This window comes from Peribacillus sp. NPDC097197, from assembly GCF_050278025.1.
Classification (GTDB): domain Bacteria; phylum Bacillota; class Bacilli; order Bacillales; family DSM-1321; genus Peribacillus.
In genome coordinates, this window is the sequence record NZ_JBNNST010000006.1 from 1 (window position 1) to 57,671 (window position 57,671).

General features: G+C 41.6%; 55 protein-coding genes (1 of these 55 running past the window's edge). 35 read left to right on the forward strand and 20 right to left on the reverse strand.

The features are described 5' to 3' along the window. Positions 1-191: hypothetical protein (locus ACQKL6_RS09495; protein WP_427651056.1), on the forward strand; the 191-nt coding region annotated here is incomplete at its 5' end. Here ACQKL6_RS09495 and yhfH read toward each other — a convergent pair. Continuing rightward, the gene (yhfH, locus tag ACQKL6_RS09500) at positions 170-298 is read right to left on the reverse strand and encodes a protein YhfH (RefSeq protein ID WP_402867726.1); all 129 of its coding nucleotides are present in this window, start codon (positions 296-298) and stop codon (positions 170-172) included. The two genes, ACQKL6_RS09495 and yhfH, sit on opposite strands and share 22 nt — an antisense overlap. Before the next feature lie 170 nt (positions 299-468). On the opposite strand from yhfH, the gene ACQKL6_RS09505 reads away from it, so the two are divergent. From ACQKL6_RS09505 to ACQKL6_RS09520, 4 genes are all read left to right on the forward strand, one after another. Beyond that, entirely contained in the window at positions 469-1,203 is a 735-nt protein-coding gene (locus ACQKL6_RS09505) for an MBL fold metallo-hydrolase (protein ID WP_402867727.1), read from the forward strand. A 51-nt stretch (positions 1,204-1,254) separates the two neighbouring features. After that, positions 1,255-2,244, forward strand: coding sequence for a lipoate--protein ligase (locus tag ACQKL6_RS09510; RefSeq protein ID WP_427651004.1), 990 nt, complete (start codon positions 1,255-1,257; stop codon positions 2,242-2,244). 184 nt (positions 2,245-2,428) lie between these two features. After that, positions 2,429-3,973: a fatty acid--CoA ligase family protein gene (locus tag ACQKL6_RS09515; RefSeq protein ID WP_427651005.1), complete on the forward strand. Its 1,545-nt coding sequence runs from the start codon at positions 2,429-2,431 to the stop codon at positions 3,971-3,973. 178 nt (positions 3,974-4,151) lie between these two features. After that, positions 4,152-4,679, forward strand: coding sequence for an HD domain-containing protein (locus tag ACQKL6_RS09520; protein WP_427592191.1), 528 nt, complete (start codon positions 4,152-4,154; stop codon positions 4,677-4,679). Positions 4,680-4,782: 103 nt separating this feature from the next. On the opposite strand, the gene ACQKL6_RS09525 is transcribed toward ACQKL6_RS09520, so the two are convergent. After that, a complete protein-coding gene (locus tag ACQKL6_RS09525; protein ID WP_427651006.1) occupies positions 4,783-5,370 on the reverse strand; it encodes an SCO family protein in 588 nt (195 codons plus the stop codon). A 193-nt stretch (positions 5,371-5,563) separates the two neighbouring features. Here ACQKL6_RS09525 and ACQKL6_RS09530 point away from each other — a divergent pair, with 193 nt between their 5' ends. Beyond that, a complete protein-coding gene (locus tag ACQKL6_RS09530; protein WP_427651007.1) occupies positions 5,564-6,829 on the forward strand; it encodes a M48 family metallopeptidase in 1,266 nt (421 codons plus the stop codon). A gap of 153 nt (positions 6,830-6,982) precedes the next feature. After that, complete coding sequence (locus ACQKL6_RS09535; protein WP_427651008.1) at positions 6,983-7,792, forward strand: YitT family protein; 810 nt, start codon at positions 6,983-6,985, stop codon at positions 7,790-7,792. Between the two features lie 62 nt (positions 7,793-7,854). Here the strand turns inward: ACQKL6_RS09535 and ACQKL6_RS09540 are convergent, their stop codons facing one another. Next, a complete protein-coding gene (locus ACQKL6_RS09540; protein ID WP_402990109.1) occupies positions 7,855-8,091 on the reverse strand; it encodes an IDEAL domain-containing protein in 237 nt (78 codons plus the stop codon). A gap of 286 nt (positions 8,092-8,377) precedes the next feature. On the opposite strand from ACQKL6_RS09540, the gene ACQKL6_RS09545 reads away from it, so the two are divergent. Further along, entirely contained in the window at positions 8,378-8,944 is a 567-nt protein-coding gene (locus ACQKL6_RS09545; RefSeq protein WP_402867734.1) for a competence protein ComK, read from the forward strand. 182 nt (positions 8,945-9,126) lie between these two features. Further along, on the forward strand, positions 9,127-9,960 hold the full coding sequence (locus ACQKL6_RS09550; RefSeq protein WP_402990103.1) for a methyl-accepting chemotaxis protein: 834 nt from the start codon (positions 9,127-9,129) through the stop codon (positions 9,958-9,960). Positions 9,961-10,017: 57 nt separating this feature from the next. Here ACQKL6_RS09550 and ACQKL6_RS09555 read toward each other — a convergent pair whose 3' ends face one another. Beyond that, positions 10,018-10,392 (reverse strand): hypothetical protein, encoded by a 375-nt coding sequence (locus ACQKL6_RS09555; RefSeq protein ID WP_402955807.1) that lies wholly within the window; start codon positions 10,390-10,392, stop codon positions 10,018-10,020. 285 nt (positions 10,393-10,677) lie between these two features. Between ACQKL6_RS09555 and ACQKL6_RS09560 the strand changes: the two genes are divergently transcribed. From ACQKL6_RS09560 to addA, 4 genes are all read left to right on the forward strand, one after another. Further along, complete coding sequence (locus ACQKL6_RS09560; RefSeq protein WP_427651009.1) at positions 10,678-11,292, forward strand: TVP38/TMEM64 family protein; 615 nt, start codon at positions 10,678-10,680, stop codon at positions 11,290-11,292. Between the two features lie 33 nt (positions 11,293-11,325). After that, complete coding sequence (gene lepB / locus ACQKL6_RS09565; protein WP_427651055.1) at positions 11,326-11,889, forward strand: signal peptidase I; 564 nt, start codon at positions 11,326-11,328, stop codon at positions 11,887-11,889. Positions 11,890-12,077: 188 nt separating this feature from the next. Then, positions 12,078-15,572: a helicase-exonuclease AddAB subunit AddB gene (gene addB / locus ACQKL6_RS09570; protein ID WP_427651010.1), complete on the forward strand. Its 3,495-nt coding sequence runs from the start codon at positions 12,078-12,080 to the stop codon at positions 15,570-15,572. Then, positions 15,569-19,306, forward strand: coding sequence for a helicase-exonuclease AddAB subunit AddA (gene addA / locus ACQKL6_RS09575; protein ID WP_427651011.1), 3,738 nt, complete (start codon positions 15,569-15,571; stop codon positions 19,304-19,306). The genes addB and addA overlap by 4 nt, the downstream gene beginning before the upstream one ends. A 117-nt stretch (positions 19,307-19,423) precedes the next feature. On the opposite strand, the gene ACQKL6_RS09580 is transcribed toward addA, so the two are convergent. After that, positions 19,424-20,200, reverse strand: coding sequence for a class I SAM-dependent methyltransferase (locus ACQKL6_RS09580; RefSeq protein ID WP_427651012.1), 777 nt, complete (start codon positions 20,198-20,200; stop codon positions 19,424-19,426). 335 nt (positions 20,201-20,535) lie between these two features. Here ACQKL6_RS09580 and trpB point away from each other — a divergent pair, with 335 nt between their 5' ends. Both trpB and ACQKL6_RS09590 read left to right on the forward strand, forming a co-directional pair. Beyond that, positions 20,536-21,699, forward strand: coding sequence for a tryptophan synthase subunit beta (gene trpB / locus ACQKL6_RS09585; RefSeq protein WP_427651013.1), 1,164 nt, complete (start codon positions 20,536-20,538; stop codon positions 21,697-21,699). 500 nt (positions 21,700-22,199) lie between these two features. Then, positions 22,200-23,459, forward strand: a complete 1,260-nt coding sequence (locus ACQKL6_RS09590; RefSeq protein ID WP_427592184.1) for a S8 family peptidase — start codon at positions 22,200-22,202, stop codon at positions 23,457-23,459. Between the two features lie 178 nt (positions 23,460-23,637). On the opposite strand, the gene ACQKL6_RS09595 is transcribed toward ACQKL6_RS09590, so the two are convergent. From ACQKL6_RS09595 to ACQKL6_RS09620, 6 genes are all read right to left on the reverse strand, one after another. Next, positions 23,638-23,856, reverse strand: a complete 219-nt coding sequence (locus ACQKL6_RS09595) for a spore germination protein (protein WP_402867743.1) — start codon at positions 23,854-23,856, stop codon at positions 23,638-23,640. Positions 23,857-23,868: 12 nt separating this feature from the next. Further along, complete coding sequence (locus tag ACQKL6_RS09600; protein ID WP_427651014.1) at positions 23,869-24,288, reverse strand: spore germination protein GerPE; 420 nt, start codon at positions 24,286-24,288, stop codon at positions 23,869-23,871. Positions 24,289-24,294: 6 nt separating this feature from the next. Continuing rightward, positions 24,295-24,474, reverse strand: coding sequence for a spore gernimation protein GerPD (locus tag ACQKL6_RS09605; RefSeq protein WP_402867745.1), 180 nt, complete (start codon positions 24,472-24,474; stop codon positions 24,295-24,297). Next, complete coding sequence (gene gerPC, locus ACQKL6_RS09610; protein ID WP_402867746.1) at positions 24,464-25,075, reverse strand: spore germination protein GerPC; 612 nt, start codon at positions 25,073-25,075, stop codon at positions 24,464-24,466. Before gerPC ends, ACQKL6_RS09605 begins: the two co-directional genes overlap by 11 nt. 89 nt (positions 25,076-25,164) lie before the next feature. Continuing rightward, positions 25,165-25,371, reverse strand: coding sequence for a spore germination protein GerPB (locus ACQKL6_RS09615; protein ID WP_402955826.1), 207 nt, complete (start codon positions 25,369-25,371; stop codon positions 25,165-25,167). Between the two features lie 23 nt (positions 25,372-25,394). Then, positions 25,395-25,616: a spore germination protein gene (locus ACQKL6_RS09620; RefSeq protein WP_402867748.1), complete on the reverse strand. Its 222-nt coding sequence runs from the start codon at positions 25,614-25,616 to the stop codon at positions 25,395-25,397. 228 nt (positions 25,617-25,844) lie between these two features. Between ACQKL6_RS09620 and ACQKL6_RS09625 the strand changes: the two genes are divergently transcribed. From ACQKL6_RS09625 to ACQKL6_RS09635, 3 genes are all read left to right on the forward strand, one after another. After that, positions 25,845-27,437, forward strand: a complete 1,593-nt coding sequence (locus ACQKL6_RS09625) for a long-chain-fatty-acid--CoA ligase (RefSeq protein ID WP_427651015.1) — start codon at positions 25,845-25,847, stop codon at positions 27,435-27,437. 139 nt (positions 27,438-27,576) lie between these two features. Further along, positions 27,577-28,767, forward strand: a complete 1,191-nt coding sequence (locus ACQKL6_RS09630; RefSeq protein ID WP_402991487.1) for a DUF418 domain-containing protein — start codon at positions 27,577-27,579, stop codon at positions 28,765-28,767. 115 nt (positions 28,768-28,882) lie between these two features. Continuing rightward, positions 28,883-29,227, forward strand: a complete 345-nt coding sequence (locus tag ACQKL6_RS09635; RefSeq protein ID WP_402867751.1) for a YisL family protein — start codon at positions 28,883-28,885, stop codon at positions 29,225-29,227. A gap of 69 nt (positions 29,228-29,296) precedes the next feature. Here the strand turns inward: ACQKL6_RS09635 and ACQKL6_RS09640 are convergent, their stop codons facing one another. After that, positions 29,297-29,863: a DUF2777 domain-containing protein gene (locus ACQKL6_RS09640; RefSeq protein WP_402867752.1), complete on the reverse strand. Its 567-nt coding sequence runs from the start codon at positions 29,861-29,863 to the stop codon at positions 29,297-29,299. 306 nt (positions 29,864-30,169) lie between these two features. Here ACQKL6_RS09640 and asnB point away from each other — a divergent pair, with 306 nt between their 5' ends. After that, entirely contained in the window at positions 30,170-32,017 is a 1,848-nt protein-coding gene (asnB, locus tag ACQKL6_RS09645; protein ID WP_402867753.1) for an asparagine synthase (glutamine-hydrolyzing), read from the forward strand. A gap of 47 nt (positions 32,018-32,064) precedes the next feature. Here the strand turns inward: asnB and ACQKL6_RS09650 are convergent, their stop codons facing one another. Further along, entirely contained in the window at positions 32,065-33,816 is a 1,752-nt protein-coding gene (locus ACQKL6_RS09650) for a glycoside hydrolase family 13 protein (protein ID WP_402991484.1), read from the reverse strand. Between the two features lie 392 nt (positions 33,817-34,208). Between ACQKL6_RS09650 and ACQKL6_RS09655 the strand changes: the two genes are divergently transcribed. The 4 genes from ACQKL6_RS09655 to ACQKL6_RS09670 all read left to right on the forward strand — a co-directional run bounded on the left by ACQKL6_RS09655 (position 34,209) and on the right by ACQKL6_RS09670 (position 40,206). After that, positions 34,209-35,462 (forward strand): extracellular solute-binding protein, encoded by a 1,254-nt coding sequence (locus ACQKL6_RS09655; protein ID WP_402991481.1) that lies wholly within the window; start codon positions 34,209-34,211, stop codon positions 35,460-35,462. Positions 35,463-35,600: 138 nt separating this feature from the next. Next, complete coding sequence (locus ACQKL6_RS09660; RefSeq protein WP_402867756.1) at positions 35,601-37,115, forward strand: alpha-amylase family glycosyl hydrolase; 1,515 nt, start codon at positions 35,601-35,603, stop codon at positions 37,113-37,115. Positions 37,116-37,190: 75 nt separating this feature from the next. Beyond that, a complete protein-coding gene (locus ACQKL6_RS09665) occupies positions 37,191-38,840 on the forward strand; it encodes a glycoside hydrolase family 13 protein (RefSeq protein ID WP_402867757.1) in 1,650 nt (549 codons plus the stop codon). 322 nt (positions 38,841-39,162) lie between these two features. Next, the gene (locus ACQKL6_RS09670; protein WP_402867758.1) at positions 39,163-40,206 is read left to right on the forward strand and encodes a LacI family DNA-binding transcriptional regulator; all 1,044 of its coding nucleotides are present in this window, start codon (positions 39,163-39,165) and stop codon (positions 40,204-40,206) included. A 207-nt stretch (positions 40,207-40,413) separates the two neighbouring features. Here ACQKL6_RS09670 and ACQKL6_RS09675 read toward each other — a convergent pair whose 3' ends face one another. From ACQKL6_RS09675 to ACQKL6_RS09690, 4 genes are all read right to left on the reverse strand, one after another. Next, complete coding sequence (locus tag ACQKL6_RS09675; protein WP_402867759.1) at positions 40,414-41,277, reverse strand: SDR family oxidoreductase; 864 nt, start codon at positions 41,275-41,277, stop codon at positions 40,414-40,416. A 260-nt stretch (positions 41,278-41,537) separates the two neighbouring features. Next, complete coding sequence (locus tag ACQKL6_RS09680; RefSeq protein WP_402867760.1) at positions 41,538-42,029, reverse strand: YajQ family cyclic di-GMP-binding protein; 492 nt, start codon at positions 42,027-42,029, stop codon at positions 41,538-41,540. Between the two features lie 126 nt (positions 42,030-42,155). Next, the gene (locus ACQKL6_RS09685; protein WP_402955841.1) at positions 42,156-42,287 is read right to left on the reverse strand and encodes a DUF3941 domain-containing protein; all 132 of its coding nucleotides are present in this window, start codon (positions 42,285-42,287) and stop codon (positions 42,156-42,158) included. A 68-nt stretch (positions 42,288-42,355) separates the two neighbouring features. After that, positions 42,356-43,222: a DegV family protein gene (locus ACQKL6_RS09690; protein WP_402867762.1), complete on the reverse strand. Its 867-nt coding sequence runs from the start codon at positions 43,220-43,222 to the stop codon at positions 42,356-42,358. A gap of 154 nt (positions 43,223-43,376) precedes the next feature. Between ACQKL6_RS09690 and ACQKL6_RS09695 the strand changes: the two genes are divergently transcribed. Then, on the forward strand, positions 43,377-44,219 hold the full coding sequence (locus ACQKL6_RS09695) for a YitT family protein (RefSeq protein ID WP_402867763.1): 843 nt from the start codon (positions 43,377-43,379) through the stop codon (positions 44,217-44,219). A 145-nt stretch (positions 44,220-44,364) separates the two neighbouring features. Continuing rightward, positions 44,365-44,616: a KGG domain-containing protein gene (locus ACQKL6_RS09700; RefSeq protein WP_402867764.1), complete on the forward strand. Its 252-nt coding sequence runs from the start codon at positions 44,365-44,367 to the stop codon at positions 44,614-44,616. A gap of 39 nt (positions 44,617-44,655) precedes the next feature. On the opposite strand, the gene ACQKL6_RS09705 is transcribed toward ACQKL6_RS09700, so the two are convergent. The 3 genes from ACQKL6_RS09705 to ACQKL6_RS09715 form a co-directional block, all read right to left on the reverse strand. Continuing rightward, a complete protein-coding gene (locus tag ACQKL6_RS09705) occupies positions 44,656-44,847 on the reverse strand; it encodes a DUF3813 domain-containing protein (protein ID WP_402867765.1) in 192 nt (63 codons plus the stop codon). Beyond that, positions 44,847-44,993 carry a hypothetical protein gene (locus tag ACQKL6_RS09710; RefSeq protein ID WP_402867766.1) on the reverse strand — a complete coding sequence of 49 codons (147 nt, stop codon included), beginning with the start codon at positions 44,991-44,993 and terminating at the stop codon, positions 44,847-44,849. The genes ACQKL6_RS09705 and ACQKL6_RS09710 overlap by 1 nt, the downstream gene beginning before the upstream one ends. A gap of 98 nt (positions 44,994-45,091) precedes the next feature. After that, positions 45,092-45,904: a Cof-type HAD-IIB family hydrolase gene (locus tag ACQKL6_RS09715; protein WP_402867767.1), complete on the reverse strand. Its 813-nt coding sequence runs from the start codon at positions 45,902-45,904 to the stop codon at positions 45,092-45,094. 236 nt (positions 45,905-46,140) lie between these two features. Between ACQKL6_RS09715 and ACQKL6_RS09720 the strand changes: the two genes are divergently transcribed. The 10 genes from ACQKL6_RS09720 to argF all read left to right on the forward strand — a co-directional run. Then, the gene (locus ACQKL6_RS09720) at positions 46,141-46,929 is read left to right on the forward strand and encodes a prolyl oligopeptidase family serine peptidase (RefSeq protein WP_402867768.1); all 789 of its coding nucleotides are present in this window, start codon (positions 46,141-46,143) and stop codon (positions 46,927-46,929) included. Positions 46,930-47,041: 112 nt separating this feature from the next. Next, on the forward strand, positions 47,042-47,350 hold the full coding sequence (locus ACQKL6_RS09725; protein WP_402867769.1) for a metal-sulfur cluster assembly factor: 309 nt from the start codon (positions 47,042-47,044) through the stop codon (positions 47,348-47,350). A 115-nt stretch (positions 47,351-47,465) separates the two neighbouring features. Then, positions 47,466-48,479, forward strand: a complete 1,014-nt coding sequence (gene moaA, locus ACQKL6_RS09730; protein ID WP_402867770.1) for a GTP 3',8-cyclase MoaA — start codon at positions 47,466-47,468, stop codon at positions 48,477-48,479. A gap of 478 nt (positions 48,480-48,957) precedes the next feature. After that, positions 48,958-49,992, forward strand: coding sequence for an N-acetyl-gamma-glutamyl-phosphate reductase (gene argC / locus ACQKL6_RS09735; RefSeq protein ID WP_402867771.1), 1,035 nt, complete (start codon positions 48,958-48,960; stop codon positions 49,990-49,992). A gap of 19 nt (positions 49,993-50,011) precedes the next feature. Next, a complete protein-coding gene (gene argJ, locus ACQKL6_RS09740; protein WP_402867772.1) occupies positions 50,012-51,244 on the forward strand; it encodes a bifunctional ornithine acetyltransferase/N-acetylglutamate synthase in 1,233 nt (410 codons plus the stop codon). Further along, on the forward strand, positions 51,225-52,031 hold the full coding sequence (gene argB, locus ACQKL6_RS09745; protein ID WP_402955844.1) for an acetylglutamate kinase: 807 nt from the start codon (positions 51,225-51,227) through the stop codon (positions 52,029-52,031). The genes argJ and argB overlap by 20 nt, the downstream gene beginning before the upstream one ends. Then, the gene (locus ACQKL6_RS09750) at positions 52,028-53,179 is read left to right on the forward strand and encodes an acetylornithine transaminase (RefSeq protein WP_402955847.1); all 1,152 of its coding nucleotides are present in this window, start codon (positions 52,028-52,030) and stop codon (positions 53,177-53,179) included. Before argB ends, ACQKL6_RS09750 begins: the two co-directional genes overlap by 4 nt. An 84-nt stretch (positions 53,180-53,263) precedes the next feature. Beyond that, the gene (locus tag ACQKL6_RS09755) at positions 53,264-54,346 is read left to right on the forward strand and encodes a carbamoyl phosphate synthase small subunit (protein WP_402955850.1); all 1,083 of its coding nucleotides are present in this window, start codon (positions 53,264-53,266) and stop codon (positions 54,344-54,346) included. Further along, positions 54,339-57,458, forward strand: coding sequence for a carbamoyl phosphate synthase large subunit (locus tag ACQKL6_RS09760; RefSeq protein ID WP_403123599.1), 3,120 nt, complete (start codon positions 54,339-54,341; stop codon positions 57,456-57,458). Before ACQKL6_RS09755 ends, ACQKL6_RS09760 begins: the two co-directional genes overlap by 8 nt. After that, positions 57,455-57,671, forward strand: the beginning of a protein-coding gene (argF, locus tag ACQKL6_RS09765) for an ornithine carbamoyltransferase (protein ID WP_402867777.1). The gene runs 743 nt beyond the window's last position; only the first 217 of its 960 coding nucleotides appear in the window; its start codon is at positions 57,455-57,457; its stop codon lies off the right edge, out of view. Before ACQKL6_RS09760 ends, argF begins: the two co-directional genes overlap by 4 nt.

The following is a 57,671-nucleotide window of genomic DNA, read 5'->3' on the forward strand; positions in this document are numbered from 1 at the left end:
TTTCAGTAAATTATTATAGAAATAGAAAAACAGGTGGAGAAAAACAACTCGTTTTTCTCCACCTGTTTTATTTTAGGGACTTATTAGACAGCCCCTTTTTATCTGGGGATAGGTCAGTTGGTGTAACCCTATATGGATCATCCTACTGGATGGTAAAACACTTAAACTCTCATTCTCCAGTAAGGCAATGATCACATTGGTTTCCGTAACATTCGTGCTGTTCTTCAATTTTCTTTCCACAATCCACACACTGCTTTGGAGGTAAGTTTCTAAAGAACTCTACGCTACTTTGAATCATGAACATCATCTCCTGAATTTTTTTATTAATCTGATTTCTATAGATTTATTGTATTATAACAGCATGATAATGTCAATGAATGTTTTATAACATATGTGAAAAAGATGAAATGAGGGGGAGAATAGTTTATATTTATGGGGAAGTCATGAGAGAATAAAGGAGTGCCAAAGATGAAAATCACCGTAATTGGCTGCTGGGGCGGCTACCCAGCTAAAAATGAGGCAAGTTCCGGCTATTTGCTTGAATATGAAGATTTTCGCATTCTGCTCGATTGTGGAAGCGGTGTTTTATCGCAGCTACAAAATCACATGAAACCTGAAGAACTTGATGCGGTCGTGCTATCACATTATCACCCAGATCATGTAGCGGATATTGGTGTCTTACAGCATGCGGCACTAATACAGCAAATCTTGGGCAGTGAGAAAAGGACCATTCCTATATATGGCCATGATTTGGATACTACGGAATTCGAAAAGTTAACATATAAGGATATTACAAATGGAGTGGCCTATTCCACTGATGAACCTTTAACGATTGGACCGTGCACTTTTACTTTTATGAAGACGAAACATCCTGTGCCATGCTTTGCCATGAGAATCGAAGCTGAAGATCATGCCCTTGTTTATACGGGGGATAGTGCCTATATGGATGAATTGGCTGAATTTGCGAAGGACGCCAATGTTTTATTGTGTGAAAGTAATTTTTACAGCAACATGGACGGCACAAAGGCTGGTCATATGACGGCAAGGGAAGCGGGAATGCTCGCCGATAAGGCCGACGCCCAACTTTTGTTGTTGACCCACCTCCCACATTATGGAGACCTCAACCAACTCAAAAAAGAGGCTTCCGAGGTTTTTAAACGGGAAATTGCAATAGCCAAAAGCAATCTTGAATTTCAATTATAAAAATATTTGAACGAACAAATGGATGAAGAACGCCGACAAGGGGGAGCTACGTTGCTTTTTATTGATAATAAAGGGATTACAGATCCACAGATTAATTTAGCTATTGAAGAATATGCGCTCAAACACTTGAATATTGATGAAACTTTTCTTTTATTCTACATAAACCGTCCGTCCATCATTATCGGGAGGAACCAAAATACGATAGAGGAAATCAATTCGGATTATGTTGAAGAAAACGGGATTACCGTTGTCCGCCGACTTTCAGGGGGAGGGGCTGTTTATCATGATTTGGGGAATCTTAATTTCAGCTTCATCACGAAAGATGATGGGGACAGCTTTCATAATTTCAAAAAATTCACTGAGCCGGTCGTTCAGACGCTCGAAAAACTGGGAATACATGCTGAACTAAGCGGACGTAATGATATCCTCGCCGAAGGAAAGAAAATTTCCGGTAATGCGATGTTTTCAACGAAAGGCAGGATGTTCAGTCACGGTACCTTGCTGTTTAATTCGGAAATGGACCACATCGTTTCGGCCTTGAAGGTGAGGAAAGATAAAATTGAGTCCAAGGGCATTAAATCGATTAGGAGCCGGGTTGGAAATATTGCCGACTTTCTTAAAGAACCGATGTCAGTGGAAGAATTCCGTTCTTTCCTTTTGAAGAATATTTTTGAAGATAGTGAAGTCATTCCGGAGTACGTTCTAACAGAGGACGACTGGAAAAGAATCCACGAGATCTCAAAAGAAAGATATCAAAACTGGGAATGGAACTACGGGAAGTCCCCTAAATTCAATGTGCAGAATTCTCATAGATTCCCCGTTGGATCGGTGGATATCCGTCTAGAAGTGAGCAAGGGAATCATTAGGAACTGCAAAATTTATGGTGACTTTTTCGGAGTGGGGGAAGTTACGGATATCGAGCAAAAACTGATCGGCGTCCGGTATGAAAAGGAATCGATTAATCGTATTTTAGATGAAATGGATGTCCACCATTATTTTGGCAATGTAACAAAAGAAGAAATTTTAGCACTCATCTTTTAATGATTACAAAAGCTGTCCTCGTAAATGGAGACGGCTTTTGTGTCTATTTATGACAATAATTGCTTAAAAATGGATAAAATTGTTGATGTTGGTTCTTTCTTTTACTATAATAAAAATGTATTTAGTTTGCGTTAAAAATGAATGACTGCTCATTCATGCTATGTACACAGGGGGAGGGAGAACGATGAATTTATCTGAACAGCTTCATCAAACAGCTTTAATAAAGGCTGATAAGCCAGCTTATTACTTTATGGATCAATCCACTTCATATAGAGAACTGGATGCGGCCGTATCAAAGTTTGCAGACGAACTACATAAGCTTGGTGTCTCAAAAGGTGATAATATTGCCTTGCTTCTCGGCAATTCTCCACATTTCATTATTTCGATGTATGGCGCACTACGAACAGGGGCCACTGTCATACCTGTTAATCCAATCTATTCGCCAGATGAAATCGGGTATATATTGAATAACGGTGATGTCAAGGTAGTGGTGGCTTTAGACAAGCTTTCACCATTACTGGAGAAGTTGAATCCGATTCTTTCAAGTGTTGAGAATTACGTCATTTGTGAAACGCAACCAGATAATGGCGAGATGAGTAAACTTAGCATTTACCCTAAAATGAAATCGTTTACACAGATGATAGCATCAGGGGATGTCCAGTTCAAAGGACCCGATTTAGATCCGGAAGACACAGCCATTATTCTATACACATCGGGTACTACTGGAAAACCAAAAGGAGCCATGCTTTCCCATAAGAATATCTACTCGAATGCACACGATACGGGTGAGTACTTAAACATTACGGAAGATGACCGTGTGGTGACAACGTTGCCCATGTTTCATGTATTCAGCCTGACTGTCGTCGTGAATGCCCCATTATTAAGCGGGGGCACACTGTTAATCGTTCCACAATTCAGTCCAAAGGAAATTTTCAGGCTAATCAAAAAATATGAGGCGACGGTCTTTGCTGGTGTTCCTACCATGTATAATTTCCTGCTTCAATATCCTGATGGTACGGCTGAAGAACTTGAATCATTACGTTTTTGCATTTCGGGAGGCTCGGCTTTGCCTGTATCCCTTCTTGAATCCTTCGAGAAAAAATTCAATGTGAATATTTCAGAAGGGTATGGTTTATCCGAAGCTTCTCCCGTAACCTGCTTCAACCCCTTGGATCGCCCAAGGAAAGCAGGCTCGATTGGGACCAATATAGTCAATGTCGAAAATAAAGTCGTGAATGAATTGGGAGAAGAAGTAGGGGTCAATGAAGTTGGCGAATTAATTGTCAGAGGGCCGAACGTAATGAAGGGGTATTATAAAATGCCTGAGGAATCGGCTGCCGTTTTAAAAGATGGCTGGCTTTATACCGGAGACTTAGCCCGTATGGATGAAGAAGGCTACTTTTTCATTGTGGACCGTAAAAAGGAACTCATTATTGTCGGTGGATATAATGTTTACCCTCGTGAAGTAGAAGAGGTTCTGTATGCCCATCCCGAAGTCGTGGAAGCGGCAGCGATAGGTGTTCCAGATCCGAATCAGGGCGAAGTCGTCCAATGCTTTGTAGTGAAGAAAAATGACGCGTTGATCGAGGAAGAATTACTTGCTTATTGTTTAGAGCATTTAGCCAAGTATAAAGTTCCGGCCAAAATCGAGTTTATAGACGAGCTCCCGAAAAATACGACAGGCAAGATTTTGCGTCGTAGCTTAAAAGCCCATGTAACCCAAGTATGAATGATACCTAATTAGATAGGAGACAATGGCCTTATGTGCTATTGTCTTCTTTTTTGTACAGCCGATTTGACTAGTAAAAGCATAAATTATATGAAATGAGCCTTTATCTTGCTTATTTTTTTCAAAAGAGATATTATGGTTATTAAAAATTTCCCTAGATGAAAGGAGAAGAGGAAGAATGAGAGATGTAAAACTTTTAGATATTTTCACCCACCCCATTGCTCAAAAATACCTGAACCGTTCAGGGATGGCCCATGCGATAGCCGTATCCTATCATGCATTTCATATGGCAAAAGAATACAATGTAGATCCTGATATCGCCGCAAAGGCCGGACTTCTGCATGATATGGGCCACTTCACATGGTACAGCAATGGAAAATGGGACTATGACCTGTATAAACAGAACGACATCCATCCAATCAAAGGGGCTGAGAGAGCCCATAAGTTGTTAATCCGGCTTGGAGAAAACCCGATTAAAGCCAAGACCATTTCCCTCGCGATCCTATTTCACACCGATTCATTTTTACCTTCAAATGATATAACTCGAACGCCACTTCAGCAGGTCGTCAAATGGGCCGATGAGAAAGATGAAGAAGAAGGCGGAAAACACCATTACCGAAAAATTGATTTCCTGCGTGCAAAAGAAAGCATCATTCAATTAGACACACTCATTGATGAAGAGGAAAGGAAAAAGCTATCATCCTAAGTATCGACGGATGATAGCTTTTTCTATTACAGGAAATAAGTTTATGATGATTCGAGTATTCGGAGTCATCGGCATTTTCATCTTTCTTTTGAGTGGGATGATCTTATTCGACTTCCTTCATAATGGCTTGATATACCTCATCTTTATCAAAATCATATTCCCCCATGCCGAAAACTTCAACAACACGATTATTTGCATCTAGTAAATAAGTGGCCGTACTATGAACGAACCCCCCGGTTCCCGAATCCCGAAAAAGAAAATCGAATTGATCCGTGAGTTTTTTCGTATCCTCGGGTGTCCCCCGTAAGAACTCCCACCCTTCCGTTTTGTTCATTTCAAACGCTTGGGCATATGATTGTATTTTATCTATGGTATCCATTTCCGGATTAAACGTAACGGTCAAAAACTCCACTTCTTTCCCAAAAATATCTTGCTTCACAAGTTCATCCCGAATTTTTTGCATTTGATAGGTGGTGTTTGGGCATAAATCTGGACAATCAAGGTATATGAATTCTAATAGGCGAACTTTGGGCTTTAAATTGGAGAAGCTGTATGTACCCCCGTTATGGGTATTCATCGTAATTTCTTCGGGAAACGCCATTTTTGCCGGGCGGTACTCTGTAAAATAGTAGATGCCCGATCCAATTCCAATGACCAATAATGTAGTGAAAATAATATAAATCTTTTTCATCGTATCTTCCACCTCAAGTCTGATATTCTATCTTCACTATACAGGATGAAATTCCTATAGAAGGAATGAAATTGGGTGTAATCATGAACATTTATGGACAATTATTTATCAAAGGGATTGGAAATACGGTTCTAACCTGTCCATTTTGGATTAAACTATAAAAAAGGCACGATTGTTTTAAAGGAGGGGCTTCATGGTAAGGAAATGGGCTGGAAGAGCAATTCTTATATATATCCTTTTTGTAGCCGTTATGTTTTGGTATATATTCTATGGTGCAGATACGGCAATCCCTCAGGCATTGCGCGGTACGGCGGCCGATCCTGCAGAATTTCTAAGCGCCAGGGAGCTTCAACTTAGTGAGGAGTATTCCGGGCTGCGAAACTTCATCTTTTTTGTTGCGACTCCCTATGAATGGCTAATGTATTTTTTCATACTTTTATTTGGACTTTCAAGGGGTTTTGAAAAATCGGCTACCACGATTTCTAAACGAAAAGGAATTCAAACGACCATATATCTATTTTGGCTCTCATTGATTTCCTATGTAGCGTTGTTTCCAATCAGCTTCATGGGCTATCAGATGAGTAGACGGTATCATATAAGCACTCAGAGTTTTTCTTCATGGATGAAAGACGATATCATCGATTTTTGGGTAAATTTCGGTACGATGTTCATCATCGTTTCCGTGCTATATTGGCTGATGAAAAAAAGTGCAAAGAAATGGTGGCTTTATGCCTGGTTACTATCCATTCCCTTTACCTTATTTCTCATGTTTGTTCAACCGGTATTAATCGACCCTTTGTATAATGATTTTTATCCACTGAAAAATAAAGAGTTGGAAACTGAAATCTTAGCGCTTGCAAAGCGAGCAGATATTCCCGCAGAACATGTATACGAAGTGAATATGGCAGAAAAAACAAATGCTCTCAACGCCTATGTAACGGGAATAGGTTCGAACTCCAGGATCGTTCTTTGGGATACCACATTAAACAGGCTGGACGAAGATGAAATCTTGTTCATCATGGCACATGAAATGGCTCATTATGTGGAGAAGGATATTTATATCGGGATAGCAGGATATATCGGCATGACATTGGTGGGTCTATGGCTGACAGCAAAAATCATGAACTACGTCATAAGGCGATGGGGCCATTTACTTAAGGTACGATCCGTTGATCGAATCGCTTCATTGCCTCTTTTTCTCTTGATTATCTCTGTACTGCTGTTTGTTTCCAGCCCGCTATCGAACTATGTATCCCGTTACCAGGAAACGAGAGCGGACCGGTATGCGATTGAAATGACAGAAGACCATGAGGCTGCCATCACTTCATTCCAGGAACTTACGAGGTCAGGGCTTAGCCAGGTGAACCCTCCGCTCCTGGTAAAATGGCTTCGTTATTCACATCCCACGATGCTTGAAAGAATATCTACGATAGAAAATGAGGAAACAACGGGTGATTGAAAGCTAGCTTAACAGGCTGGCTTTTTTTCTTGCCTAACTTCAGGAAAAAGGAAAATTCTGAGTTTATTTTCAGAAAAAACTATCATTTTATAAATTTACCGTTCTCTACTATAATAAATGAAAATTCCCAGTGCGTTTTTAAGGAGACCAGCTATGTATAATATAATTTTAATCACGTTAGGATCAGTGCTTGTTGCCTTAGCCTATAATTTATTCTTGATTCCCCATTTAATTTTGAGCAGCGGACTCAGTGGAATTGCGATCATGTTAGGAATCATCACCCCAATCAATACAGGGATATTGAATTTTATATTGAACCTTCCGCTACTCATTGTGGGCTATTTAAAGTTGGGGAGACGTTTTATCACTTATACGATATTATCAGTTGTCGTGATATCGGTGAGTTTGTATGTTATACCGATTCATGGCGTTTCGACGGAGCCGATATTATCTTCTTTGTTCGGGGGAGTCATTTCGGGCGTTGGCATCGGCATTATCTTTCGTGCTTCAGGGTCATCGGGAGGATTTGATATCATTGCCATGCTCCTGGCTAAGAAGAGGGACTTCCCGCTTGGGACATTGCTATCAGGGATGAATGCGGTTGTGGTGATTGCTTCTGGATTCAAGTTTGGATGGGATGCGGCATTATACACATTGATTTCGATTTACGCGGCAGGCAAAGTGATCGATACGATCCATTCCAATCATATTAAATTGACGTTAATGATCGTCACAAAAAAAGGTGATGAGATGAAGGATCGGCTACTTACTAATTTATACCGTGGCATTACGGTCATGGACGGGCAAGGTGCCTATTCGGGTGAGCAGAGCAAAGTGATGATGACGGTCATTACACGCTATCAGTTAACCGATGTGAAGGCGATGATCAAAGAAGTGGATCCGGATGCCTTCGTTAATATCACGGAAACGACTGAAGTCATGGGAATGTTTCATAAAGAATGATAAACGGATAAAAGCCCCCCATATAAGGGAGGCTTTTTTGACTTTATATTTCACATGGCTGCTTAATTTCCAAATTGTTTCAATAGAGTATTCATTTCATTACTCAGTTTTAGGAATAGAGGTTTGTCTTTAGTATCTAGAGCATGATCGATTTCTTTTGCCAGGATATTTTTTTTAGTAGTGAGAATGGATTCCATTATAATCATATCGATTAACATTTCCTGAACGGCAGCATCATTTTTAACTTCACTCATGGATAAAGACTTCACTGACTCTGAATATGATTTATCATTTTTCAAAGTAACCACCCCTGACCCTTTTTATTAGTATATGGATTTGAGGATGTAAAATCAACAGAAAATTTAAAATAATTAGAAAAAATATAAATGTGTCGTTAAAATGACGAGGTAACACGGCTACTCAAAGAATTCTTAATTTTTTGTGAACTTAAATGTTACCTGTATTATTTATGCTATTATAGTGGAGAATTTAACAAGTTTTCGGATAAATCTTTCATGTGGAAGTCATCATCCTTTTTTGCAAAGTTGATATTCCAAAAATAAATGAGGTAGAGGTGGATGTAATTTGAATGAAAGTACTCAGGGATTAATCGAGGAATATGAAATCACCCCGTATACACTTATGGTCATGCCCATTAATTATGGAAGTAAAATTTACTCCCGGATCATTGAATTGGAAGATGAGTTCATTTCCCCATTCAAGCCTTTGGATATAATCAAGAAAAGCTGTGAGTACTTTGGCTCCAGCTATGGTGGAAGGAAAGATGGTACAAAACAACTCATAAATATCACCCATAAGGCACCAATAGCAATCGATCCAACCAGTTCCATTTTCTTCTTTCCGACTACATCTCCCTTGCGCCCCCAATGCACCTGGTTAGCACATGAACATGTAGTCTCCTTTGTCCGACTAAATTCCAAGCAGACCACCGTCACATTCAGGAACAGGAAAACATTCGACATAGATGTATCAAGCAGTTCATTTGAAAATCAGCTGCACCGGACCTCCTTTTTGAAATCCAAATTGATTCAAAGGATCGAGGAAACAAAAAGGAAATCCTTTTACTTATTTACCGAAACGGATGGTCTTAAAGCTTCCGAAATGACATCGAAATATCCATTGCTAAAATAATCAGTGTGTTCAGGAAAAGGCGTTGTTTCTCTAGTGGAGGCAATGTCTTTATTTAGGTTATTTTCAAAGGGGAGGAGGACCTCCTTCGATTCATGATAAAGAATAGGGGGTGAAAAAATATTTACTAAAGGGGGAATCTTTGGTAATATTTAGCCTTAGAATAAGGATGGAGTGTTACAGCAATGTTTAACAGAATGTACGGAAAAGTCGAATCGCTAGAAAGTTTAGTAAATATGGTACCTATAATTAAAGCTGCTGTGCCTTCTGATTTGTCGATTGCCATATGTGATTTAGAGAAATTCATTGCTTATTTTCCAGGTGAAAGTATAAATATGCATATCCAAAAAGGGCAGTCGTTAAATCCAGAAGAACCCCTCGCCGTGGCATTGAGTGAGGATAAACCATTAAGGGCTGATGTACCAGCTGATTTTTATGGTTTCGAGTTTACTGGAACGGCCGTGCCCCTACATGATAAAAATAATCAAGTCATCGGTGGCATAGCTATCCAGTTACGCAGGCAAAGTGAATTAAGAACGATTGCGGATCAAATTTCTGTATCGCTGAGCCAGGCCAATGAGCGGATTACGGATATTGCAAAGGGATCCTATACCTTAGCGGATGTTTCCAACCAACTTCTTACATCTTCCGAAAAAGCCGAAGAGGACGTTAAAAATACGGATGAGATCTTGTCAATGATTAAAAGGGTGGCGACCCAAACCAATTTATTGGGATTAAATGCCGCCATAGAGGCCGCGCGAGCTGGTGAAAAAGGCAAAGGGTTTGAAGTGGTGGCTAAGGAAATCAGGAAGTTTTCTAAAGAAACTGTCGCATCCACGGAATTGATTCGTGAAAAACTCGTGCAAATCCAAGAAGTGACCAAACTGATGGGGACCTCGATTAATCGAATCGCTTCCGTGGGTCAAGAGCAGGCTGCTTCCATTCAGGAAATTTCAACTTTTGTAGAAGAAATCAAAAAGATGTCTGATGAGCTCAATCAATTTACCGATAAGTTATAAGAGGAAGTCAACAGCTTTTGTTGGCTTTTTATTTGTTCACCGAAAAAAGCAGGGGTGTTAAATTTTTTCAGGTTTATGCACCCTTTCAAAAAAGTAATAACACAGAATCTCTTCCGTTTTATTACGAAGGCGGGGATTGAAATAGTTATGATGCTCTTCATACCCTTTATATAAAAAGCAATACATCGTGAATGATTCGTCGCCGTTTAATTTGCTTACCTTGATATTCCCCTTGCGCAAATAGCGACGAACCTCGACGAGATCCTCCTGGACTGACTTTAGAGCACGCTCAATAAGTTTTGAATAGGGCCTTTTTAATTTAAACGGACTTGATTCGATGACCTTGAGATCCCGGTTTAAGATTGTAATCACCATGGGAAGGTAGATGGCTTTTTCAATCATATTTCGGTCAGCCTCTGGAATACGGGTCATCATGACCGCCCCTTTCTAATTAACGTTCTCTTATTTTATGTATGTCGGATAATTTATAGAACGTATGTTCTTTTTAATATCCTAACTTAAGTGGATTTGATATGCAAGCGCTTTTGTCAATCACGTGAAATTTTCGTTAATAAGATTATGATTTCCTGAGTTAGGGAAAGTATGATGATAGATGGGTAATTATTCTTGCAATTTAAGAGGAAAGTGTTATATCTAAATTAGAACGGTTTTATTATGTGATGCTGCTTGATAGAAAGCAAGCCAAGGGAGATTGTCATGAATTTGTATACTATATTTGAGTGGATTACTCTTGAACATATATCAGGGCTTATTCAGCAATATCGTTCATTCGGCCCGATTCCAGGAATTTTACTGCCGATGTTAGAAGCGTTTTTGCCTTTTTTACCTTTATTTGTGTTTGTGGTGGCCAATGCTACAGCTTTTGGCCTATGGTGGGGATTTTTATTTTCTTGGATTGGGGCGGTAGGTGGTGCGTTTCTGGTCTTTTTTGTTTTTAGACGATACGGACAGATGAGGTTCTTCCGTTTTCTTCAGAAACATAAACAGGTGCAAAGATTGATGAACTGGGTGGAAAGCCATGGTTTCAGTCCATTGTTTCTCTTGCTTTGTTTCCCCTTCACGCCATCTGCGCTCGTTAATATCGTTGCAGGGCTCTCGAAGGTTAGCACGTTACAATATGCGCTGGCGGTAATCGGCGGAAAGGCAGTGATGATCTTTACGATCAGTTTCGTCGGATACGATATTGTATCATTGATTCAAAAACCATTACGTACCGTGATTGTCGGAATCATCATTTTCATCCTTTGGGTTGTCGGAAAAAGATTGGAAGTAAGGCTAAATAAAAGCATGAAAAAAGAAGAAGGGAAATAACTTAGAATATACAACTAGTAGGGGTTGGGGAATCTGAGAAAATCAAAAAAGCATTCAGTATCCGACTGGATAAAATCAGGCATGATAGCCTTTATCATTTACATCTTGATCCGTACCTTTTTCTTTTCAAGCTATGCCGTAGAAGGGGAGTCCATGCAACCTACACTGGGTGAAGGCGATAAACTCATTGTAAATAAAGTGAAATACCAAATCAGCGATATCAATCGATTTGATATTATAGTTTTCCATGCGCATGTCGGGGAGAATTATGTAAAACGGGTAATAGGTGTTCAAGGAGACGATATTCGTTATAAGGATGATTGGCTTTACATAAACGGTAAGAAAGTGCCTGAACCATACCTTGATCATTTAAAGGTAGGATATCCGGGCCAGGATTTTACGGGTAATTTTACATTGAAAGAATTGACGGGCAAATCCATAGTTCCTGATGGCAAGCTTTTCGTTATGGGTGATAATCGACTCGAAAGTGAAGATAGCAGGCACCTAGGTTATATTTCAATGGATAAGGTAGTAGGCAAAGTCGATGTAAGATATTGGCCAATACAAGATTTTAATGTGGATTTTATAGGTGAATGACTGTGGGAGCCCTCTATAGGAAGGGCTTTTTTTTGAACGGAATACGAACGTATGGTTGGTTTTCGTCGTTAGAAAGCGGTAAACTATAGGGAAAAGAGTCATAATTGGAAGAAGAATCGTGTCAAAAAATAGACAGTATTTCTGGTATGATAGGTCTAGAGATATTGAAATAAAAAGGGGGGAAACAGATGTCACTCCGGTTTTTAATTGGAAGGTCGGGCACAGGTAAAACATCGAAGGTATTGGATGAAATCCGCAACGGGCTAATGGAGAATCCTGAAGGGAATCCGATCATCTATCTGGTTCCTGATCAGATGACATTTTTATCAGAATATAAATTAATTAAGACGCCGGGACTCGAAGGGATGATTCGGACGCAAGTATTCAGCTTTAGCCGGCTTGCATGGCGAGTTCTCCAGGAGACAGGTGGCATGAGCCGAATCCATTTGGACAGTGTCGGCGTTAATATGTTGATACGGAAAATCATGGAGGATAAAAAAGATGAATTGAAAATGTTCCGCCGATCAGCGGACAAGCAAGGATTCGTCTCCCAGATGGAGCAGATGCTTGCCGAATTCAAGCAGTACTGCATCCAGCCGGGTGATATTCGGAGGTATTTGGACGAAAAGTCACCGGGTGGTGGTGGAGTACAAGATAAATTATCTGATCTTGAGCTCATTTATCAGTCATTTGAGGATGAAATGATCGGAAAATATTTAGATTCAGAGGATTATTTCACTTTACTGATAGAAAAAATGGCAGAGTCTTCGTATATAAAAAATGCAGATATCTATATAGATGGTTTTTACAGTCTGACGCCACAGGAATTAATGATCGTGGAGGAAATGATGAAGCTATGTAAGAGTGTGACCATCGCATTGACGCTCGACCAGCCTTATAGGCAATTTGCGCCGGATGATCTGCATTTGTTCAGGCAAACGGGAAATCTCTATAACCAACTTTATCAAGCGGGACAAAGAACGGGGGTCTTTATCGAAGAGGACCACATTCTGAACAGCACGGCGAAGTTCAATCGAAATCCTGGGCTGAAACACCTTGAAACACATTTTGCGCTTCGTCCCGCACAAAAGTACGATCAGCCATCTGGTGTAACGATTGCTCAGGCCGTTAACCGAAGAGCGGAGATTGAAGGGGTGGCTCGGAACATCCTGACGCTTGTCAGACAAGGTCAGTGCCGTTTTCGCGATATTGCGATTCTAATGCGAAATGGGGATGCGTACGAAGATATCCTCCAGACGGTCTTCCGTGACTATCAAATTCCGCTTTTCGTCGATTCCAAACGGACGATGCTCAATCACCCATTGATTGAGCTGATCCGGTCAACACTTGAGATCATCAATGGGTTCTGGCGTTATGAACCGGTCTTTCGTGCCATTAAGACCGAACTTCTATTTCCCCTGCAACAAAGTCATGACAGAATGCGCGAACAAGTAGACAAACTTGAGAACTACGTGCTTGCCAGGGGAATCAAAGGGGCTGGATGGACCACAAAAGATCGTTGGACCTACCGTCGCTTCCGTGGATTGGAGCTTGAGGACCGTCCCCAGACGAGTAAGGAAATGCAACTGGAGCAAGAGCTCAATGATCTGAAACACCTATTTACAGAGCCCATCATTAAGCTATCAAAACGGGTGAAGAAGTCGGCGAATGGAAGAGAATTATGCGAGGCCCTTTATTTGTATTTGGAAGAATTGCATGTACCGGAAAAATTGGAAAAGATGAAGCTTGAAGCAGAAGAGGATGGCGATCTGGTGTCAGCCAGGGAACATGAACAATCGTGGAATGCGGTTGTTGATTTGCTTGATCAATTCGTGGAACTGTTAAGTGAAGAGGAAATCTCGATGAAACAGTTTGCAATCATTATAGAAGCAGGTCTGGAATCATTGGAATTTTCCTTAGTGCCACAGGCAATCGATCAAGTCCTTGTCGCTAATCTGGACCTGTCCCGATTGGATGACGTGAAGACGGCTTTCGTCATTGGCCTGAATGAAGGGGTCTTACCAGGAAAAGCCGTTTCTGATGGAGTGTTTTCCGATAGTGACCGCGACATGCTTTTGGCGAGCGGGCTTGATGTTGCCCCAAGTTCAAAAGTGCGTCTTTTGGATGAGGAATTCACGGCCTATAAAGCCTTCACTACACCTTCGGAATCCCTTTATTTATCTTATCCACTCGCTGATGAAGAGGGAAAATCCCTTCTCCCGTCCTCTTATTTAAAACGAGTGAGGGATGTATTGCCTCATGTGAACGAGGCTTTTTATATGAACGATCCATCTGATCTGCCTGCCGGGGAACAGGTGAAATATGCAGCGAACTCAGAAGTGGCCCTGTCTTATCTGGCTGCGCAATTACAGTTGAAAAAACGGAACTACCCAATCCATCCGCTTTGGTGGGATGTCTATAATTCCATCATGGAGGACGAGACGGTTGGACCGACAGCCACTAAGGTGCTATCGAGTCTTTTTTACCAAAATAAAACCATGAAACTATCAGAGGAAACGAGTAAGCAATTATATGGCGAAACCATTCTGACTAGTGTATCGAGAATGGAAATGTTCAATAGCTGCCCGTTTTCCCATTATGCCGCACATGGCTTGAAACTAAGGGAACGACAGGTTTTCCGTTTGGACGCACCGGATATCGGTGAGATGTTCCATGGGGCGTTAAAAATGATTTCGGATTATTTAAATGAGCATGATATCCCGTGGTCTTCTTTGACCAAGGAGCAATGTTTGGAGTTGGCTAGGAAAGCGGTGGAACAGCTTGCACCAAAGCTCCAGAATCAAATCCTGCTAAGTACGAACCGCCATCATTACTTGCGCAGAAAGCTGGAGCATGTGATTGGCCGGGCTTCGATTGTCTTGAGTGAACATGCCAAGGTTAGTGGGTTTGCCCCAATCGGTTTGGAACTGGGCTTCGGAAAAAATGGAGAACTGCCCCCACTTACGTTCACTTTGAAAAATGGGACGAAAATGGAATTGATTGGTCGGATAGACCGTGTTGATAAGGCCGATGAGGATGAGGGTGGCGTCTATTTGCGTATCCTTGATTATAAATCGAGTGAAAAGGAATTGAACATGAGTGAAGTCTACCATGGGCTTGCCCTGCAAATGCTGACCTATCTCGATATCGTCGTTTCACAATCCCAATCGCTTATCGGTAAAGAGGCGATTCCAGCCGGCGTCCTTTATTTCCATGTTCATAATCCGGTCGTGAAATCAAAAGGCATGCTTAGCTTGGATAAAATCGATGAAGAAATTTATAAGAGTTTTAAAATGAACGGCCTAGTATTAGATCAAACCAACGTAATCAAGATGATGGACACGTCCCTTGATATAGATACTTCCAGTAAATCGGATGTCATACCTGCCGGATTTAAAAAAGACGGTTCTCTTTTAGCAGCCTCTAAAGTGGCCAGCCGTGAAGACTTCTCCTTGCTTAACCAGCATGTTCGAAAGGTCTATCAAGAGTCAGGTGACCGAATGGTCGACGGGGATGTTGGCATAACCCCATATAAAATGAAAGAAAAAACGCCATGTACTTTCTGTTCATTCAAATCCGTCTGCCAATTCGATCAGTCGCTCGAAGAGAATCAATTTAGGAATTTGCCACAGAAAAAGCAAAATGATGTTCTCGATTTATTAAGGGGGGAGGGTGAAAGATGAGTAAAACGATGATTCCCGCCATTCCTGAAGGCGTGACATGGACAGAAGAACAATGGAAAGCAATTTGGGCGAAAGACCAGGATATTTTGGTGGCCGCCGCTGCAGGCTCCGGGAAAACAGCGGTGCTTGTAAACCGGATTATCCAAAAGGTCATATTGGAAGATAATCCCATCGATGTGGATGAGCTATTGGTGGTGACCTTCACGAATGCATCGGCCGCCGAAATGCGCCATCGAGTTAGTGAAGCATTAGAAAAGGAAATCAATGAAAATCCCCATTCACAGCATTTGCGTAAACAGTTAAGCCTGATTAACCGTGCGTCCATTTCCACGCTTCATTCTTTCTGTTTAGAAGTGATCAGGAAATATTACTATTTGACGGATATTGATCCTGGATTCAGGATTGCCGATTCCACGGAAGCGCAGCTTCTGCGCGATGAAGTGATGGAAGAACTTTTCGAGGAGCAATATGGCCAAGGTGACAATGAAGCATTCTTTAAATTGGTCGATGCCTTTACAAGCGATCGAAACGATGATGCACTGCAAAATATTGTCCGGTCATTGTATGATTTCTCCCGTTCGAATCCAGATCCCGACCAATGGCTAAATCATGCAGCCCAGATGTATGATCTGGCGGAAGGGGCAGGGATAGATGATCTTCCATTTATCGAGTCCCTACAATTCGATATTGGTTTGCAGTTGGATACGGCAAAGGATTTGTTGGAGCGATCTCTAGAATTGACAAAGGTTCCGGGTGGTCCTGCTCCAAGGGCAGAAAACTATTTAGCCGATCTTGATTTGGTCGCGAAACTGGCCCGCGTGAAAGATTCTTCCTGGAATGCTCTTTATGAAGAAATTCAAAACGTGAAGTTTGGAACGGCAAAGCGTTGTACGGGAGAAGATTTTAATAAGGAAATTGTGGATGAAGCCACGAAGCAACGTGATAAAGCGAAGAAAATTATTAAATCTCTGCAAGAAGAGCTTTTTTCACGTAAGCCTGAAAGCTATTTACGTGATATCCGGGAATTGAAGGGGTATGTCGATACACTCATCATGCTCGTAAAACAGTTTGAACAAAGGTTCTTTGCTGCAAAGTCCGAAAAGAACTTGGTCGATTTTGCCGATTTGGAGCATTATTGCCTTGATATTTTGACGGGTGAAACCATAGATGGGGAACGCACGCCGTCAGAGGCCGCCATTGAATATCGGAATCAATTCAAAGAGGTGCTTGTCGATGAGTATCAAGATACGAATCTAGTTCAGGAATCCATTTTAAGATTGGTGACGGCAGATGGTGAATATAGTGGAAATCTGTTCATGGTGGGCGATGTTAAACAATCGATTTACCGTTTCAGGCTTGCTGAACCGAATTTGTTCCTTGGAAAGTATGCGCGCTTTACCCATGATGGCACTGATTCGGGATTGCGAATTGATCTAAACCGTAATTTCCGGAGCCGGAGAGAAGTGCTTGATGGGACGAATTTCTTGTTTCAGCAACTAATGGGGCTGACTGTCGGTGAGATTGATTATGATGAGGATGCGCAATTGAAAAAAGGTGCGCCATATCCCGAAGATAAGGAATATCCCATTGAACTTCATTTAATTGATGGAGCAGCAGATACAAGTGAAGCCGGACAGGATAACGAGGATTCAGAGGTAGGTTTTGAAGCCGAGGAATTGGAAAAAGCGCAACTGGAAGCTAGGATGATGGCGAGGCTCATAAAGCAGGCCATAAACGAGAAACAGCAAATCTATGATACGAAAACCAAGCAATACCGTTCTGCAACATACCGTGATATGGTCATTCTTCTTCGTTCTATGCCATGGGCTCCGCAAATTATGGAGGAATTCAAGAAGCAAGGGATTCCTGTCTATGCCAACTTGTCCTCTGGATACTTTGAAGCTACCGAAGTTGCTATCATGATTTCTTTATTGAAAGTAATAGATAATCCGCAGCAGGATATCCCATTGGCATCCGTTCTCCGCTCTCCGATTGTAGGAATGGATGAGGAGGAAATGTCTCAAATTCGTTTATACCACACAGGTACGTATTATGAGGCGCTAGCCGATTTCTATAGGAAGGGTGACCCGGATGAGCATCCGGACCTATATCGTAAAGCTTCTACCTTTTATAAAAAGCTGGTGAAGTGGCGGAAACTGGCTAGACAGGAAGCGTTGTCGGATTTAATTTGGCTTTTGTACCGCGAAACCCAATTTTACGATTTTGCTGGTGGAATGCCGGGCGGTAAACAGCGCCAGGCCAATTTAAGGGCCTTGTATGATCGGGCCAGACAATATGAAGCGAGTTCATTCCGTGGGCTCTTCCGTTTCTTGCGTTTCATCGAAAGAATGCAGGAGCGTGGAGATGATTTAGGCGCGGCACGGGCTTTAGGTGAACAGGAAGATGTCGTCCGCCTGATGACGATCCATTCCTCAAAGGGATTGGAGTTTCCGATTGTATTCATTGCAGGCCTTTCGAGACAATTCAATATGATGGATTTGCGGAAGCCGTATTTATTGGATAAGGATTATGGATTTGCGGCGAAGTATGTCAATTCCGAGTTACGGATAACGTACCCATCACTCCCACAGCTCGCTTTCAAGAAAAAGAAACAGTTAGAGTTAATTGCCGAAGAAATGCGTGTTCTCTATGTAGCGTTGACGAGGGCGAAGGAAAAGCTCCATCTGATTGCCAGCATAAGTGATGCCGAAAAAACACAGCAAAAATGGATAAGTCAAGCAACGCATGGAGAATGGCTCCTGAAAGACCATGCGCGGGCAGGAGCTAAAAGTTACCTCGACTGGATTGGTCCATCCCTTGTGCGTCATCGTGATTTTCAGGGCTTTACTGGGTTTGGTTTTGAAATGGAATCCCATCCGTCAAATTGGTCAATCTCTGTCATTCCAATGGAGGAATTGACCGTTCTGGATGAGGAAGAAGCTATTTTACAGGAGCAATTGCTGGAACATGTTCGGAAATCCGAAAAGGTGGACTTGGAATCTGAGTTTGTCGCTGCTGTTAAGGACCAACTGAACTGGGAGTATGGGGAACATGAGGCGACTGTGCATCGATCCAAGCAGTCCGTTTCAGAGTTGAAGCGTCAATACGAGCTGAGGGACGAGCAGAGTTCTACGGAGTTATTGCGTAAATTCAAGAGCCCGATAACGAAACGCCCTGTCTTCATGCAAGAAAAATCTCTGACACCCGCTGAAAGGGGAACGATTACGCATCTAGTCATGCAGCATATCGATTTGACATCGGACATCACCATTCCTTCCATTGAGCGATTACTCGTTGACTTGATCCAGCGCGAGTTGTTGACTGAAGAACAGAGAGAAGCCGTGAATCCGGAAACGATTATCGATTTCTTTGAAAGCGATATTGGAAAGAGGCTGCGTAAGGCGCCGACAATTCGACGTGAAGTACCGTTCACGATGTCACTTCCAGCTAAAGAGGCTTATAGTGATTGGGAAAAGGGTGAAGAGGAAGTCTTGATCCAAGGTGTCATAGATTGTATTTTTGAAGATGAACAAGGCCTTGTTCTGCTGGATTATAAAACGGATGCGATAACTGGACGTTTTGCTAGTGGATATGAAGGTGCGAAAGACATTCTTGCCGACCGTTACCGTATGCAATTGGAACTTTACACAAGAGCGGTTGAAGGGATTTTGAATAAAAAAGTGACAAGCCGTTATTTATTTTTCTTTGATGGCTCGCACTTATTGGAAATGTAAAAGAGAAGGGGGGTCTGCAGCTGAGGGACACCCCTTTTTTTGAATGGCTGTTTTCGTAGGTAGGTATTTAAATTTCATAAATGAAGGAGGAAGGGAACCATTGATTCCCTTCCTCCTTCATTTTTTTACACCAATTACACGTAATCTTTTATAATCAGCTACCCAATTTCCGTCTTTATACAAAGTATCTTTTAAATTATTCTCAACGTTTGTAATGATATCTTTTATCCTATGTTCAGGAACATCATCAAATAAATGATTACCAAACATAGCAATCCAATTTTTCAGCCCTTTATCTCCGTCCAATTGTGTCGGCCTATCGTAGTGTTGAGCAAAGGTTACTCTAAATCCTACCTCTTCCATTAAAGTTGCGTATTCAGCAATACTAGGATAAAACCACGGGAATTTTTCTTTTTTAAACGTTATACCTTCTCTTTCGATTTGTTGAATGATTTCATCCGTTATGATTTGAACGTTTCCTTTTCCTCCGAACTCAGCTACAAATCTTCCCCCTGCTTTTAAGCTGTGGTAAATACATTGTAGGGCTTGGATTGGTGGTTTTACCCAATGAAGAGTTGCATTAGAGAATACAGCATCAAATTCGCTATGGAAGTCTAATTCTACTGCATTTTGAACCATGAACTTTATTTTTGGGTATTTGTGTCTTGCTTGAGTAATCATATTTTCTGAGTTATCTATACCAACGATATCAATACCGAAATTAGATAATTCATTTGCTAAATCACCCGTCCCGCAGCCTAAGTCAAGAATTTTTTCACCTTGCTTTGGTGCTAATAAATCTACTAAGTCCTGACCATACTCAGAAACAAATGAATGCTTTTTATCGTATAAATCTGCATTCCAGCTATCTTTCTTATTTTGAAGTGTTTTCAAGTTAATTCCCCCCATTGTCAATATGGATATATTTAGTAAACTAATTATACATGAAAGAATAAATGAAAGTTAATGATGAAATTTAATTGCCACAATGGACATAGGCTAACCCTTCGTTGAAGCGTGTTTCTCCACTTGCAGTAAATGCATCTTTCATTTCTTCCTCTTCATCGGAGAAGAATTCGTGTTTTGGCAAAACGGTAAAGTTAGCCGTTACGTCTTTCCAAAACGACCATTTTTAGGTATATAAATAAAAGAATTTGAGAAAAAGCGGTTCGTTCACGTATACTTGAATTGTAAAATAAAATAGTGCATGTAAAGGAGAAGAGTTGAGTATGACGAGAGAACAGACGAGCAGAGGATACTTTGGAGATTTCGGTGGTAGTTTTGTACCTAAAGAACTTCAAGAAGTAATGGATAATTTAGAAGCGGCTTTCATGAAATATAAAGATGATCCTGAATTTAAAGAGGAGTTTCAATACTATTTAAAAGAATATGTGGGAAGGGAAAATCCGTTGACCTTTGCACAAAATCTAACAAAAAAAATAGGCGGTGCAAAAATTTATTTGAAGCGGGAGGACCTGAATCATACGGGCGCTCACAAAATCAATAATGCCATTGGGCAAATACTGCTCGCTAAACGGATGGGGGCAAAGCGTATCATTGCAGAAACCGGAGCCGGACAGCATGGTGTAGCGACTGCGACGGCTTGTGCGATGTTCGGCTTGGAATGCGTCATCTATATGGGCAAGCTGGATACGGAACGGCAGGCATTGAATGTATTTCGAATGGAATTGTTAGGGGCTAAGGTCATACCGGTGGAAAAGGGCCAGGGCAGGTTAAAGGATGCGGTCGATGAGGCGCTGAGTGACTTGGTTCAAAACTATGAAAATACGTTTTACCTCCTGGGTTCTGCTGTCGGGCCCCATCCTTATCCGTCAATCGTCAAGTATTTTCAGTCCGTCATCAGTGAAGAATCGAAAAAACAAATCCTTGAAAAGGAAGGGAAACTGCCAACGGCAATCATTGCGTGTACGGGTGGTGGAAGTAATGCCATTGGTGCTTTTGCTCACTATATCGATGACGCAGAGGTTCGTTTGATTGGTGTAGAACCCGCCGAAGCCCCGAGTATATCTCAGGGAGTTCCAGCAGTGCTGCATGGATTTAAAAGTTTGACGTTATTGGATGAGGAAGGGGAACCACAGCCGACTTTTTCCATTGCGGCAGGCTTGGATTACCCTAGCGTAGGTCCGGAGCACAGTTTCTTGAAGGAAAGTGGCAGGGCCGAGTATCTAACCATAAAAGGGGAGGAAGCGCTCGAAGCCTTTCAAGTACTATCCAAAACGGAGGGAATCATCCCGGCGCTTGAAAGTTCGCATGCCGTTGCGTGTGCCCTGGTCTTGGCAAAAGAACTATCAAAGGATGACGTGTTGATTGTGAACTTATCAGGACGCGGCGATAAAGACGTTGAGCAAGTATTCAAGATGCTGAGTGAATGATGTATAGAGACAAAAGGGTTTCGGGATGAATTCGTCCTGAAACCCTTTTTAATTTGCTTAAAGATTAAGAGTCCAAGAGTTTTACCTACATATGAATCGTTTGAAGAAGCATCGCCGCCACCCGAATTTGTTGTTGAAACAAGGTCTAGAAGCTATTTAGTGTTGATGAATGAGATGAATCTTTTGCCCTGTCTTTTCTCTATCAAAATAATTTCGGCTAAGATCTACATAGGTATTTATTCTATTTTCATTCTTGACGATAAGATTTCTGAATATTTTGTCGTATTTAGTCTTATCACATGTCTTTCAAAGTGAGGAGTCTAGACTAGTAGTCCGATTATTTGTGCGGAAAGCAGGTGGCTTTACCTATATTTGTCCTGTAGTGTAATTGAGTGTTTCGACCGATAGTTAATTAATGGCAAATTAAAATAAAATAGTTTTACAGCTTGAGAGCTTCATACATAGCAAATACAAAGCGAAAGCGAGAGAGGGGAAACGGGATGAAGACTGGAAAAAGGATTGGAATGGCTATGCTGTGTTTCGGGATGAGCTTCTCCATTTTTGCCAATGGAGCGGATGCCAAACAAAGCGAGAAGGTACAAAAGGAAGATATTCGCGTTTACCTAAAAGGGTCTGAGAATGAGATAACGCAAGCCAAGAAGAAGTTTGGGCATGAGCGGAGTTTTGGAAAGGAAGGCTTTACGGCAAACGTAAGCAGCGAAGAATATGAAGCGTTGACTAAGAATGGCAATCTAGAAGTTGAAAAGGTAAACAAGTATACAACTGCGCAAACGGTTCAACCGACTAGCCAGGCCACGACTGCTGCGGTTCCTTCCGCGAGAACGCCATGGGGCATCAAGGCTATCTACAATGATTCGTCCATCACTAAAACATCGGGGGGAGACGGTATTAAAATCGCAGTGTTGGATACTGGAACAACGGTTTCGCATACGGATTTGTCAGCAAATGTGGAGCAATGCAAAGATTTCACTACCTCATCCACATACACCAATAACTCTTGTACAGACAGGGACGGACATGGAACACATGTATCCGGAACTGTCTTGGCAAACGGTGGCTCTGACGGACTTGGGGTATATGGAGTGGCTCCTGAAGCCGAACTTTGGGCATATAAAGTACTGGGTGATGATGGTTCGGGATATTCCGATGATATTGCGGCAGCTATCCGTCATGCAGCCGATCAAAGTGTGAGCACAGGGTCTAAGACCATCATCTCGATGTCCTTGGGTTCAAGCAGGAAAGATTCCTTGATTTCAAGTGCAGTGGACTATGCTTATGGCAAAGGTGTCCTGGTCATTGCGGCTGCCGGAAACAGCGGATATTCAGCGAATACAATCGGTTATCCAGGAGCTCTTCCCAATGCAGTGGCTGTAGCGGCTCTTGAAAATGTTCAGGCTAACGGGACATATAGAGTGGCTAATTATTCTTCCAGAGGGAATCCGAATACGGACGGAGATTATGTGATTCAGGAAAAAGATGTCGAAGTATCAGCTCCGGGTTCAGCCATTGAATCAACTTGGCTAAACGACGGCTATAACACGATTAGCGGAACTTCGATGGCAACACCACATGTTTCAGGGTTGGCGGCTAAAATCTGGTCCTCTAATAAGAACCTGACTAATGCGCAGGTGCGAGCTCAATTACAAACAAAAGCAAAAGCTTATGACATCAAGGGTGGATACGGTGCAGCGACTGGTGATGATTATGCATCCGGTTTTGGATTTGTCCGTGTAAAATAACGGAACCCTTATACAGATGATATCACTGAGGGATAAATGCCTTTGAACGTGTATCATTTCATAATTCATTCATCATCTATATTTTTTTAATATAACAGAAACATCACTATTAAACTTTATTAATAAAATCATCAATTCAACAAATTGAAGCCTCCTAGAAATAGGAGGCTTCCATGCATTAATTATTTCCGGCGATAGGCTGATCTACCCCATTAACATCAAGGACGTTGCTTCCGTTCAGACCATTGGCGGTAAAAACGAATGCACCTGTGTTCGATGAGCCGGAGCCGGTGACGGACTTGCTGGCGGATTTCGGTGAAATGACGGCCGCATCCCCGAATAAGAGGTTTCCTGACCCGACATTAAATATTTGTACTGGACCTACAATGGCTGGCATATGATTTCTCCTTTATACAGTTTCTGTTCCATCTGATGTATTATCGCCTGTTCCTGCCTCATCGTTTTTCCTCGGAATCTGACGGATGTGTTTAATCCTTGATTCCATGCGGATATGACCTACGTTTCCTACGCTTACGATAGAAGATGAAGATATCCCGATGATATCGACATTCCCAACGCGAATGAAGGGGTTGGGATTCGAGAATGTTGTCGCGATTGGTTCAGAAATCCTCGGGATATAGAAAGGACGTGTAAAGACTTCATAATCACTGAAATCGGGTTCCAGTTCGGAAAAGCTATCACTTTTTTTCTGGACTGCCAATGCTTTGGCGGCCCCGTCGATATAAGCAGTGTCTCCAATTTGCAGGTTGGATGAAAATGTGACGGTCTTGGCTGACAAAGACTTTACTTTCGATATTCTTGTGAACATCTGATTTTATCCTTTTGGAGTGAGTGGAACGAATGGTCCGATGATGAGTGATTCGGGGGGAGTGTCGAATGCTGATGATAGCTGGATGGTTTGTACGTCCCCAATGAGGAATAAGGCGGAACTCGCTACCCCCGTCACGTTAATATCACCGACACATAACTGATGGTTTGTTACATTAAACTCCATTTGGATTTCCTCCTGTCTCGGAATGTGAGTTTGTAATGAATTGTATCAATGCTGTTTGAATATCCGATCTTACTTTTTCCGTGATCTTTTCTTTCACATTATCTCGTTGCTGAGGTGCACGTTCAGCATGTGATAGATTGTCAAAGTACATATTGATACGCTGATGAAGCTGGCGTTCCACATCCTGTCTCATGAAGTCGTGATATGAGGGTTCCAATGTGATCTGAAGCTGGCCTTCCGTATCACGGATCATATCCTCCAATCCTGAAAGAATATCATTATAAATCTCCTGAGCGACAATTTCACGGCCTGGAAATAGAAAAGGGGCAGGTTGGATGGGTTGATTGTTGACAGCGAATTCATCAATATTATTTAAATCATTAGGATTCAAACCGATATTCAACGTTCCGTCTAATGACTCGACTTTTAACTGATCAAATTTATATTCAATTTTATCCACGTGGATTGGGGGTTTATTCTTCATTTCGGCAAGTTCATCTGTCAGGCGTTTGAGTTCGTGTTCAAGCTTCATAATTCGTTTATCCTGGGCTTCAAGAAATCGCTGCATTTGTATGGAGTACGAATATAAATCATGATTCACGATTAAACACCTCACCTTCACCTAATGATAACTTCATATATGGCAGTATATGAAATTGCCTCATGTAGGTGAATGCCTATGGATTAGGATTAGGGAGGGCTAAATGGGACGAAGCTAGTCTCAGGGACCATATCATCTTCAAGAAGCGGAGCGGGTTCAGTGAATCCACCTGTATTGGCTAAGGTGGAGTAAGGCTTAATCACTCCGGCACTCCCTATTTGAAAAACAGATGAATTGGTTATGCTTTCGATTTTTATCATATTGATTTGGATCGTTTGGTGGATATTGAAGATCATGATGTCCTCCTTTCAAAAAAATGCTAGAGGTTTAATGCTACTGGCTGATCGACACCATCTGAATCGTTTGTGTTAGTGGTACTGTAAGCGTTGTAAAGTGAAATGGATTCGCCTGTATTAAAAGAGCCAGCACCTGCAAACGTTTTTGAAGCGGAATATGGGCTGATCTTAAAAACGTCGCCAATATGGACAACGCCACTGCTCCCGACATTGATCACTTGAATAACTCCTACGATGGCCGGCATGAAAATCACCCTTTTTTATTCTGGTTTATCCCTTATTTACAAGCAGCAAGTCTATTTTGAATGGATGCTTCACTGTATTCTATGATTTTCCTTTATTGATGTGATTCAATTGCCTATCCCTTAGCAGCTTAGAAACCTGTGATGTTTGGTGTTGGTAAACGATATACAAATATGGTAATATAATGATAAATTCATAATTTTCAAACAAATTGAATGAGGGGTGATTGGATGAATGTGCCTTTAGTGCTATCACATTTTCTGGACAGGGCAGCTTCACTTTATGCTGACAAGAAAGCGATTATCGGGGACGATAAGGTCCTGACATATCAGGAGCTGAATGAAAGAGTCAACCAGCTTTCCCATGGATTGAGTGACCTTGGGATTAAAAAAGGGGATAAAGTGGCTTATCTTGCACCGAACTCGATTGAAATGCTTGAAGGTTTTTATGGGGCGTTCCAGCTTGGGGCTGTAATGGTGCCTTTGAACATTCGGTTGACGCCGGCGGATTATGTATTCATTTTGAATCATAGTGAATCAAGGGTCCTTTTTGTGGATCAGGATTTGTATCACCTTATCTCATCGGTTAAGGACCAGCTGAAATCAGTGGAGCATATCATCGTGCACTATAAAGCAAGCGATACAAATGAAATCGATTACAATGTCTGGCTGGAGAGGTTTGACAAAGAAGGCTTCCATCGGGAACAAGTGGATGAGAATGACGTATCGAGTCTCTTATATACAAGTGGCACAACCGGTAACCCTAAAGGGGTCATGCTCACCCATCGCAATAACTATTTACATGCCCTTAGTGCCATGCACCATTTCAGGGTCAATGACCGCGATACATATATGCATGTCCTGCCGATGTTCCATGTGAATGGTTGGGGTGCTCCTTTTTATTATACGGCCAATGGTGCGACGCAAGTTTGCTTGAGAAAAACAACACCTGATTCCATATTCAAGGCGCTTGAGAAACATAAGGTGACTATCATGCATATGGCGCCAACCGTCCTTAATTCATTGTTCCAATATTATGAAAAGAATGTACCGAAGCTGGAACAGGAAATTCGAATCGTCGTGGCTGGTTCGGCACCCCCGCCCGCCTTTGTCACAAGGGTGGAAAAAGAGTTGGGGTGGGAGTTCATCCAAATCTATGGCATGACGGAATCCACTCCAATGAGTTTGCTTTCGGTACCCCGCTCTGAATTCGATGGACTTCCGGAAAGGGAAAAATACAAAATGAAGGCGAAAGCCGGTTACCCCTCCATAGGCAGTGAGGTAAGGGTGGTACATGACAATGGTGACGAAGTAGCACGTGACGGGGTTGATGTCGGTGAAGTCATTGTTCGAAGTCATGGAGTCATGTTGGGATATTGGAAAAATGAAGAGGCCACGATGCAGGCGTTGAAAAATGGGTGGTTGCATACAGGCGATATGGCGACCATGGATAGTGATGGGAATATAGATATCGTAGACCGCAAGAAAGATATTATCATAAGCGGTGGGGAGAATATCTCATCCATTGAAGTGGAAGGGACATTATATGAGCACGAGGGCATCTTAGAAGCGGCAGTCATCGCAGTGCCCCATGAAAAATGGGGGGAGACGCCACATGCTTTCATCGTGCCAAAACCAGGCGTTCAATTAACGGAAGCCGATATTCTGGCTTTCACAAGAGAAAAACTAGCCCATTTCAAGGCAGTGACCAGCGTCTCATTCGTAAGGGAGTTGCCAAAAACGGCATCGGGAAAAATCCAGAAAATCCATCTTCGCAATGATTATTGGGAAGCTAAAGGGAAAACGGGAAGATTCGTCAATTAAAAGACGGTCCGCGCTGCTCTATGATGAGCAGCGTTTTTTCTAGTAGTTTGTAAGCCTTAATGAATGGGAAAGGAAATATACAACTAAATTTTCCAGTCTCATTTATAATGGAGTGATTAGTGAGCGAGGATGTGAAATGATGAAAACTGCAATGGCCCCTTTACAGGAAAGCAAAAGGATTGCCAGTATTGATCTATTAAGAGGTTTGGCCATTTTAGGAATTTTTTTAGTGAATATGCCTTCGTTTCATACACCCATCTTGTATAGTAGTGGTGTTGAATATTGGGATGAAGGCTGGGACCGTATCTTGTACATAGGTAGCGATATTATCGCCCAGGCGAGTTTTTACCCCTTGTTTGCATGTTTGTTTGGGTTTGGGTCCGTTATCTTGGCTACACGGAGTGAAGATAAAGGCATCTCGTTTCCTTTGCTGTTTACAAAGCGCCTTTGCTTTTTATTAGGGGTAGGATGCATCCATGCCTTTTTCATCTGGCATGGAGACATCCTTGTTAATTACGCAATGTTCGGGTTTGCGTTTTTATTATTCTATAAATGGAAAGGGAAGTATCTGATTTGGCTTGGATCGTTCTTATATATCGTTCCTTTCGGCGTGTTCGGGCTTTTTTTCCTGATCATGAGCTTTGTGGATAGTGGATTGATGGACATTCAAAATGAGGTCGAGTTGATAAAACAATCGCAAGAGATATATTCTGCGGGCTCTTTTATGGAAGTAACGGGACAAAGAATGGCAGACTGGTATATGGTTAATGGTCCAACGAATGTCATCTTCCTCTTCCTCTCCATTTTTCCTTTCTTTTTAATTGGAGCTGGTGTAGCCAAGCAGGGATGGCTTCAAAATCCTGCCCGTTATAAACGTCCAATAAGGGTGATAGCGATTATAAGCCTGTTAACAGGGGTGGCGATCAAGATCCTACCGTATGTGACGGATTACGGTTATGGGACGACATTCATCCAGGATTACTTTGGCGGACCGCTGCTGACGATGTTTTATATTACTGCAATCACACTGTTGGTTGAAAAGGCGTGGGCTTACAAGTTGCTATATCCCTTAGCTTTAGTAGGAAGGATGTCGATGAGCAATTACCTATTTCAATCGATTGTCTGTACATTCATTTTTTATTCATATGGTTTTGGGTTGTATGGGAAAGTGACTTATACGGAAGGGTTTCTCCTGATGATCGTAGTCTTTTCTATACAAGTCTTGTTAAGCTTCTGGTGGATGAAGCGATTCCGGTTCGGTCCGGTGGAATTTGTCTGGCGATATGTCTCGTATGGCAAAAAGCCCGTTATGATACGGAATGATAAGTGAGGGGAGGAATGTTCGCAAAACTGCCTTATTTGAGCGAGATACGGGCACCTTACTTTTGTTTTTATGTAAAAGCCTATGTTATGATGAGATTGATATTGAACGAGGGGGCAAGTAAATGGGAACTCACTTACACATAACGACTTGGGTTATCGGAATCATTCTTTTCTTTGTAACATATTCCATGCTTAAAAATGGAAGCCCGAAAGCCAAAATGATGCACATGATCACACGTGTATTCTTCCTTTTGATTTTCCTTACAGGTGGAATGCTAATTACTGACTTTGGTGCATATGCAGTGAAAATGATTGTAGGAATCATCGTGATTGCCGCGATGGAAATGGTATTGGTCCGTAGGAAAAAAGGAAAAGCTGTAAGCGCGATGTGGGCATTATTCGTCGTTGCTTTTATATTCGTCCTTTATCTAGGATTATCCCTACCACAAGGTTTTGACTTGTTTTAATCATGATTGAAAAAGGACAAATGGGTTTCATCTCATTTGTCCTTTTTTGTATGCAAACTTTACAAGGAATTAGTGGGAATTCACTTTTTCGATGATGATCCGTTTCCCTGTATTAAGGGTGAATTCAAAACGGTCATGATCCTTTTTACCATAGGAAAAATGGTGCTGGACGAGACAGATTTGGGTCTCGTTATCAAAAGTGAAGAAATTCACGCCGGATTGATTGGTGAGCTCCCTTAAAAAAGTGAGCTGATTGTAGCTATATATACAATCATAAATAGAGAAGTCCAGCGAATTCAGGGTCGTGACAAACTGGAAAAAAGAATCATCGTTCAATTCCTCCAATAAACGTTCAAACGAATATAATAGTTTTTTTCGAATCCTTATGGGTTCATTGTCCCTCAGGAAAGTGAAATCCCTGTGAAGGTGGATTTTCCCCTCCGCTTCCAATATGCCCTGCTGCCATCTTCCCCCTCTATAAACTTCAATGATGCTCTGAACGTGATCTTCAATCGATGATGCCTCATCGGTTTCATCGTCAAAAAAGATCCATTGCTGATTGATATTTTCCACAGTTCCTTCGGTAAACGCTCGTGTTTGTCTGTTCATTAACTTCGTTCGATGTTGCTGACTCATGCTTATACCTCCAATAGGGGAATCCTCACCTACTTTTTAGTCAAAATCCAATGAAAATATAACGGTATATTTTTAAATATTATGGACAAATAACCAACTTTCCATCTTTGCATAGGCTATGTTAAACAGGGATGCCTTCCTTTCCCACTCTATTTTGTCACAACAAGGGTGGGGGCAAAGGGCTTCCACGGAATGGTGCTGTAACGATGCTGGGATTTGAAGCCGGAACATAAATATGGATACCTAATTGCTTAAAAGGCAGAAGGCTATATGATTTGATCGTCCAGATGGAAAGGGTGAAGTGTGATGTGTGGAATTACAGGTTGGGTGCATTTTCAAAAGAATTTACGGACGGAAACTGAAACACTCGAACAGATGACGAAAACTTTGGCTAAGAGGGGTCCAGACGAGGAGAATGTATGGAGTGATACCCACGTCGCCTTTGGTCATAAAAGATTAACAGTTGTCGATGCAGAGGGTGGAAAACAGCCGATGACAAAGGAACATGGAAACGGAAGATATACCCTTTGTTACAACGGCGAATTGTATAACACCGAAGACATTCGAAAACAGCTATTATTAAAAGGATATTCCTTTAAGGGGCATTCTGATACAGAAGTTTTACTAACTTCTTATATAGAATGGAAAGAAAAATGCGTCGAATTGTTCAATGGGATTTTCGCCTTTGCCATTTGGGATGAAAATGAACAGAAATTATTCATTGGAAGGGACCGAATGGGAGTTAAGCCTTTCTTCTATGCTGAAAGGAAAGGCGGGTTCATTTTTGGTTCTGAGATAAAAGCCATTCTAGCCCATCCTGATGTCAAAACAGAAATTGATAGGGAAGGTTTAGCCCAAGTATTAGGGGTGGGCCCATCCAGGACGCCGGGTTCTGGTGTCTTTCATGATGTTAAAGAATTAAGGCCGGCCCATGCCCTTACTTTATCAAGAAAAGGGATGAGAATATGGAGATACTGGAATGTTCAGAGTGAGGAACATCGTGATTCACTAGATGAGACATCTGAAAAAGTACGCTTTCTAGTAAAAGATGCCGTGACCAGGCAACTCGTCTCCGATGTTCCGCTCTGTAGCTTTTTGTCAGGTGGGGTGGATTCAAGTGCGATTACGGCCATAGCAGCGAATGCCTATATGGATGAAGGCAAAGGAAGGCTTCATACGTATTCCATTGATTATGAAGATAATGAAAAATACTTCAAGGCAAATGAATTCCAGCCTAACTCTGACGGACCATGGATCAAAAAGATGTCGGATACATTCAACACCGTGCATCATTCTGCCGTCATTACTCAAGAGCAGCTGACCGACTATTTAATCGAAGCTGTCCAAGTCCGGGACCTACCGGGAATGGCGGATGTCGATTCCTCTTTGCTTTGGTTCTGCAAAGAAATAAAACAAGATTTCGTGGTGGGGTTATCAGGGGAATGTGCGGATGAAATTTTCGGCGGCTATCCATGGTTTCATCGTGCCGATGATTTAAATCGCACTGGTTTTCCTTGGATGAGGTCGACTGGTGAAAGGCAATCGCTATTGAAAGAGGGCTGGCATGAAAAATTAAAACTGGAGGAATATGCAAATGATGCGTATTTGACTACGGTTCTGGAAACTCCTAGATTAGAAGGGGAAAGTGGGGAAGAGGCTAAGCGCAGGGAGCTATTCTATGTAAATTTATTATGGTTCATGACAACATTGCTCGATCGGAAAGATCGGATGAGTATGGGTGCAAGCCTTGAAGTGCGCGTTCCGTTTGCGGATCACCGACTTGTTGAATATGCTTGGAACATCCCTTGGGAAATGAAGATGACCGGTAACCGGGAGAAGGGGATATTACGTAAAGCATTAGAAGGGATGTTGCCAGATGAAGTGTTATACCGCAAGAAAAGCCCGTATCCCAAGACACATAACCCTGTCTACACTGATCGAGTTCAGACGTGGTTGAAAGATATCCTGACTGACAAAAGTTCGGTTCTTCACGAGTTATTCGATCAACAGAAAATGACCGATATAGTTGATTCGAAAGGCGCCGCCTTTAAGGTCCCTTGGTTCGGTCAATTAATGTCAGGTCCTCAGTTACTCGCCCACTTGGCTCAAATAGATGTGTGGTTCAAACAATATGATATCCAAATCATTGATTGAAAAAAAGGGGCTCAGCGTATTGTACGCTTTGCCCCTTTTCGTTTGCTTCAGTGATCAAATGCAAGAATTCTATATTGATAGCCACCCAATTCAGAGTGGTCTTCCTTCGCGATTTCCTTCGTTCTTAAATCAATCATTGAGTCCTCTTTTACATCAAATGGGAGTTTATAAGACTGTGACCGGTCTGTCGGGTTAAGAAGAATGACAACAGAGCGTGCCTCATTGAACTTTCGATAAGCGACGATGTTTGTGTTATCGATCTTTTCAAGGAATTCGAAATGTCCTTCATTTGCAAGCAAGCCTTCCTCTTTCCGTAAAGCAATCAATTCTTTGATTTCGTTATAGAGTTCGCGATTCTGTTTGTCTTCCTCCCAGACCATACATTTTCGACAACCGGGATCCTGGTCGCCAGTTAAGCCAATTTCATCTCCATAATAGATGCAGGGACTGCCCTTGAACGTCAGTAGAATGGCATGGATGAGCTTTGCCCTATTCACATCTTCCCCGCAGTCTGTGAAAATCCGTGGTGTATCGTGGCTTCCAAGAAGGTTGAAGGTGACATCAAATACAATGGTCGGATAGCTGTGATAGACAGCCGTCATTTCTTCAATAAACTGCCGGGCATTGATTTTTTGCGAAGCGATGAGGCGGAACACGTTATTGGTAAATGGATAATTCATGACTGCATCGAATTGGTCGCCTCTTAGCCAGGGCATGGAATCATGCCAAATTTCCCCGAGAATATATAGGTCAGGTTTAATGCTTTTCACCGTATTCCGGAACTCCCGCCAAAACGGTGAATCGACCTCATTGGCTACATCAAGTCGCCAGCCATCGATATCGAACTCCTTAATCCAATAAGCGGCAGTTTCCAAAAGGTATTTTTTGACGTCAGGATTAGCTGTATTCAATTTGGGCATCGATTCAAAAAAACCGAATGTTTCATAATTGGGACGTTCTCCTCCTTTTAAAGGGAAGCCGTGGGGGTGGAACCAATCTTTGTATTCTGAGTCCTCACCTTTTTCAAGGAGGTCTTGAAAGGGAGGGAAATAATAGCCGCTATGGTTAAATACGGCATCGAGCATCACACGGATATTCCGTTTGTGGCATTCTTCCACAAGGGTTTTCAAGTCCTCTTTCGTCCCGAATTGGGGATCGATTTCCATGTAATCGATCGTGTCATATTTATGGTTGGAATGGGCGTGGAAAATGGGAGTGAAATAGATGCCATTGATGCCGAGGTCCTCTAAGTAATCAAGATGCTGTAGGATCCCCTCGAAATCCCCTCCAAAAAAGTTGTCCACTTTCGGTTCTTCACTGCCCCAAGGCTTTGCACCTTCAGGATCATTATCGGGATTTCCATTCGCGAATCTTTCCGGGAAGATCTGGTACCAGATTGTTTCTTTTACCCATTCAGGCGCGCTAAACACTTCATTTCGATGAAGATAAGGTATGGCAAAATAACAGCCTGTATCATCAGGAGCCTCATCAAAAAAACCTTTTTCCGTATAAATGAGTTCTTCCTCACCCGATTGTAGCTTAAATCCATACCTTATTCTCCGGTAAGGTGGCTTCACATAAATATGCCAGTAATCATAATGGCCATCACTGCCAGAAAGGTACATGGGCGCTTGTTCATACTGCCAATGACCTTCATCAAGTATATTGGGGTCTCCAAAGAGGAGTCCAACGTAAGAAATATCTTGTTTTTTTGTACGAAGGCGGATATGAAGAGTTTCTGCATCGATGCTATAAGCAAAATTGTCTGTAGGCCGGTGCTGGATGGACGAACGTTCCATAGAAAACCACTCCAATTCTAGTCAGGTTAATTTTGAAAGCTGAATGAACTTTAAGACTGGAGATTGAGAGGACATTACTTATGTACTGATGAAAAGTTAAAAAAATTAAATATTTCAAAAACTATCCAGTCATTTTGATTATATACCCATTTTATATAAAAAAAGCACCTGGTTCTTAAAAAATATGAAATAGAACGCTTCCATTTAAGAAATAAAATTGATAAAGGAAAATGTTGTAAAAATTGAGTCCTCTCATATAATGATAACAATAAAGATTGATATCGTTTTCATCGTGAATCCACGTTCTTTCCTTTCGATTTTCTAACGGTGGTGTAAACAATTCGAAGCTTTGGGACATGATAGAATCAAACATTTTTAAAAGGAGAATAAAAGTGAAGAAGTTGATGATCTATTTACTCATGTCCCTCATCTTTATCGCTATCGGAAGTGCTTGTGATGCCAATACAGATAAGGAAAATGAAGTGGTGAAGGAAAGGATGCCGCGAGAAAAAGAAACCACGAATGAAAAAAAGCCGGAAAAACTGATTGTTTGGGAAGAGGAGAATAAAGGGGAAGCCCTAAAACCGATCCTGAAGGAATTCGAAAAAGAATATGGAATCAAAGTGGAATATAAAGAGCAAAAAGTGAACGATGGGATGTACACACAATTACGCCGAAATGGGCCTATCGGGACATCCCCGGATATCGTGACACTTACCCATGAAAAAATAGGTCAGCTAGTGGAGGAGGGACTGATACAGGAAATCAAGGTGAATGATGAAGTTACAGATGCCTTTTTAGAAGCTTCCATATTCGCCGAAATGTATCAGGGAAAACTATTTGGGCTGCCCAAGTCTGCTGTTACTTCCGTTTTGGTGTATAACGAGAAGATGATGCCGAAGGTCCCGGACACGATGAATGAATTGTATAAAAAAGCAAAAAAGGCTAGCGCAGGTAAGGAGTATGGATTTGCGGCTGAATGGAACGATTTCTATGATGCATATGGAATTATGACGGGAATGGGAGGGTATGTATTCGATCGGGATAAGAAGAAAATAAATCCTTTGGATATAGGATTGAACAATGAAGGTGCAGTGAAAGGTGCGCAATTCATTCAAAAATGGTATAAAGCGAGTGCCATCCCTGAGGGTGACAAAGAAGATATGGAAAAAATGTTTAGGGAGGGGAAGGTAGCCTCCATCATGAGTTCAAAAACTGCATGGATGGACGGGAAGAATGTCGGCGTCGCTCCGATGCCCCAATTGCCAAATGGAAAGCCAATGAAAACAATCATGGAAATACAGGGCTGGCATATTACCGCATTCACCAAATATCCCTATTGGTCTACAAAATTTGTGGAATATGTATCAAATGAAAAAAATGCAGTGCTCCGTTTTGAACGAACGGGAGAAATCTCCCCTATAAAAACAATCAAAGGGCATGAGGCAATAAAAGATAGTGAAAGGGCACAAGCCATCGCCATACAATTACAATACGCAGAACCGATACCGAATATTCCAGAAATGAATAAAGTCTGGGGACCGATGAATTCCGCGATGCAGGACATAACGGCGATTAAAGCCAAACCGAAAGCCGCTTTGGATGAAGCCGTAAAGAAGATCGAAAAAAGTTACCAGGAGGAATGAAACGGCAAATATGCCCCACTTTCAACCGCTCTCCATTTTATCTCTTTTGTGTAAAAAATTTTATAATATGGATTTGACGTCAAGAGGGCAAAACGCTAATCTTAAAGGCGTAAAGAGATAGCTAGGAGGAGAGCGGATATGAAAAAAAGGGTGTTATCACTCGCTTTAATTCCGTTGCTTCTTTTTTACGCCATTCCTGTAGGAGCAGCTGAAAAAGAACAACGAACATGGAAGGATGAAATCGCATACTCATTGATGATAGACAGATTTTTTGATGGAAATCCTAAAAACAATGGGGATGCAGATGTATTGAATCCTTCAGCTTTTAATGGAGGAGATTTCGAAGGAGTCACGAACAAGTTAAATTACCTTAAAGATATGGGGTATACCGCTATCATCCTATCACCTATTTTTGCTAATGAAGATAATGGCTACCACGGGGAATGGGTGAAGGATTTTTATAAAACGGATGAACATTATGGTACGAAACAAGAATTCAAGAAGCTCGTGGATGAGGCCCATAGCCGTGAGATGAAAGTTATTGTTGATTTTCAGGTTAATCAGGTGGGGAAGAATCATTCTTGGCTAAACGAACCTGATAAAAAAGACTGGTTTCACGAAAAAAAGGACATTTCCAAGGATAGCAATCAGCAGAACATGGAAAACGGCTGGGTGAATGGCCTGCCGGACTTAAATCAAGATAACCAGGAAACTCGGGAATATTTGTTGGATGTTGCCAAGTCGTGGATTGCAGAAACGGATATTGATGGGTATCGACTAAATCAAGTTCAACACGTTCCAAAGGACTTTTGGAAGGAGTTTGTTGAAACAGTCAAGTCTGAAAAATCAAACTTCTATACAATTGGCGATGTCCAAGGCAATGAGGATTTGATAAAAGGATATGAGGAAACGGGAATCGATGCTTTCATGGATTACCCACAAAATGCTGAACTGAGAAAAGCATTCGCTGCACCGGATCAGGATCTGGCACCTGTTTTCAATGCTATCGGAACGAGCGGTACACAGGCTTTATTCATGGATACCCAGAATATGCCCCGTTTCACCAAGGATGCTGCCGATCATAATGAAAACCCTGGGGCAAGATGGAAAATGGCCTTATCCTATATGTATACCACTCCAGGTGTACCCATCGTGATGTATGGATCGGAAATCGCCCTTAATGGTGATGAAGCACCGACCAATCATCAATTGATGAATTTTAAGACAGAGCAAGAGCTAGTGGAGTATATCACCAAGCTTTCCGATCTTCGGGAGATGTACCCTGCATTATCAAAAGGGGATATGGAGCCTTTGTACCAAAAGGGCGGTACGGCGGTTTTTAAACGTGTGTATGGCGACGAAACAATGGTGGTGGCCATGAATAATACAACCAAAACGCAAACGATTAATCTCAGTGAAAAGGATCTTGATGAGAACAAAGAGTTGAGAGGTATGCTGAATGGAGATTTGGTTCGTAGTAAGGATAATGGCTACTCGATCGTAATCGACAGGGAGTCAACGGAAGTCTACACTCTTGCATCTAAATCGACCATCAATACTCCCTATTTGATCATTATCGGGTTGGTCCTTGTCATTTTTGCCATTTTCATTGCTTTGGTCATTAAACGTTCAAAAAGGAATCAAGTAAACTAACCATGTACCTCTCGATTTTTGGCTGCAAAACAATGTCCCTTGGCTTTGTGGAATACAGAAACGGGAGGCTACAGCATGAGCAAAACCTGGTGGAAAGAGGCTGTTTGTTATCAAGTTTACCCCCGCAGTTTCATGGATAGCAATGGAGATGGAGTGGGGGACTTAAGGGGATTGATCTCCAAACTGGATTACTTGCAGGAACTTGGGATCGATGTCATTTGGATTAGCCCGTTTTATAAGTCCCCCAACGCAGATAATGGATATGATATCAGTGATTACCAATCGGTTTCAGAAGAATTCGGCACGATGGAGGACCTGGAACAATTGCTGGACGATGTACACCGACGTGGCATGAGGGTGATTCTTGACTTGGTGCTTAACCACACTAGTGATGAGCATCCCTGGTTCGTGGAGTCGCGTTCTTCAAAGGATAACCCGAAACGAGACTGGTATATTTGGAGAGACGGCAAGGATGGTAGGGAACCTAACAATTGGGAAAGTATATTCTCAGGAAGTGCCTGGAAATTCGATGAAAGGTCGAAACAATTCTACTTACATTTATTCGCAGAGAAACAACCGGACTTAAACTGGGAATGTAAAGAAGTCCGGCAGGCTCTATACAGCATGGTGACATGGTGGTTGGATAAGGGCATCGATGGTTTCCGGATTGATGCCATCACCCATATTCACAAGCGTGAGGGGTTGCCGGATATGCCCAATCCGTATTGGCATCAATATGTCCCTGCGTTTGAGATGCATACCAATCAGGAAGGGATATTGGATTACCTTCAAGAGCTTAAGGAAGAAACTTTTGCGAAGTATGATATCATGACGGTTGGTGAAGCCAATGGCGTAAGGATTGAACAAGCGGATGATTGGGTCGGGGAAGAAAACGGTAAGTTCAATATGATTTTTCAATTCGAACATCTGGGCCTATGGAATCGGGGACATGATCATCATGTCGACGTCTATGAACTGAAAAGGACCATGACAAAATGGCAAAAGGGACTTCAGAATAAAGGCTGGAATGCTTTGTTTTTTGAAAACCATGACCAGCCGAGAAGTGTGTCCACTTGGGGAAATGATCATCAATATTGGTTGGAGAGTGCGAAAATGATTGGTGCATTGTACTTTTTTATGCAAGGGACACCATTCATTTATCAAGGGCAGGAAATTGGGATGACAAACGTACAATTCGACTCTATCGATGATTATGATGACATTGGCATGAAAAACTTTTATCATATTGAAACCTCCAAGGGACGTTCACATGATGAAATCATGCAGATCATTTGGCATAACGGTCGGGACAATTCACGTACACCCATGCAATGGAATGATACGGAGCATGGAGGGTTTACAGAAGGAACACCCTGGATGAAAGCAAATTCCAATTACCGTGCAATCAATGTGGAAGAGCAAAGGAATAATCCTTCATCCATCTACCATTTTTACAAAAAGATGATTAATCTCCGTAAGAAGTACCAGGTTTTAGTTTATGGAGAATATGATTTATTATGGGAAAATCATTGTGAACTTTATATTTATACAAGAAAAATGAATAGTGAATCAGTGAAAGTCATATGCAATTTCAGTACGAATCACCATTCCATCGATATATCTGATTGGGGGAATATGGAACTGTTACTGGGCAATTATGACAATGTGGAAGACGAATGTGAGATTCATTTGCGTCCTTACGAGGTGAGGGTCTACCATCATTAGTTGAAGCTATGTAGCCGTTGGTGCTACTGTAGTTAGTCGTCTGACTTCTGTCCTCTTCTCTAAACAAATCATACGTTTCAATGAAGGAGTTGATTTAAAATCAACTCTCTTTTTTATGATAAAAGTGAAGGCTGACTCTAAAAACTGATATTTTCTGAAAAAAATAGAAAATTTAAAAAAAGTAATGGATATAAGCATTGAGTTGAGTGTATGATAGATACATATAATTGTATATTTATTTAATATATTGGAAAAGTATTTATTGACTTTACACGAAGTTGTCCAAAAAGTCTGTAATACGATGAGGGGAGACGGGAAATGCATGGCTATTACGATTAAAGATGTAGCTCAACTGGCGAATGTAGCACCTTCAACAGTTTCTCGAGTGATTGCAAATAATCCTCGAATTAGCGAGAAAACGAAAGTGCGCGTGCGTAAAGCGATGGAGAAATTGGGATATCACCCAAATTTCATTGCCCGCAGCCTAGCAAACCAATCAACGAAAATTATAGGGTTGGTCTTACCAAGTTCATCGAATGTCATATATCAAAATCCATTTTTCTCAACAATCTTGCAAGGACTTAGCGAAGGGGCTCAGGAAAAACAATATTCGCTATTGCTAAGCACGGGAAAAACGGAGAATGAGATTTATGAAGGAATCGTGAATATGGTCCAGGGGGGGATGGTAGATGGTATCGTCCTGATGTATTCAAGGATGAATGATCATATCCTTACTTATTTGCGATCAAGGGATTTTCCATTTGTCATGATTGGAAAGCCGTACGATTTTATCGAGGAAATATCATATGTGGATAATGATAACGTCTTGGCGGCTGAACAGGCCTCAGATTATCTAATCCAATTGGGGCATGAAAGAATCGGTTTCATCGGTGGGGATATAAAGTCTGTGATGACACTCGATCGCCTATCTGGATACGAACGGGCATTAAAACGGGCTGGGATCGTTCCAAGAAGTGAATATACGATACTTGAGAACTTTGTACATAATGGGGAACTGGAAGTAGCAAATAGGTTGCTATCCATTAAGGAACCTCCGACCGCTTTAATCGTCAGTGATGACTTAATGGCACTTGGACTTGTCCATTCACTAAGGGAGATGGGCATACGCACTCCTGAAGAGATATCAATTGTCAGCTTTAATAACGTTCTTTTCACTGAAATGTCACTACCTGCCCTAACTTCTGTCGATATTAACATTTTTGATCTGGGTTATCAGGCAGCCAAATCGATCATCCAAAAGTTACAAAAGGGAGCAGAGCCGGGGGGAATCATCATACCCCATCAGTTTGTGGAAAGAAGTTCCTGCCGACCTTTAAAGCAAGAATCGTTGGTCATGAATTATTAAAGGGAAGAGCATTGTGTGTCACAATGCTCCTTTATGAATTTCCTGGTATTGAGGACGCTTTTGATTGAACGGAAACCGGTTCCAGTCTGTCCAAGTTATGTTTCTACAAGCACTTTATCAGGAAATGGATACTCTCTAAATCCTTCCTTAGAACGAAAAAAGCAACGGATCTCCTAAATGGAATCCGCTGCCCTGGATCTTACTTTATTAACCGTTTACCACTGAACCGCCATTGACATGGATGACTTGTCCACTGACGTAAGAGGAATCATCACTTGCTAGATATACATAGGCAGGTGCCAATTCCTCCGGCTGTCCTGCTCGGCCCATAGGTGTATTTTGTCCGAATTTGGCCACATCTTCTTCACCGAATGAAGCAGGAATAAGCGGTGTCCAGATAGGACCTGGCGCTACACCATTCACTCGAATGCCATCTTTTGAAATGGAATTCGAAAGAGCGCGTGTAAAGGCTAAAATGGCGCCTTTAGTTGATGAGTAATCGATTAGCTTTGGGTTACCCTGGTAGGCTGTGATTGAGGTTGTATTGATGATGCTGCTCCCTTTTTTCAAGTGCTTCAAGGCGGCTTTCGTTAAGTGGAACATGGAAAAGATATTAGTTCGGAATGTTTTTTCCAACTGCTCGGCTGATATGTCGAGAAGGCTTTCTTGCACATGCTGTTCGCCGGCATTGTTGACAAGGATATCCAACCCGCCGAATTCTTCAATTGTTTGCTTGACGATATCCTGACAAAACGTTTCATCACCGATATCCCCTGCAAGTAGCAAGCATTTTTGTCCTTCTTGTTCGATTAATTCCTTAGTTTTCTTTGCATCTTCGTGTTCATCCAAGTAGGCTACAACTACATTGGCTCCTTCTTTCGCATAATAGATGGCGACCGATTTACCAATGCCGCTATCTCCGCCGGTTACAATCGCTGTTTTTCCTTTTAATTTCCCACTACCTTTATATTCCGATTTTACAGACTCAGGATTCGGATCCATCTTCGTTTCTACTCCGGGTTGATGTTGTTGATGTTGTGGTGGAAACCCTTGTTTATTTTGGTTTGTCATGATTACCCCTCCTATATTTTATTGTATTTTTTATATTCCTTATTTTTGAATTGCTTAAACATAAGAGCAAGAATAGCATCTCACAACTCCTTGGAATCGATACATTGGTTTGAATAACAGGAAATGTGAAGGCGTTATGTGTGAGATATCCAGATAGGGTGTATGGGGAGGAATGGAGGGGGAAATAGGCATGGGGAAACGGGCACCTTGTGCCTTCAACTAAATGAAAAAAGCCCACCTATCAGGGTGGGCTTACTAGTTTAGCGGTAATTTAGGAATTGTACATCAATTGATAATTCAGCACCACGGATGGCAGAGATGATGCCTTGCAGGTCATCCCTGTTTTTTCCGGTAACGCGAATTTGGTCGTCCTGAATTTGACTTTTGACTTTTAACCCACTGTTTTTAATGATGGTGTTGATTTTCTTTGCTTGTTCTTTATCAATACCTTGAATGAGTTTAGCGCGTTGACGGACAGTACCGCCGGAAGCCCCTTCTATTTTCCCGTAATCGAGGTTTTTGACGGGAACCCCACGCTTTATAAGTTTACTGATTAAAACATCTTTTAATTGATCAAGTTTATACTCGTCATCAGAAACCAAAACGAGGTCTTCCTTATCGATGGAAATCGTACTTAAGCTGCCCTTGAAATCATAGCGCGTTTGTATTTCTTTCATTGCCATGGTTACAGCATTTGTCACTTCCGAAAAATCTACTTTGGATACTATATCGAATGAATTTTCCTTTGCCATTACTTACCTCCAGCAGGTTTTATTTCTTTTATTATAGAGAAGATAGGTAAGGAAGACAACCATTCATTCTGTTAAGCAAGTGGACTTTGTCAAGGGGATACAGGAAAAAACGGGGGATGTCCCCCGTTATTTATGATCTGTTTTTTTGGAGTAGGAATGTTTTCCCGCTTTAAGATTTTCCTGATAGGCCATGTTTTTTTCGGCGTTTCTCGCTTGGTTATCTTCGGGTCTTTTATTGTTATCTTTAGTGTGTGACATAATAAAAACTCCCTTCATAATCATGATCAATATGTATTGTTCGCAATTATAAGAGGGAGTATGCATATTTATGATTTCGCAGGGGTATCGTTTAAGAAGAAGATACCTACAGTACCAGGACCGGTATGTGCCCCGATTACTGAACCGATTGAATGGATCATGAAATTTGTCGTACCAAATTCATGTTGAATCACTTCTTTCCATTCCAATGCGGATTCTTCGTCATCGCCGTGAACAATACCAATTGTTTGAGTAGATAGATTTATGCCACGCTCATGCATTAATTCCATCGCTCTTTTCACTAATTTCTTTTTGCCGCGAATCTTCTCAAGAGGAACGAGTTTTCCATCCTCCACATTTAGTAGCGGTTTAATGTTTAATAACCCGCCAACAAGGGCAGATGTTTTGGATATACGTCCACCACGCGCCAAGTATTCAAGGTCACCTACCGTGAATAGGTGTTCCATGTGCTTGAGGAGGAAATTTATATGTGTTAAAATTTCTTCTTTAGAAGCTCCACTCTGAGCTAACTTGGCAGCTTGTTCAACGACCATGCCAATGCCTAATGATGCGCATTTCGAGTTAATGATCTCTATGTCCAAATCAGGGTATTCTTCCTTCACCTGGTTATGAATCATAACGGCTGTTTGGTACGTTCCGGATAGTTCAGAGGAAAAGGCAATATAAATGCCCTGTTTTTTTTCTTTGGCAAACTCCGTGAATATTTCCAAGAAATGTTCCGGAGAAACTTGTGAAGTTTTTGGAGCCTTACCATCAAGCATGGCTTGAAAAATCTCCTTAGAATTAATGGTAACGATGTCTTCATAATTTTGCCCATCCAAATGAACTTGTAGGGGGATCAATGTTACATTGTTTTCTTGATAGAAAGACAATGGCAAGTCACATGCACTATCCGCAAGAATCGTGATAGCCATAATACACCCGCTTTCTTTTTACATATTTTAGTAAATGTGAGTTTTACTCTATTTAGTTTAGCATGTAACGGTGAAATTTCAATCACTACGACTATAGAAAGAGAAAATAAGGGGAATTGGCCACTAAAAATAGAATATATTGGAGGTTTTTTGGTTGTATGGTAATGAAATAAAGAAAATTCTAATTGTCATAATTGGTGCATTACTGAATGCTGTTGCAATGAACTTTTTTCTGATTCCAGCAAATGTTTATGCAAGTGGATTCACAGGGGTAGCGCAGTTATTATCAAGTATTATTGGATCCTTTGCACCATTTAATGTATCGACTGGTATCTTACTCTTTCTATTGAATATTCCAGTCACTATTCTTGCATGGAGGAAGGTTGGGAAGTCCTTCACTTTTTATAGCTTCCTCAGTGTTATATTAATGAGTTTATTTATGGAAATCATCCCGCTAACACGATGGTCCCCAGACATTTTGTTGAATGCTGTGTTTGGTGGTGTGATCGCTGCGGTCGGAGTAGGGATTACATTGAAATTCGGGGCATCGACAGGTGGTATGGATATTATCGCCATGCTTTTATCACGCAAGAAGGACAAGCCTGTAGGAACTTACTTATTTCTTTTGAATGGAATCATCATCGTCACAGCCGGAGCGGTATATGGACCTGAAAAGGCCTTGTATACCCTCGTTACGCTTTATACTTCAACACGAGTGGTGGATGCTATACATACTCGCCATGAAAAGTTGACAGCCATGATCATAACGAAGCAAAGCGAGGAACTGAAGCAAGCCATCCATGCTAAATTGGTTCGCGGCATTACAAGGCTCCCTGCTAAAGGAGCTTTCACCAATGAAAGTAAGGAAATGTTAATGATCGTCATTACTCGGTATGAATTGTATGATTTGGAGAGGATTATTCAAGAAGTCGATCCCCATGCCTTCACCAACATTATTGAAACGTCGGGAATCGTTGGTACGTTCCGAAGGGAATGAACAGTAGGATTTTTACCATATTTTTCAATACTGTTACACTTCATTGACAAATGGATAAATATTGGTGTTTTACGTTTGAGGCTTATCCCAAACGGCTAATGTACTAGCGTATCGCCAATAAATCTTGTTGAAGGAGTGATGAACAATGGCTAAGAATGAAAAGATGAGTAGGGAAGAAGCTGGACGCAAAGGCGGGGAAGCCACTTCGAACAATCACGATAAGGACTTCTACCAAGAGATTGGACGCAAAGGCGGAGAAGCCACCTCAGATAATCACAACAAAGAGTTTTATCAGGAAATTGGTCAAAAGGGCGGAGAAGCCACATCCGATTCTCATGATAAAAGTTTTTATAAAGAAATCGGTAAAAAAGGCGGAACAACAGGAAATAACGGTTAAATAGAGAAAAGCCTCCAGGATCCTGGAGGCTTTTCCTTTTTACTTTAGATGGTTTTCCAACTTTTCCTGAAGTTCACGCAACTGTTCTTTTTCGGCATTATTCGTATTGGCATTAGCCGAAGAAAGAGCATTTTTGGCGATTTCTACAGTTTTTTGCTGGTCGCCACCAGGCTCAGAGTGGAGAGCTTCTTCAACAAAGTCCCGAGCGATCTGGAATAATTTGTTTCCCATTAGAAGCCACCATAGCTTTGTTCTGACATAATGCGTAATCTGTCTTTTTCAGCCTCTGCATACGTAGTGTGATAAGGGATTTTTTCAGCGTGTTTGGCAACACTTTCTTTGCCTTGCTGTACAAAACGTTTTGATTTTGTTCCCATTATTATCTCCTCCGAATCTGAGCTTTTTGACAACGATGTTTGATGTTGTCCCTAGTAGTGTGGCTCAATGAATGGAATTTATGAAGGAAATAAATGTGTTATTTCAGATTGAATTTTTCCTCAAGGAAAATGGCAATGCCGTCCTCCTCATTGGTCAAGGTGGTCGTGTTGGCTACGTTTTTCACTAATTCTATAGCATTACCCATGGCGACACCTGTTCCTGCATAGTCAAGCATTTCCAAGTCATTGTCCTCATCTCCGAATGCGATGATCCGGTCTTTTGGAATGTCCAGGTAATTGGATACACGCTGAAGCCCGACAGCCTTGCTTAATCCACTTTTTATGATTTCGATGATGTGAAAGGGCTCTGACCAACGTCGGTGATCAACCAATTCAGCATGGACATCCGATAGATGCTGCCGAATTTGCCCGACATATTCGCTATCTGTATGGATGAGCATCGAAGTAGGCGAATCGTTTAGGTAGTTCCGCAGGTCCCCGCTAGTCATTTTTGGATTCCCTACATTGAACATATTCATCAATTTTTCGTCATGATAATGGACATATAAATCATCCCTAACCTCTGCAATGATGTTATGATAGCTAAATTGGTCACAGGCCTCGACTATCTCTTTTGCAATCTTGATGTCGAGAGGTGAATGATACGTCCCCCAGCTTGTCTGCAAGGGATGGTGGACAAAGGCACCATTGAAATTGACGATAGGCGTTGTCAATCCCAACTCACGATAATAGAGTTCGCTTGAGCGGTAGGGACGGCCTGTCGCAATCATGACTTCATGTCCATCCTCTTTCAGTTTTAAAAGGGTCTGTTTAGTGCGGGGGGAAATGGATTTTTTATCAGTAAGTAATGTTCCATCAAGATCCAATACAATTAAATGCTTGTCATTCATCTATGGCACCTTCTGTTCTTTTTTGATTTTATTATAGGCGAATATTGTTAAGTTTAGTGTACTGAAATTGTAAATGTTTTTCATTCTTTATGCATTCTTGTATGATATTACTAAATGAAAGGGTTATAATAATCCCGAGATTATACGACTTACTTAAATAGGTTTTTTAATAAAATTTTGGTTGTTCCATTTAGGGACAATCAGCATTATAACATGAATGATTCGGAGGGGTCGAATTGGTTATCATCGAAAAAGAAGTAATAGGGCACATTCCCGTTTTACATGTTAGCGAACGGTCCATTTTCAATAAGGAACTGCCGCTAGTCATTTTTATACACGGATTTCAGAGTGCAAAGGAACACAATCTCCATTATGCGTATTTAATGGCTGAAAAGGGCTTTCGCGTGATTCTTCCCGATGTTGTCTACCATGGAGAGAGGGAAACGGGGGAAAGCGAATCCGAGTTGATGCCTCGTTTTTGGGAAATGGTATTACAGAGCATCAAAGAGTTGCCCCTACTTAAAGATGATTTACTTTCCCGTAAATTAATCGATCCTAAAAGGATTGGCATAGCCGGCAGCTCAATGGGTGGGATTGTGACCAATGGGGCGTTAGCGACTTATGATTGGTTATCGGCGGGCGTGAGCTTGATGGGGAACCCTTCATATGTTTCGTTTGCCGAGCTTCAAATAGGGGAAATGAAAAAAAGGGAGATTAGCTTTCCCCTATCGGAAGAGGAAATCACACAAGCGATTGCACAACTTAAACCATTTGACCTAAGCTTGAATCCCGACAGGCTCGCTAATCGGCCACTATTGTTTTGGCATGGAGCAAAAGATCATGTGGTTCCTTATCAATATGCATATCGCTTTTATGAAGAGGTTAAATCAAGTTATAATGAAGGGGATAATAGAATTAATTTCATTCTCGACAAGAAAGCATCTCATAAGGTAAGCAGAGAAGGTGTGCTTCAAACGGCGAACTGGTTTGAGAAACATTTATTGCCAACTATACAAAAAGCTTAATGGAACGCGAAAAATCTGTTATGATTCTAATATGTAGATAGTGTAAACCGTTTTAACTATCAGCACCCGGTATGAATGACGGGGATAATTGATTATAAAAGGAGTGATTAGGATGGATCAAGATACAAAAGACATTATTATGGGAGCTTTGGAACAGGTTATTGACCCGGAGCTTGGAATAGATATCGTCAATCTGGGCTTGGTATATGATGTGGATATGGACGAGGCAGGACTAACGACTGTGAAGATGACCTTGACGGCTATGGGCTGCCCATTAGCTGGTACAATCGTCGATCAAGTGAAATTGGTGCTTGAAGATATTCCGGAAGTGAAAGAAACGGACGTGCAAATTGTGTGGAGTCCACCATGGTCCAAGGACCGCATGTCCAGATATGCAAAAATCGCATTAGGCATAAAATAAATTCCATGTAAAAGAATGAATAGAGAGCCAGTCAAAAAACGGTGAATCCGCATTTTGTGGACCAGCTTTTTATTGGCTTGGCTTTTTCTAATACATGAGGGCTAGGAGTGGTTAATTGACCAGTCAAATAAAAGATTCTTTAGATAGGCCATTAAGAGATTTGAGAATTTCCGTCATCGATCGTTGCAACTTCCGTTGTCAATATTGTATGCCGGCTGAAATTTTTCATGAGAATTTCCAGTTCCTCCCGAAGAGCGAGCTTTTATCATATGAAGAAATTATAAGGATCTCTAAAATATTCGCAAACTTAGGTGTGAAGAAGTTAAGGTTGACGGGCGGGGAACCGCTGTTACGCAGAAATCTTACCACGCTTATTTCCGAACTTGTCTTGATTGAAGGAATAGAAGATATAGGGTTGACCACCAATGGCGTGTTCCTGAAGAAGCATGCGGCCGATTTAAAGGCAGCAGGTTTACAACGAGTGAACATCAGCCTAGACAGTCTGGATGACGAGTTGTTTAAAAAGATGAATGGCAGAAATATCGGGATAAAACCGGTTCTGGAAGGCATCGCCGCTGCTAAAAAGGCAGGACTTGGCGTCAAGGTCAATATGGTGGTGAAAAAAGAAACGAATGAATCTCAAATCCTGCCAATGGCTCGTTTTTGCAAACAGGAAGGCATTCAACTGCGATATATAGAATATATGGATGTTGGCCATACAAATGGTTGGCAACTAAAAAATGTGGTAACGAAAAAGGAACTGCTCGAGATGCTACAGCAAGAATTCGAATTGGAACCTGTGGAAGAAGATTACTTTGGGGAAGTTGCTAAGCGTTTCCGTTATAAAGGAACAACAACTGAAGTAGGATTCATCACGTCGGTTTCGGAATCATTCTGTTCAAGTTGCACGCGTGCACGTCTCTCTGCAAACGGTAGCATATATACTTGCTTATTTAATGGGAAAGGCCATGACTTGAAGTCATTGGTTCGTTCAGAGATGTCGGATGAAGAATTAACAGACCACATCATATCGATTTGGAATCATCGAGATGACCGTTATTCGGACGAGAGGGTAGCGGGCACTTTGAAAAAACAAGAAAAAATAGAAATGTCCTTTATTGGTGGTTGATTTTTAAAGGACAAGTTAAAAATACGGGATGGCAGATGCCATCCCGTATTTTTTTGTATGTGCATCGTTTGGTTAATGAATAAATTATACGGGTTTTATGCATGTATATGATGGAACAAGATATTAAATGGTCCCTGGATCAATACAATTGGATGGATACGGTCGATATCCCCGCAACCTTTTCATGTTGTAGGCATATAATTGCTGGTTGTCGGGGGACGGATATGGAGGTTGTGAAATGAATAAACAAGGCAATGAATGAACTACTGGTGATTTTAGCAACAAGAAAGGGTTAAATCAAAGACGTTGTTCATAAATGGGCTGTGAATGGAAAAAAATATATCAAAGAATAGTAGCAAAAGATAGAATTTTGTATATAATTTAATAATTTTATAAAAATACATTTGATTTTATTTTTATTCAATCATATAATAATAGAATCAAAGAATGACAGGGACTAGAATATAGGAGTGGTTTTATGAACGTTTCAATTGTCGGAGCTACAGGATATGGTGGATTGGAGCTAATAAGGTTCCTGACTAATCATCCTCATTTACAAATAGAATCATTGCATACTTCATCCCAATTTGGTCGGAGTATCCATGAAGAAAATCCGCATTTAATGCATATGAAAGATAAATTGGAAGCCATTGATCCGGAAAAAATCGCAAAAAAATCTGATATTGTTTTTCTCGCTACGCCTTCAGGTGTTTCCTCACAACTGATTTCGCAATTTTCTGATCTTGACTTGAAAGTAATCGATTTGTCAGGGGACCTCAGGCTTCAAACTCCAGGAGAATATGAGCGTTGGTATAAAAAAGAGGCTGCCCCTCAATCCATCCTTGAAAAAGCTATATACGGTCTAGCAGAATGGAATGCCGAGGAAATCAGGCAATCCACTATTATTGCAAACCCAGGTTGTTACCCCACCGCTACATTGCTTGGCCTTGCCCCTTTATTTACGGAAGGATGGGCTACAGGTTCAGATGTCATTATCGATGCAAAATCAGGGGTGTCCGGGGCAGGGAAGTCTCCTTCGGTCGTAACGCATTATAGTGAAATGAATGAAAATTTCAAAATATACAAGGTGAACCAGCATCAACATATACCGGAAATTGAGCAACAGCTTGGACGCTGGTCGAAAGATTTACAGCCGATATCTTTTAATACCCATCTTGTCCCGATGACGAGAGGGATCATGGCCACAATGTACGTTAAATTAAACCGGCAAACTTCAACGGCCGAATTAAGGGATTTGTATGAAACCATTTATGATAAACATCCATTTGTTCGAATACAGCCACTAGATCACTTTCCTTCTACAAAACAAGTATATGGTTCGAATTTTTGCGATATAGGTGTTGCTTATGATGAAAGAACAGGAAGGGCAACGATTGTTTCGGTCATTGATAATTTAGTGAAAGGCGCTGCTGGGCAGGCCATTCAAAACGCAAATCTTTTAATGGGGATTGAAGAAACAACAGGATTATGGAACACCCCGCTTTATCCATAAAATTTCTTGGAGGGAAATAATGAATACATTACAGCAAGTTGAAACAATCAAACAAATTGAAAAAGGAAACATCTTAATTCCACAAGGATTTAAAGCGTCAGGCGTTCATGCAGGTTTACGTTACTCCAAAAAAGATATTGGCGTCATTTTTTCGGACGTCACGGCCTCAGCTGCTGCCGTTTATACACAGAATGTCGTTCAGGCGGCCCCAATCGATGTGACGAAAGACAGTATTTCCGTCACCGGCAAAATTCATGGCATCATCGTGAATAGTGCCTGCGCGAATGCATGCACTGGAAAGCAAGGGCTAAAGGATGCGCTTGAAATGCGAAAGCTTACGGCACAAAAGTTTGACTTGGAAGATCATGCTTTTGCTGTTGCTTCAACGGGAGTCATTGGTGAGTACTTGGATATGGAAAAAATCAAAAAGGGAATAGATTTACTCGAGATAGCTGATACACCAGAAGCCGCAGAAGACTTTGGTACCGCTATTTTGACGACGGATATCGTAACGAAGAGCTGTGGGTATGAAGCGGTCATTGACGGCAAGGTCGTAAAAATGGGCGGTGCAGCGAAAGGGTCGGGGATGATTCATCCTAACATGGCTACGATGCTTGGATTCATTACGACGGATGCAGCCATTGAACCAGCCGATTTACAGCAGGCGTTATCTAGCATAACCAACGATACCTTCAATCAAATCACGGTAGATGGTGATAGTTCCACGAACGATATGGTTCTGGTTTTGGCAAATGGAGAAGCAGGCAATGAACCATTATCCAAAGCACACCCGGAATGGTCCGTCTTCTTGAATTTATTGAAACAGACATCTGAAAACCTTGCTAAGCAAATTGCAAAAGATGGAGAAGGGGCTACGAAGCTAATTGAAGTCAATGTCCATGGAATGAATGAGAAAACCGATGCACAGATGATGGCAAAAACGATTGTGGGTTCAAATTTAGTGAAAACCGCAGCGTTTGGTTCTGACGCTAACTGGGGTCGCATTATCGCGGCCATGGGAAGAAGCGGAGTGGCCTTTCAACCTACACAAACAACGATCGCCTTTGGTGATATCGTAGTCCTGAAGGGTGGCGAACCGGTACAGTTTTCCGAAGAAGAGGCGAAAGCCTATTTAGAAAATAAGAGTATAACGATTAATGTCTATTTACAAGATGGGAACGAATCAGGTACGGCATGGGGCTGCGACTTAACCTATGATTATGTGAAAATTAATGGGAGCTATCGATCATAAGGGGGATGAATGGGTGGACACTTTAGTCATCAAATGCGGCGGCAGCATTATTAATGAGTTATCCGAATCATTTTTTACGAGTATAAAAGAACTACAAAGCCGTGGGTATCAAATCGTCTTCGTTCATGGAGGCGGTCCGGATATCAATTCGATGCTTGAGAAATTTGAAATTGAACCAGTATTCGAAGATGGGTTAAGAAAAACGACATCAGACGTGCTGGAAGTGGTTGAACTGATGCTGGCAGGTAAATCTAATCGTTGCCTTGTACACAAGTTGGAAGAACACGGAATCAAAGCAGTTGGCCTCAATGGATCGGATGGCGGCATCCTGACCGGTGAGTTCATTGATAAAGAAAAACTAGGGGCTGTCGGTGAAATTCATCAGGTCGATACAGAACTATTGGAATTGTTTTTCGACAAAGGCTTCTGCCCAGTGTTGACGCCTATCTCCTCTACAGAAGATGGAAATAAACTGAATGTGAATGCCGATATGGCTGCAGGTTCAGTGGCGAAAGCCCTTTCGGCGGCCATGTGTTTATTTGTAACAGATGTTAAAGGGGTAATGAAGAATCATCAAGTCATCGAAAAGCTGACCGAATCGGAGACGCAAGATTTAATTACAGATGGCAGTATATATGGAGGAATGATTCCAAAGGTAAAGACTGCATTATCCGTGTTGAATAAGGGCGTCGAAGAAGTGATGATTGTAAGTGGAAAAGAGATCTTCTACGAGGATGGACAGTTCATCGGTACGAAATTTTTACAGAAAGAAGGGGTATTCAAATGAGTTCTTTATTTCCAACGTATGCAAGATGGGACATAGAACCAGAAACAGCGAACGGTACGAAGTTAATGAGTAAGAATGGGAAAGAGTATCTGGACTTTACATCAGGAATTGGAGTGCTGAATCTTGGTCATTGTCACGAAAAAGTGAAGAATGCCGTTACTCAGCAGTTGAATAAGTATTGGCATGTATCGAATATGTTCCAGAGCTCTGCACAGGAAAGGGTTGCGGGCATGCTGGCAGAAGCATCGGGATTGGACCACGTTTTCTTTGCCAACAGCGGTGCGGAAGCAAATGAGGCAGCAATTAAACTTGCTCGTAAAGCGACAGGGAGAAGTAAGATCGTCACTTGTTTACAATCATTTCATGGGCGTACTTTCGCAACAATGGCAGCAACCGGGCAAGATAAGATCAAGAAAGGTTTCGGCCCGATGTTAAACTCTTTTGAATATGTTCCTTTTAATGATAACGACGCTTTAGCCGCCGCAGTAGACGGAGACACGGCAGCGGTCATGATTGAAATCGTTCAAGGGGAAGGTGGCATTCATGTTGTTCAGCAAGCTTATTTGGATGCAATTGCTGCCGCATGTAAAAAACATGGAGCCCTTCTTATCGTTGATGAAATTCAAACGGGAATTGGCCGGACAGCTAAGCCATTCGCTTTCCTTCATTTCGATATCCAGCCAGATATCCTTACTTCGGCCAAAGGGCTTGGAAACGGACTCCCTATCGGGGCAATGATAGGTAAAAGGGAATTGGCGGAATTCTTTGGTCCTGGAAGCCATGGGTCCACTTTTGGAGGAAACCCAGTGAGTGTCGCAGCTGCCGAAGCGGTTCTAACTGAAATATTCCAACCGGATTTCTTAAAAGAAGCAGAGGAAAAAGCTGAGTATCTGAAAAGTGAATTGACCAAGGCGTTAGAGGATCTTGACGATGTAATAGAAGTCCGGGGTCTTGGGATGATGATTGGCATTGAATGCAAACAGGAAGTCCAGGGCTTTATATTGGAGATGCAAGAGGCAGGTCTACTTCTATTGAGTGCCGGGCCGAACGTACTTCGCTTGCTTCCACCGCTTACGGTGAATCAATCAGAAATAGATCAGGCAATCGTGAAAATTAAAAGTGCAGTGGCAACAAAACAAATAATCTAAATTATTTGAATTTTTATAGAATGAAATGAATAATTATGCTACTATGTATATAAATATACATCATCTACCTAAGAGGTGAAAAACATGAAAAATTATTTATGCTTAGAAAATGGTTCTGTATTCGAAGGGAATCTGTTAACTAAATCGACTCAGAAAACAATTACTGGAGAGATTGTCTTTTTTACCGGAATGACCGGATATCAGGAAGTATTGACTGATCCGTCCTATAAAGATCAAATCGTCATCTTTACGTATCCCTTAATTGGGAATTACGGAATCAATCCATTCGATTTCGAAAGTAAGAAGCCTCATGTGGCTGGCGTTATTGTGTATGAAGGCACTAGGAATCATTCACATTATCAAGCCGAATATTCACTTGCTGAGTATTTGGATAAATGGAATATTCCTCTATTGAGTCATGTGGATACAAGGGCTGTCGTCAAGAATATCCGTCAAGAAGGTTCCATGCAAGCGGCGATCTCCATGAATGAAAACTATACCTTCGAATCCAAGCTCGATGGTATAGCCGCACATGTCGCTGTAGTTTCCACGAAACAATATGAGGAATATGGAGAAGGCGGCAAGCATATTGTATTGATGGACTTTGGCTATAAAAAATCCATTTTAACTTCATTGATCGAGCAGGGGTGCCATGTTACAGTCGTTCCCTTCGATACGAAATTCGAACAGATCGTGAAATTGAAACCGGATGGCATTTTGCTTTCAAATGGGCCTGGGGATCCAAAACAGCTTGAATATCTGTTGGATAATATAAAGAAAATCATTTCGAATTTTCCTACCATGGGCATTTGCCTAGGTCATCAATTGACCGCACTTGCTTTTGGGGGCAATACGAAAAAGATGCTGTTTGGGCACCGAGGTGCGAACCAGCCCGTGGTCGATTTGAAAACGAAAAGGGTTTATATGAGTTCACAAAACCATAGTTATGAAGTGGATGAACCAAGTTTAGAAGGAACATCGCTTCAAGTCCGGTTCCGTAATGTAAATGATCATACCGTTGAGGGCCTTATGCATAAAGACCTTCCAATTTTCACAACTCAATACCATCCTGAAGCAAATCCAGGACCGGTTGAAAGTTCACTGTTGTTCCACGACTTTTTACAAATGATAAATGATTATAGCGGGAGAGAAAAAGCATATGCCTAAAGACAACACGATACAGACCATATTAGTAATTGGTTCAGGGCCAATCGTCATCGGGCAGGCCGCTGAATTTGACTATGCAGGAACACAAGCCTGCCTCGCCTTAAAAGAGGAAGGCTATAAAGTCATTCTTGTCAATAACAATCCGGCAACCATAATGACGGACGAAATGAACGCGGACGCCGTCTATTTCGAACCGTTGACGGTGGATGTACTGGAAAAAATCATTGCCAAAGAAAAACCAGATGGCTTGCTTGCCACTTTAGGCGGTCAAACGGGATTGAATCTTGCCTATCAGTTAGATGATGCTGGGATTCTTGAAAAATATAATGTCAAATTACTAGGAACACCGATTGACTCCATCAAAAAGGGAGAAGATCGTGAGCTGTTCCGTCAACTAATGTTTGAAATAGATGAGCCAGTGCCGGACAGTAAGATTGTCCATACTTTGGAAGAGGCGGTAGCTTTTGCTGAGGAAATTGGCTTTCCCATCATCATCAGACCAGCCTACACACTAGGCGGAACCGGTGGTGGAATCGCAGAATCCATGGAGGTTTTCAAAGAACTTGTTCGGGGTGGTCTTCAGGAAAGCCCGATTACTCAATGCTTGATTGAACGAAGCATCGCGGGCTTTAAGGAAGTCGAATACGAGGTCATGCGTGATGGAAACAATACATGCATCACCATCTGTAATATGGAAAATATTGATCCAGTCGGTATTCACACAGGTGATTCGATCGTGGTTGCACCATCACAGACATTGTCTGATGATGAGTTTCAAATGCTACGTTCTGCCTCTATTAAAATCATTTCCGCTTTAGGGATTATCGGGGGCTGCAATATTCAATTTGCACTTGATCCTAACAGTAAACAATATTATTTGATTGAAGTGAATCCGCGTGTCAGTCGTTCTTCTGCATTGGCTTCCAAAGCGACCGGGTATCCAATTGCCCGTATCGCTGCAAAACTGGCTGTGGGCTATCATTTATCGGAAATCATCAACCCAGTAACGAAGAGCACGTATTCAAGCTTTGAACCGGCGTTGGATTATGTAGCAGTTAAGTTCCCGCGTTGGCCATTCGATAAATTCAAGACGGCACACCGTAAATTGGGCACACAGATGAAAGCGACAGGAGAAGTAATGGCCCTGCATCGCAATTTCGAAGGCGGAGTACAAAAGGCTATTGATTCATTGGAATTAAAGACAAACGGGCTTCAGCTCCTGTCATTAAAGGATAAGTCAGTACCCAAGCTATGGGAAAAGCTTGCCGAGAAATCGGATGAAAGAATCTTTGTCATTTTTGAAATGCTTCGTAAAGGTGTGACGATGGAGGAAATCCATGAAGCAACCGCTATAGATTACTATTTCCTTCACTCTTTCGCTTCGCTAATCGAGAAAGAAAAGGATATCTCTTCCAAGACTGCTGAATTGGTCAACAAGGAAGAGATGCAGCTTTACAAGGAGAAGGGCTTTTCAGATCGCTACCTTGCCTCCGTATGGAATATAAGTGAATTCGACGTGAGGGCACTTCGTAAAACACTGGGCATATCAGCCGTTTACAAGACGGTGGATACATGTGCAGCCGAATTCGACTCACATACGAACTATCATTATTCGACTTATTTTGGAGAAAATGAACAGCAAAAAACAGATAAGAAAAAAGTCCTGATGATTGGCAGCGGGCCAATCCGAATCGGTCAAGGCATCGAATTCGATTATTGTTCCGTTCATGGCGTTTATGCCCTTCAAGGTGAAAATGTGGAAACGGTCATGATCAATAATAACCCCGAAACGGTCAGTACGGATTTTGCGACAGCAGACCGTTTGTATTTCGAGCCTTTAACTTTGGAATATGTCTTGAACGTCATTGAAGCGGAAAATATTGAGGATGTCATTGTCCAGTTTGGCGGTCAGACGGCTATCAATCTGGCTAAAGGATTGGAAGACTACGGAATCAATTTGCTTGGTACTTCATTTGACATGCTTGATCAGTTAGAAGATCGCGATCGTTTTTATCAACTGTTACAAAAGCTGGACATTCCGCATGTCCCAGGAACAATGGCTGACAGTGTGGAACAGCTCGTTGAAAGTGCTGAAACAATCGGCTTCCCTGTGCTGTTGCGTCCGTCTTATGTCATCGGTGGACAAGGAATGGAAATAATCCGTTCAAAGGAAAGTTTGTTGAACCGAATCGAAAATGGTGCAGAACTTGTGTATCCCGTATTGATCGATTCTTATATTCCTGGTAAGGAAGCAGAAATCGATTTGATTGCGGATGGTAAGGAAGTTTATATCCCAATCGTAGCCGAACATGTTGAAAAAGCAGGGGTTCATTCAGGAGATAGCCTGGCTTTACTGCCTTCACAGTCCTTATCGGATGATATTAAGGGGAAAATGACCATTTATGCAGAAAAGCTTGTGAGAGAGCTTGGATATAAAGGACTCATGAATATCCAATTCGTCATTGATGGCAGTGATGTATATGTACTGGAAGTAAATCCGCGTGCTAGCCGTACGATTCCAATCATCAGTAAAGTCACGAACGTTCCATTAGTGCAAATGGCGACAAAAATATTGCTTGGGAAATATTCTTTAGCAAATTTGGTTGAAAAAACAGGATTAATGGAAGATATTCCGTATTCGGTCGTTAAATATCCAGTATTCTCAACCTTTGCTTTAAGTGGACTGGATTCAAAAGTCGGTCCGGAAATGAAGTCCACAGGGGAAGGCATCGCAATCGGGGAAACCATGATAGAAGCGTTAACGAAAGTATTTCACGCTCAAAAGGCTAAACATACGACAGGTGTGTATCAAGCCAAATCAGCGCAATTAAGCGAAGGACTACTTAAGCTAATCCATGATGCCGACTTGGAAATCACCCATTCGGACTTTGACGAATGGCTAAAGGCAGGCAATGCAGCCGTCGTCTTGGCTTATGGAGCAACGGATGAAGATAAGCAGTTACGGTTATTAGCAGCCAAATACAGACTATTGGCCTTTTCAGAAGAGGAAACATTTAAAGCGTATTTGCAATCACTGAAGCATGCGGATCCAAGCGTTACCTCATTGCAGGAATGGCTTCTAACTTATTCGAAAGGGGTGTCACACGTATGAATGCACTGATGGCACAGTCGCACTCGAAAATCTTGGGTGGAAAAGACTTCTTGACGATGAAGGAAACAACATCAAAGGAAATTGCAGCTTTATTGGAGTTGGCGCAAAATATAAAAGCCAAATTACAAGCGGGCGAGGAATATAAACCTTTAGCTGGTAAGACATTAGGGATGATTTTTGAAAAATCATCGACTCGTACCCGGGTCTCTTTTG

Bases quoted from the DNA above. Each gene is read 5' to 3' on its own strand.
- ACQKL6_RS09660 (WP_402867756.1), top strand. From the start codon at position 35,601: ATGAAAAAAAGGGTGTTATCACTCGCTTTAATTCCGTTGCTTCTTTTT.
- ACQKL6_RS09515 (WP_427651005.1), top strand. From the start codon at position 2,429: ATGAATTTATCTGAACAGCTTCATCAAACAGCTTTAATAAAGGCTGAT.
- ACQKL6_RS09555 (WP_402955807.1), bottom strand. From the start codon at position 10,392: ATGACCCGTATTCCAGAGGCTGACCGAAATATGATTGAAAAAGCCATC.
- ACQKL6_RS09715 (WP_402867767.1), bottom strand. From the start codon at position 45,904: ATGAATGACAAGCATTTAATTGTATTGGATCTTGATGGAACATTACTT.
- ACQKL6_RS09535 (WP_427651008.1), top strand. From the start codon at position 6,983: ATGTATAATATAATTTTAATCACGTTAGGATCAGTGCTTGTTGCCTTA.
- ACQKL6_RS09635 (WP_402867751.1), top strand. From the start codon at position 28,883: ATGGGAACTCACTTACACATAACGACTTGGGTTATCGGAATCATTCTT.
- ACQKL6_RS09755 (WP_402955850.1), top strand. From the start codon at position 53,264: ATGAAAAATTATTTATGCTTAGAAAATGGTTCTGTATTCGAAGGGAAT.
- ACQKL6_RS09605 (WP_402867745.1), bottom strand. From the start codon at position 24,474: ATGGAGTTTAATGTAACAAACCATCAGTTATGTGTCGGTGATATTAAC.
- ACQKL6_RS09650 (WP_402991484.1), bottom strand. From the start codon at position 33,816: ATGGAACGTTCGTCCATCCAGCACCGGCCTACAGACAATTTTGCTTAT.
- ACQKL6_RS09620 (WP_402867748.1), bottom strand. From the start codon at position 25,616: ATGCCGGCCATCGTAGGAGTTATTCAAGTGATCAATGTCGGGAGCAGT.
- ACQKL6_RS09595 (WP_402867743.1), bottom strand. From the start codon at position 23,856: ATGCCAGCCATTGTAGGTCCAGTACAAATATTTAATGTCGGGTCAGGA.
- ACQKL6_RS09725 (WP_402867769.1), top strand. From the start codon at position 47,042: ATGGATCAAGATACAAAAGACATTATTATGGGAGCTTTGGAACAGGTT.
- ACQKL6_RS09750 (WP_402955847.1), top strand. From the start codon at position 52,028: ATGAGTTCTTTATTTCCAACGTATGCAAGATGGGACATAGAACCAGAA.
- ACQKL6_RS09680 (WP_402867760.1), bottom strand. From the start codon at position 42,029: ATGGCAAAGGAAAATTCATTCGATATAGTATCCAAAGTAGATTTTTCG.
- trpB (WP_427651013.1), top strand. From the start codon at position 20,536: ATGACGAGAGAACAGACGAGCAGAGGATACTTTGGAGATTTCGGTGGT.
- ACQKL6_RS09615 (WP_402955826.1), bottom strand. From the start codon at position 25,371: ATGATCTTCAATATCCACCAAACGATCCAAATCAATATGATAAAAATC.
- ACQKL6_RS09505 (WP_402867727.1), top strand. From the start codon at position 469: ATGAAAATCACCGTAATTGGCTGCTGGGGCGGCTACCCAGCTAAAAAT.
- ACQKL6_RS09550 (WP_402990103.1), top strand. From the start codon at position 9,127: ATGTTTAACAGAATGTACGGAAAAGTCGAATCGCTAGAAAGTTTAGTA.
- ACQKL6_RS09670 (WP_402867758.1), top strand. From the start codon at position 39,163: ATGGCTATTACGATTAAAGATGTAGCTCAACTGGCGAATGTAGCACCT.
- argC (WP_402867771.1), top strand. From the start codon at position 48,958: ATGAACGTTTCAATTGTCGGAGCTACAGGATATGGTGGATTGGAGCTA.
- ACQKL6_RS09760 (WP_403123599.1), top strand. From the start codon at position 54,339: ATGCCTAAAGACAACACGATACAGACCATATTAGTAATTGGTTCAGGG.
- ACQKL6_RS09630 (WP_402991487.1), top strand. From the start codon at position 27,577: ATGAAAACTGCAATGGCCCCTTTACAGGAAAGCAAAAGGATTGCCAGT.
- ACQKL6_RS09685 (WP_402955841.1), bottom strand. From the start codon at position 42,287: ATGTCACACACTAAAGATAACAATAAAAGACCCGAAGATAACCAAGCG.
- ACQKL6_RS09520 (WP_427592191.1), top strand. From the start codon at position 4,152: ATGAGAGATGTAAAACTTTTAGATATTTTCACCCACCCCATTGCTCAA.
- ACQKL6_RS09700 (WP_402867764.1), top strand. From the start codon at position 44,365: ATGGCTAAGAATGAAAAGATGAGTAGGGAAGAAGCTGGACGCAAAGGC.
- ACQKL6_RS09640 (WP_402867752.1), bottom strand. From the start codon at position 29,863: ATGAGTCAGCAACATCGAACGAAGTTAATGAACAGACAAACACGAGCG.
- yhfH (WP_402867726.1), bottom strand. From the start codon at position 298: ATGATTCAAAGTAGCGTAGAGTTCTTTAGAAACTTACCTCCAAAGCAG.
- ACQKL6_RS09560 (WP_427651009.1), top strand. From the start codon at position 10,678: ATGAATTTGTATACTATATTTGAGTGGATTACTCTTGAACATATATCA.
- ACQKL6_RS09675 (WP_402867759.1), bottom strand. From the start codon at position 41,277: ATGACAAACCAAAATAAACAAGGGTTTCCACCACAACATCAACAACAT.
- asnB (WP_402867753.1), top strand. From the start codon at position 30,170: ATGTGTGGAATTACAGGTTGGGTGCATTTTCAAAAGAATTTACGGACG.
- ACQKL6_RS09665 (WP_402867757.1), top strand. From the start codon at position 37,191: ATGAGCAAAACCTGGTGGAAAGAGGCTGTTTGTTATCAAGTTTACCCC.
- ACQKL6_RS09625 (WP_427651015.1), top strand. From the start codon at position 25,845: ATGAATGTGCCTTTAGTGCTATCACATTTTCTGGACAGGGCAGCTTCA.
- argB (WP_402955844.1), top strand. From the start codon at position 51,225: ATGGGAGCTATCGATCATAAGGGGGATGAATGGGTGGACACTTTAGTC.
- ACQKL6_RS09590 (WP_427592184.1), top strand. From the start codon at position 22,200: ATGAAGACTGGAAAAAGGATTGGAATGGCTATGCTGTGTTTCGGGATG.
- ACQKL6_RS09600 (WP_427651014.1), bottom strand. From the start codon at position 24,288: ATGTTCACAAGAATATCGAAAGTAAAGTCTTTGTCAGCCAAGACCGTC.
- ACQKL6_RS09710 (WP_402867766.1), bottom strand. From the start codon at position 44,993: ATGGGAACAAAATCAAAACGTTTTGTACAGCAAGGCAAAGAAAGTGTT.
- argJ (WP_402867772.1), top strand. From the start codon at position 50,012: ATGAATACATTACAGCAAGTTGAAACAATCAAACAAATTGAAAAAGGA.
- ACQKL6_RS09525 (WP_427651006.1), bottom strand. From the start codon at position 5,370: ATGAAAAAGATTTATATTATTTTCACTACATTATTGGTCATTGGAATT.
- addA (WP_427651011.1), top strand. From the start codon at position 15,569: ATGAGTAAAACGATGATTCCCGCCATTCCTGAAGGCGTGACATGGACA.
- ACQKL6_RS09705 (WP_402867765.1), bottom strand. From the start codon at position 44,847: ATGGGAAACAAATTATTCCAGATCGCTCGGGACTTTGTTGAAGAAGCT.
- ACQKL6_RS09690 (WP_402867762.1), bottom strand. From the start codon at position 43,222: ATGGCTATCACGATTCTTGCGGATAGTGCATGTGACTTGCCATTGTCT.
- ACQKL6_RS09530 (WP_427651007.1), top strand. From the start codon at position 5,564: ATGGTAAGGAAATGGGCTGGAAGAGCAATTCTTATATATATCCTTTTT.
- addB (WP_427651010.1), top strand. From the start codon at position 12,078: ATGTCACTCCGGTTTTTAATTGGAAGGTCGGGCACAGGTAAAACATCG.